This is a genomic window from Streptomyces sp. NPDC029164, assembly GCF_055563995.1.
Window position 1 is genome coordinate 106,106 of the sequence record NZ_JBVHWW010000019.1, and the last position, 56,469, is coordinate 162,574.

Consider the following 56,469-nt stretch of genomic DNA (forward strand, 5'->3'; position numbering starts at 1 on the left):
CCCCCCCCCCCCCCCCCCCCCCCCCCCCCCCCCCCCCCCCCCCCCCCCCCCCCCCCCCCCCCCCCCCCCCCCCCCCCCCCCCCCCCCCGGGGCCGCCGAACGCGTTGGTGGCGTCCACGAGCACCTTGTCCTGCACGACGCGCGGCGGGAGCAGCCCCCGCACGCTGTCGAAGGGCACCATCAGCACCAGGAGTTCGGCCTGGCCGGCGGCCTCGGCGGGGTGCGCCGCCGAGGCCGCCCGTCCCAGCTCGGCCACGAGCGGGCCGAGGGTCTGCGGGCCCCGGGCGTTGGCGAGGACGACCTGGTGGCCTGCCGCCACCAGGATCCTCGCCAGGGTCGAGCCGATCCGCCCGGTGCCGATGATGCCTGTGCGCATTGCCGCTCCTTCGGGAAGGGGGTCTCAGTCCATGCCGATCCAGACCGACTTGGTCTGGGTGTAGCTCTCCAGCGACTCGGGGCCGCACTCGCGGCCGTATCCGGAGGCCTTGTAGCCGCCGTAGGGCACGGAGGGGTCGTACTGGTTGTAGCAATTGACCCAGACCGTGCCGGCCTTGATCTGCGAGGCGACCCGGTGGGCGCGGCGGAGGTCCTTGGTGTGGACGCCGGCGGCGAGGCCGTACGCGCTGTCGTTCGCGATGCGTACGGCGTCCTCCTCGGTGTCGAAGGGGATGATCGACAGGACCGGGCCGAAGATCTCCTCCTGGGCGATCCGCATGCCGTTGTCGACGCCGGTGAACACGGTGGGCAGGAAGTAGAGGCCCTGGCTGGAGGCGCCCTCGGGGGTCCAGCCGGTGCCGCCGGTGCGCAGCACGGCGCCTTCCTTCTCCCCCACCTCGATGTAGGAGCTGACCTTGTCGAACTGGCCGCGGTGGGCCAGCGGCCCGAAGAGGGTGGCCGGGTCGCGCGGGTCGCCGGGCTTGAGGGCGGCGGCCCGGCGGACGAGGCGTTCGACCATCTCGTCGTGGATGGGGCGGTGCAGGAGCAGCCGGGAGCCGGCGGTGCAGATCTCGCCCTTGTTGTAGTAGATGCCGAAGAAGGCGAGTTCCTCGGCGGCGTCGAGGTCGGCGTCGGCGAAGACGATGTTGGCGGACTTGCCGCCGAGCTCCATCGTCACCTTCTTCAGGGTGCCGGCCGCCTTGCGGATGATCGACTGGCCGACCACGGTGGAACCGGTGAAGGCGATCTTGTCGATGTCCGGGTGGTCGGTGAGGGTCTCCCCCAGTTCCACGCCGGGACCGGTGATCACGTTCAGCACGCCGTCCGGGATCTCCGCCTCCTGGAAGAGCTCGGCGATCTTCAGGGCGGTGAGCGGGGTGGCCGGGGAGGGCTTGTGGACCACCGTGTTGCCCGCCGCGAGGGCCGGCGCGATCTTCGTCATGGACAGCAGCAGCGGGAAGTTGAACGGGGTGATGGCGCAGACCACGCCCAGCGGTTCGCGCAGGGTGTAGGCGAGCTGTCCGCCGGCCGGGGCCCGGGAGGAGCCGTCGACCCGGGTCACGGCACCGGCGTAGTAGTGCATGAGCTGGGCGGCCATGGGCGCGTCGACCGTGCTGGAGAACGCGAACGGCTTGCCCATGTCCACGGTCTCCAGCAGGGCGATCTCCTCCAGGTCGCGCTCGATGAGCTCACCGACCCGGTTCAGCCGCAGCGCGCGTTCCTGGGCGGACAGTCTGCTCCACGGGCCTTCCTCGTACGCCTTGCGGGCGGCGGCGACGGCCGCGTCCGCGTCGGCGGCGGCGGCCTGGGCCACCGGCACGATCTCCTGCCCGTCCACGGGGCTGATGTCCGGTTCGGTACGGCCGTCCCGGGCGGGGACCCATCTGCCGCCGATGAACAGTTTCCCGGGGTTCGCGAGGGGCTGGCCGCTCAGCTCACGCTTGGTCATGGCTGCCTTCCGGTGTCGGGTGCGGGGGCGGTTCTAGCCCTTCGCGAGCTGCCGTAAGAAGGTCTCGGCGAGGGCCTTGGAGGAATAGGGGTTCTGGCCGGTCGTCAGCTTGCGGTCCACGACCACGTGCGAGTCCCAGATGGCTTCGGCCTTCTCGTAGCGCGCGCCGAGCCGGGTGAGCTCGACCTCCAGGATCAGCGGGAGCCGGCCGGCCATGTTGGTGACCAGTTCCTCGCTGTGCGAGAAGGCCGTCATCCGATAGCCCTCGAACGGCCAGCGGCCTTCGCCGTCGCGCAGCGCGAGCAGCGAGGTGTGGCCGTGGCAGACGGTGGCGAGCGGCTTGTCCTGGGCGATGACCCAGCGCAGGATCTGCGCGAGCTCGTCGGACTTGGGCAGGTCGCCGATGGCTCCGTGACCGCCGCTGACGTACACGCCGTCGTAATCGGCGATGTCCTTCTCGGTGAGGTCCTCCAGCGCGAGGGGCGCCGTCAGCTGGGAGGTGTCCCCGATGACCCGGACGTACTCGGCGGCGTTGGCCGCGTCCTCGTCCGGCGAACCCTGGGGGCGGACCCACCGGAGGAACTGGGGGTCGATGCTCGTCTGGTCGACCGTGGGCGCGCGGCCCGCGATCGTCGCCACGTCCACGTCGTGTCCCGCCGCCTTGAAGAGCGTGAAGGGCACCACGAATTCCTCGGCCCAGAATCCCGAGGGATGCTGTTCGCCGTCCAGCAGATGCAGTGTGGCCTTGGCCGTCATGACGACGAGAATCTTCATGATTCTCTCCTTGTTCTGGATTCGCTGCCGATTCAACACGCCCCCCGCAAGGGGCGTAAGGGGGTGACGTCAGGCCCGCGATACTTCGTCACGTGCGTCCAACGCCGAGATGATGGTGCGGAATTCACCGACCAGTGGGTGGTCGGGGTGGGCATCTGCAAATATGCGTTCCCCGTACAGCGCCGCCATTTCCGGCGAGTACGGAAGGATCCCGGCCAGCGGCGCCCCGTAGACCTCCTCGGCGCGCCGCCGGGCCCGGTCCCGGTCCATGCCCTCGGGGGCCATGCTCAGCACCACGGTCCGCCGGCAGGTCAGGCGGCCGGCGAGGGCGATGGTCTCCTCGACCCCGGAGAGGTCGATCCGGTCCGCCCGGGCCATGATCATCAGTACGTCGGCGCTCGCCATGGCGGTCACCGACTCGTTGTTGAGCCCGGCGTGGGTGTCGAGCAGCAGCACGTCGAGCGCGTGGTGCGCGGCCAGCCTGTCGAAGCCCTCCGGCAGCAGCCCCACGTCGTAGCCGCTGGTCATGATCTCGCGCAGGGCGGCCGTCCCGGTCCGGGCCGGTACGACGTACAGGCCGGGTACGCCGGCCTGTTGGGCGGTGGTCTCGATCTCGCAGCGGCCGAGGAGGTAGTCGGCGAGGGAGGCACCGGGTCCGAGCCGGAACAGCAGGTCCAGGGTGGGTGACTGGATGTCGGTGTCCACCAGCCCCACCCGGCGTCCCCCGGCCGCGATCAGCAGCGCGAGGTTCGCCAGTACCGAGGACTTCCCGGTGCCACCGCGGTGCGAGTGCACCACGATGGTGCGGGCCATCTAGGCCACCACCCTGTGACCGGCACCGTCCGCGTGCGGCCCCCGCGCCGCGCGTGGCCGGTGCAGGGCCAGCATGGTGACGTCGTCGTGCTGTTCGGCGGTGCCGGTGTGCTCGCGCACCGCCAGGTCCATCCGGTCGACCACGTCCTTGCCGCTCACCAGCGGGCCGGCGAGCAGTTCCAGCATGCGTTCGTCACCGAGGAAACTGCCGTTCGGGCAGCGGGCCTCGGGCACCCCGTCGGTGAAGGCGAAGAGGGTGTCGCCCGGGTCCAGCTGGGCATAGCCCAGGGTGTAGACGACGTCGGGCAGGACCCCGACGGCCGGGCCGGTGACGTCCAGGGTCCGGGGCGGGCTGCCGTCGGCGGGCAGCAGCAGGGGCGGGTTGTGGCCGCCGTTGATGTAGACGAGGCTGCCGGTGAGCGGGTCCAGCACCCCGAAGAACAGGGTGGCGAAGTAGCCCTGCCGCAGGTGGTTGCGGGTGAGGTAGCCGTTGGTGGCGGTGACCGCGTTGAGCAGCGGCGTGGCGCCGACGACCGGGATGCGCCGGCTGCCTCCGGCGCGTCCGGCGGCGACCAGGTGCTGGAGGCCGCTGTTCTGCGCGGTGTGCCGGAGCAGGGAGCGGATGAGCGCCATGAACAGCGCGGCGCCGACTCCCTTGTCGCAGACGTCGGCGACGACGAACGCCAGCCGGCGGCCGCGGGATATCTCGAAGACGTCGTAGAAGTCCCCGGCGACCTGGCGGGCGGGCCGGAAGCGCACGTCGATCTCCCAGCCCGCCGGGACGGGCAGCGATTCGGGCAGGAAGCCCGCCTGGATCTCCCGGCCGATCTCCAGTTCCTTCTCGTAGCCCATGAGTTCGGCGCGGGCGTCGGCCTCCCGCAGGGTGCGGCCGAGTCCGGCGCGCTCCGAGCAGCTGTGCAGCCGGGCTCCGACGAGGGCGGGCAGGAAGGGGGGTACGAGGTAGTCGTGCCCGATCCGGACGTGTGCCTCCAGGGCGGCGAACTCCGTCACGGTCCAGACGACCACGATGGGGGCGCCGGCCCAGCGGCGCAGCCGGCGCACCGCCGTCCGGACGGACTCCCCGTCGGACTCGGCCGGGGCCAGCAGCACGTCCGCGACGGGCAGCAGTTCCAGCGGGCCCGCGAGCAGCTCCGTCAGTGTACGGGGGACGAGTTCCGCGTCCATGATCCGTAGCGCCCGCAGGAGCTCGGGCGGCGGTGACGGGTACGCGTCGAGGATGATCACGGTCGTGGAGGGCATCGGTCCGTCTCCTCAGCCTTCACGGTCAGCGTGCTGATGTTGCGGCCGTCCCGGTGCGCATAGCTGAACTCGTCCACACTGGTCAGAGCCAGGTGGATGCCGAGGCCCCCGATCCGCCGGTCCTCCGGGGGGACCCCCGGAGCGGGCGGCAGGCGGCCCTCGACGGGGTCGAAGGCGGGTGCGGCGTCTTCGATGGTGATCTGCACCCCGCCCGGGCCGGAGCGGCCGCGGACGGTGATCCGTCCGCCACCGCCCCGGTACCCGTGCATCACGATGTTCGTGGCCAGTTCGTCCACGGCCAGCCGGATCCGGTACGTGGCGCCCTTGTCCAGGCCCGCCCGGCCGGCCAGCCGCAGGACGAACGCGGCGATGTCGCCCAGTGCCCCCACCGTCGCGGGCACCTCCAGCAGGCAGGACGTCCTCGCCAGTTCGGCCATGTCAGTCACGGTGGTCACTCATCGGAGAGGACGATGCTCCGGTCGAGTCCGGCCGTCCGGATGGTCCGGGACACGGGCTCGATGGCACCGACCACCTTGATGGTGACGTTGTTCGCGACCTTCTGCTGGGCGAAGACCAGGGAGCGCAGTCCGGCGCTGGCCATGTAGCCCACGCCGGCCATCCTGATCTCGACGGTGCTGGTGCCGTGTCCGGCGGCCTTCTCGATGGTCTGGTGGAAGTCCGGCGCGGTCTTGGCGTCCAGCTCGCCCGTCAGCTCGATGACGGTGGTGTCGCCCTCGATGCTCAGGGACACGGAAAGCGGCATGTCAGGTCTCCTTCGGTCACGGCATCTCGGGATCATTGGTACGGCCCACCAGGATCACGACCGAGCGCGGGCCGATCAGGTACTTCCCGGCGTTGTCCAGTTCCTGCTCGCCGCCGGGGGTGCGGATGTCGTGCGGTGCCCCGGCCCCGGTGTCGGCGAACAGGTGCCAGCTCCGGCCTCCCGGCAGGGCGGGCAGTTCCAGGTCGTGCGACTCCCAGTGCGCGTTCATGGCCACGTACACCACGTCGTCGTCCCCGGTGCCGCAGCGGGCCACGGCGATCAGCCGGCTCTCGGACGACCAGTCGGGCTGCCAGGCCCGTTCCCCGTGCCAGCTGATGTCCGGCAGGCCCAGGTTCTCGCGGACCTGGCCGGTGGGGTGGGCGGTGGCGCGCAGCTCGCGGTGGTGCTTGCGGAAGGCGATCATCTCCCGTGTGAACCGGAGCAGTTCGGCGTTCTGGTCGACCTGGTCCCAGTCGAACCAGGAGAGTTCGTTGTCCTGGCAGTACGTGTTGTTGTTGCCCTGCTGGGTGCGCGCGACCTCGTCGCCGGACAGCAGCATCGGAATGCCCTGGCTGGTGAAGAGGATGGCGAGGGCGTTCTTCATCTGCCGCGTCCGCAGCGCGTTGATCCCGGGGTCGTCGGTGGGCCCCTCGGCACCGCAGTTCCAGCTGTTGTTGTCGTTGGCGCCGTCGTTGTTGTTCTCGCCGTTGGCCTCGTTGTGCTTGTCGTTGTAGGAGACCAGGTCGGCGAGGGTGAAACCGTCGTGCGCGGTCAGGAAGTTGACCGAGGCCGCGGTGCCGCGGCTGGAGTACAGGTCGGGCGAGCCGGCGATGCGGGTGGCCAGTTCGCCGGTGACGCCGGCGTCGCCCTTGAGGAAGCGGCGCACGGTGTCGCGGTACTTGCCGTTCCACTCCGCCCAGCGGCCGTACGCCGGGAAGTTGCCGACCTCGTAGAGGCCGCCGGCGTCCCAGGCCTCGGCGATGAGCTTGGTGTGCCGCAGGACGGGGTCGTAGGCGAGCAGTTCCAGCAGCGGCGGGTTGGGCAGCGGGGTGCCGTCCAGGGCCCGGCCGAGGATGGCCGCGAGGTCGAAGCGGAAGCCGTCGATGTGGTAGTCGGCGACCCAGTGGCGCAGGCAGTCGAGCACGAAGTTGCGCACGACGGGGTGGTTGCAGTTGACCGTATTGCCCGTGCCACTGAAGTTGAAGTAGTACCCCTCCGGCGTGAGCATGTAGTACGTGGCGTTGTCGAGCCCCTTGAAGGAGATCGTCGGGCCCTGCTCGTTGCCCTCGGCGGTGTGGTTGAAGACGACGTCGAGGATGACCTCGATGCCGGCCGCGTGCAGGTCCTTGATCAGGGTGCGGAACTCGTCGCCCTGCATCCCGTACCGCCCGGTGGCCGCGTAGCCGGCCTTGGGGGCGAAGAAGGAGACGGTGTTGTAGCCCCAGTAGTCGAAGAGGTGCTCGCCCGTCTCCGGGTTGGAGCGCGTGTTGTCGCTCTCGTCGAACTCGAACACCGGCAGGAGCTCGATGCAGTTGACGCCGAGTTCCTTGAGGTACGGGATCTTCTCGCGCAGCCCGGCGAAGGTGCCGGGCGCGGTGACCTGCGAGTTGGGGTGCCGGGTGAAGCCGCGCACGTGGGCCTCGTAGACGACGAGGTCCTCGGCGGGGATGCCCAGCGGCGTGTCGTCGCCCCAGTCGAAGTCCTGGAGGCAGACGCGGGAGCGGTACTGGTAGCCGCGGCTGCGGTCCGGCTCCACGCCCCACACGTCACGGCCGGCGATCAGCCGGGCGTAGGGGTCGGAGAGGACCTGCCGGGCGTCGAAGCGGTGGCCGGTGACCGGATCGTAGGGGCCGTCGGCCCGGTACCCGTACTCGATGTTCTCGTGGTCGAGGCCGAAGACCGTCATGGCGAAGACGCTGCCGGTGCGGAATTCCTCGGGGAACTCCAGTTCGGCCATCGGTTCGGGCTCTCCGCGCTTGTAGATGACCAGCGTCATGGAGGTGGCCTGGTCGGAGAAGACGGAGAAGCTGACCCCGCCGGGGACCACGTTGGCCCCGAAGGGGAACGGTTTGCCCGCGCGGACGCGGTACCCGCCCACCTCGTGGGTCGGGTACGCGTCGACGCGCAGGACCTGCTCGGACCGGGTCTCGGTCATCGCGCGGCCTTGGCCTTGGCGGCGGCCGCGACGGCCTCGCCGGTCTCGAAGAAGTCGAGGAAGCCGGTGGCCGACATGACGAACCGGACTTCCTCGCTCACCCCGTAGAGGGTGACGGCGACGCCGGCGTGCTGCGCCTCGCGGTAGACGACGAGCAGGGTGCGCAGGCCCGCGCTGGAGACGTAGGTGACGGCCGTGAGGTCGATCTTCAGCGGCTTGCCCTCGCGGACGAGCGGCAGCAGGGCCTGGAGCAGCGAACCGGATGTCTCGCTGTTGATCTCACCGGTGGCGACGAGCACGGTGCCCGTCTTGTTCCGGCGTTCCTTGACGTTGAGAGTCATTGCCTTCCCCTCTGGTTGGGGCGCCCCCCGTTGAGCGCTACTTCTTTGCCGTCGGCCGCAGCCGGACCTTGACCTTCACCCGGCCCTGGACGTCGGGCAGCCGCACCGTGAGGGCGTCCGCGTCGAAGTCCGTGTACGGCTTCTCGTCGATCTCCACGGACGCGATCCGCACCGAGCCGGCCGGCAGCAGGTCGGGCGAGACGCGCAGGACGCGGTCGGGCAGGCCGGCCGGGTCGGGCTGGAAGTGGAAGTCCATCTCCCGGCCGTTGATGAGCAGGTTGTTGTAGACGGCGGAGAGGTAGCAGAGCTCCGCCGAGTGGTACATGGACATCGAGTGGCTGCCCTTGAGGCGCTCGGTGCCGAGCAGGTACGGCGTACCGCTGGCGAGCACGTTGAAGTAGACGGCGCCCTCGTCGTGGTCGAGGAAGAAGGTGTTGTAGAAGGCCTGCGCCTGCCGGGCCTCGCGCAGGTTCGCCTCGCCGCCGACCGTGCCGTTCAGGATGAGGTAGGCGAGGATCGCCTGCTCCTGCTGCCACCAGGCCTTGCGGTCGTGCCAGGCGAAACGATACGTCTCCTCGTCCCCGGACTTGATCCGCTCGACGACGTCGTACCAGCCGCCGCGCTGCACGTCGCTGCCGACCGCCGGCATGATCTCGCCGATCTTCTTGGCGAGGTCCTCGTACGCCGGCTTGGCCTTCAGCGAGTTCATCCGCATCAGGTTCCAGGCGATCTTCAGGTTGTGGCCGACCACCGCGCGGTTCTGCTGCCAGCTGTGCGCGGTGTCGTGCGACCAGTCGCGGAAGAAGCGCTCCTGGACGAAGGGGCTGTTCTTGTAGTCCGGGAACTTGTCCGCGATGGTGTCGAAGGTGTACTCGAGGAAATCGGCGTACTTCTGGTCGCCGGTCGCCAGGTACAGGTTGATCAGGTACGCGGGCGCGTGGTCGCCGACCGAGTTCCAGTTCTTGCGCTCGGCGTTCTCGCCGAGGGACTCGTGGTCGGCGCTGAACAGGATCGGGTCGATGTGCGAGTAGTAGCCGCCCTGCTCCGGGTCGAAGAAGAACTTGTCGAACAGCCGGATGGTGGCGTCCGCGTCGTTCTTGATCCGGACGTCACCGGTGACCCGGTACGTCTGGATGGGGCCGGCCAGCGCGTAGATCTGCTCGTACATCGGGATCGCGTCGTAGTCGTCGGAGAACTCAGAGGTGAACAGCTTGCGCTCGCTGTCCCCGTCAACGCTGATGCCGTGGTACCAGAAGACCACGTCCTCCTCGCTGTCCACGACCCGCATGTGCTTGCGCAGGTACTCGGTGCCGCGCTCGGCGACCTCCAGGTACTCGTCCTTGCCGGTGAGCAGGTAGGCCGAGGCCATGCCGTAGACCAGGCGGGAGATCGTGTCGGTCTCCTGGACGTGGCTGGCGGTCTTGTCGCCGCCGAGCCGGATCTCGGTGCGGTACTCGGTGAAGTCCACCGGCCCGTCGCCGAACTGGGCCCGCTTGTAGAAGTCGGCCAGCGACTCGATCTGCTTGATCCACCAGCTGGGCTCCTCGAAGCGGAAGTCCTCGGCGCCGCGGCCCAGGAAGACCAGGCGCTTGGCGTCGAACCGCCCGCCGTGCTCCGGGTAGTGGACTCCGTAGACGAAGAGGAACCGGCCCGGCGAGAGCATCTCGTCGATGTGCCCGGAAGCGTCGATGTAGGGCTCGTCCAGGTTGCGGACCAGCTCGGCGCTGGGGTCGCCGGCGAGCGAGACGTCGAACCCGCGCCCGTCGGAGGTCTTCAGACGCAGCACGCGCGCCCCCGAGTCGAAGCGTTCGACGTAGCCGGCGATGGTGTCGGAGAAGGAGAAGCTCACGGCATCCGCCATGTCAAGCACCGTCCTTGTCGTGAGAGCCCTCGTGAGAGCGGTCGTCCTCATATCCCTGGCTGACCTCGACGATGACCCCGTCGGGATCGCGGACCCACACGGTCCGCCAGCCGCAGATGAAGTCGTCGAAGTCCAGCGGCCCCAGGGTCACTTCGGCCGCGTCGCCCAGCTCGGCCAGGAACGCGTCCACGCTGTCCGTCTGGAAGGCCAGGTGGCGCATCCTGCCCGGGGCCTGCGGCCCGTCGTCGTGGGCAGGGCGGGCCGGCTCGGTGCCGGCCGCGAAGAGCTCCAGGTACGCGTCCCCCTTGCGCAGGAACACGATCTGCGACTCCCCGAGGTCGACCACCCGGGCCCGGGAGAATCCGAAGTAGCGGGTGTAGAAGTCCTCGGTGGTCTTCTGGTCCACGCAGTTGAGGCCCACGTGCGACCAGACCGGGCCGGCCATCAGGCCGCCCCCCGGCCCCGCCCGGCCGCGATCAGCTCGATGATCCGGCGGGCGAACAGGTGGTGGTGGGCCCCGGTGCGGCCGGTGACCAGGTCGCCGTCGACCACCACGTCCTCGTTGACGTACTCGGCGCCCATGTTGCGGACGTCGCCGATGAGGTTGTTGTGGCAGACCACCTTGCGGCCCTCGATCTTGTCGGGGATCGAGGCGGCCAGCCACATGCCGTGGCAGATGATCCCCTTGAGGACCGTCGGCTCGTCGAAGGCCCGGCGCAGCAGCTCCGTCGCCGGAGCCAGCACGTCCACGTCCTCGGTGTAGCGGAGCCGGTCGGCCACCATGCCCGAGGGCACGATGATTGCCGCGTACCGGCGCAGCTCCTCGTCGCTCAGCCCCTCCAGGGACTTGTCGGCGGTGAACGGCGCCCGGTACTCGTGGCCGGAGAAGGTGATGGAGCCGTTGCCCCACAGCCGGGTCAGGAAGTCGACCTCGGCGCCCTCCTCCGCGAACCGGTGCTGGTAGTAGAAGATCTCCGGCTCGTAGTAGTCGCTCTCGACCAGGACCGCGATCCGGGTCCCGGACAGCGCGCCCTCGCGCAGGACGGCATCAGGCACGGGAGGTCCCCCTCAGGAAGTCCGCCGCGCGCTCGGCGATCATCGCGATGGCGGTGTGGCAGTTGCCCGACGGGACCGCGGGCATCACGCTGGCGTCGACGACGCGCAGGTTCCGTACGCCGTGCACCCGCAGCTCGGGGTCGACGACGGAGAGGTCGTCGATGCCCATGCGGCAGGAGCCGGCCTGGTGGTGGTAGCTCTCCGACTTCTGCTTCACGAAGGCCCGCAGGTCGTCGTCGCTCACGTAGCCGGGTCCGGGCTGCAGCTCCTGCTTGTACCAGGGGGAGAAGGCGGAGGTCGCGAAGATCTCCCGGGCGGTCTTGACGCCCTGCACCATCCGCTCCAGGTCCCAGCGGTCGCCCAGGTAGTTCGGGTTGATCAGCGGGTGGGCCAGCGGGTCGGCGCTCGCCAGCCTGATCCAGCCGCGCGAGACCGGCCGTACGACACCGGGCAGGATGGACACCGTGTTGGGGTGGTCCTGGCCGACGATCACGTCGAACGGCACGTGGACGAAGGCGATCTGCAGGTCGGGCGCGGGCAGTCCGGGCCGCGAGGACAGGAAAAGAGCGCTCTCGGACAGGTTCTGCGCCGGCGGCGGGAGCTCCTGGGTGACCTCGGCCATCAGCCCGGTCAGGACGTGGTTGTGGAAGTTCTCGCCGACCCCGGGCAGGGCCGCGGTGACCGCGATGCCGTGCTCGCGCAGCTGCTCGGGGTGGCCGATGCCGGAGAGCAGCAGCAGCTTCGGGGACTCGATCGCCCCGGCGGCCACGATCACCTCCCGGCGGGCCCGTACGGTGTGCAGCCCGGGCGCCGCCGCACGGCTGTGCCCGTCGGCCACGGTCCGGCCGGGGACGTCGCCGTCCGAAGGCGTGGCGGGGGCCCTGAGCTGGGCGTACTCGACGCCCGTGCAGGTGTCCCCGTCGAAGAGCAGCCGGGTGCTCTGCGCGTGGGTGCGCAGGGTCAGGTTCGGCCGGCCGAGCGCGGGCTCCAGATAGGCGGCCAGTGCGCCCTGGCGGCGGCCTTCGGCCACGTCGATGTGGTGCCAGCCGGTGCCGAAGAGGCCGCGCCGGGGGCCGTCGGTGTTGAAGTCGGCGATCTCCTCGTGGCCCAGCTCGACGGCGGCGTCGATGAAGGCGCGGGAGACCGGGTTGGGGCCGTGCCGCCCGGCGTTGGTGATCCGCTGCGGACCCCGGGTGCCGGTGGTGGCGGCGGTGGCGTCCTCCTGGCCCTCCAGCAGCGCGAAGTACGGGAGCACGTCCTCGTGGGCCCAGCCGGCCGCGCCCTGGTAGGCCCAGTTGTCGAAGTCCGAGGCGTGGCCCCGGATGTGCATCATGATGTAGAGGTTGCTGCTGCCGCCCGGGGCCTTGCCGCGCGGTTCGTACGTGCGGCGGCCGTCCAGGCCGGGCTGCGGGGTGCTGGTGTAGCCCCAGTCCACGGGGCCGCCGAGGAGCTTGTACCAGGAGGACGGGTCGTCCACCTCGGGCGGGATCCGGGAGCCGCCCGCCTCCAGGACGAGGACGGAGACGTCCGGGTCCTCGGAGAGCCGGCCCGCGAGGACACTGCCCGCGGTGCCGGATCCCACGACGATGTAGTCGTACTCTTCCGCGCTCACGGATCCCCCCTCAGCCCTGGCTCAGCACCTGGAAGGGAACCGTGTCGTGGTAATTCGCCATGTAGGCGATCTTTCCGTCCACGATCCGGAAGAAGTTCATGACCTCGGCCTCGATGGGCTCGCCCGAGGCGCTGACCGCGGTCAGGTGCGAGACGGCCGCCGCCTTCTCACCGTCGACGAGGAAGTGCACGGGCTCGTTCCGGAAGACCCGGTACATCGTGCCCATGCCCTTCATCATCGAGCGCAGGACCTCGAGTCCCTCGATGTGGCCGGCCAGCTGCTCGTCCATGACCTGGTCGTCGGCGAACAGGTCGCACCAGCGGTCCCAGTCCCCGGCGTTGGCGTACTCGTAGTACCTCTGAAGGATCTGTCGTGCGTCCATCGCGCTCATCCCCCTATCGGTCCCTGCGGGTTCCGTCCGGCGCGAACGGCGCCCAGAACTGGCTGAAGGCGGCTGCCGAGTCCCCGAAGAGCCCGTCGCGGCCCTCGACGATCCGACCGTCCTGCCAGCGCATGTAGTGGAAGACCGGGTAGTCCATCCGCTCGTACGGGGACCCGCTCGTCTCGGCCGCGCCGGCCCGCAGGGCGACGTTGCGGCACACGTCCGCGGAACAGTCCTCGCCGACGAGGACCGCCTCCAGGTCCATCCGGAAGGTGCCGCCCGTGAGCTTGTGGGTCTGCCCCATCAGCTCCAGGAAGGCGTCCAGGCTCTCGTACCAGCCGGCCAGCGGGTGGTTGCCCGGCACCAGCCAGCGCAGGTCCTCGGAGTAGTACTCCAGGATGCGCGCCCGGTCGCCGGAGCCGAGGGCGGCGTAGGCCGCCCGCACCCGCTCCTGCGTCACTTCGCTCATGGTCGCTTCTCCTTCGCCGGCGGTCAGAGGGAGCCGGAACCGGGCATCGGTGCCAGGTCGTTGACGGTGTACTGCTTGATCAGCGGTCCGTCCGGACCGGCGACCACGGTCCACGTCTGATCGGCGTCGAAGCCGAGCCACTCGCTGCGGGCGGCCGGCGGGTTCCAGATCTTGGCCTGCCAGTTGACGAGGACCCGGACGACCGCCCGGTCGCCCTCGATGACGGGCTCCACCTTCGTGACCGTGTGCACCTCGTCGAAGAAGCGGTGGGTGACGGCCTCGTACCAGCGCCCGAAGCCCTCGTGTCCGAGGAAGGTGTCCTCGGGGACCTTGAACTCCAGGTCCTCGGTGATCAGGGCGAGCACCTCGGCCGCCCCCACGTGCCGGTCCAGCGCCACGTACCACTTCTCGGCGAAACTGCGGATCGCGTCCTCGGTCAGCTGCCGCTCGGCGGGCATGCGGTCTCCTCCTGTCCGTGCTGGGCGTGCGTCGGATGGCTGTCAGATCTGGATGTCGACGAGGAAGGGTCCGGGGTGGGACAGCATCCGGCCCACGGCGGAGACCGCCTCGTCCGGCTTCTCCACCCGCATCCCGCCGGCGCCGAGCGACCGGGCCAGCCCGGCGAAGTCGATCTCGGGGTGCGAGAGGTCGAAGGAGCCCGGGTACTCGTGCGCCGGGATGTCCCGCTCCCGCCAGTACTCGGCGATGTTGTCGTCCAGCAGCCGGTACTTGCGGTTGTTGCAGACCACGAACTTGGCGTCGATGCCGTGCCGGGCGGCCGTCCACAGCGCCTGGTAGGTGTACATCGACCCGCCGTCGCCCGCGAAGCCGACGACGAGCCGGTCCGGGCGGGCCAGCTTGGCGCCGACGGCGCCGGGGAAGCCCACGCCGAGCGAACCGCCCCGGGTGAGGTGGTAGTCGCCGGGGCGCTCCGCGGGCAGGAACCGCGTGAGCAGCGGTGAGGTGGTCAGCGCCTCGTCGAAGACGATCAGGTCCCCGCCGGTGCGCTCGGCCAGGGTCTTCAGGAAGACGGCCATCGGCGATCCGTCGTCCGTGGCCACCTGCGCCTCGCGGGCCCGCTCCCGGGTCCGTACGTCGAGCCGGGAGGCCGCCGCCGCCCGCTGCTGCGGGGTCAGCAGCCGGTCCAGTACGCCGGCCAGCGCGCGCAGCGCCTGCTTGGGGTCGGCGGCCAGGCCCAGGTCCACCGGGTGGTTCTTGGCGATCTCGTAGGCGTTGAGGTCGATGTGGACGACCTTCGCGCCCGCCCGGAAGGGGCTCTCCAGCTCGGGGAACACCTCCGGGAAGACATAGGTGCCGACGATCAGCACCCCGTCGGCGTCCCCGACCAGCTCCTTGCTGTGCGGGCCGAACATGTGGCCCGTCTGGCCGCGCCGCAGCGGGTGCGAGGCCGCGATGTTCACCTCGGACGAGTCGACCTCGTACACGTCGGCGCCCAGCAGCTCGGCGACGGCGGCGAGCTCGTTCTGCGCCCCGGAGAGCGAGACCCCGTCACCGACGAGGAGCACCGGCCGCTGCGTGGAGGAGAGCAGCTCGGCCGCCCGTCCCACCGAGGCCGGCGAGGGCGCCACGTCCGTGAGCGGCACCGTGGCCGGCAGGACCGGCTCGGAGTTGAGCTCGTCCAGCACGTCCATCGGCAGCGCCACGAACACGGGCCCCCGGGGCGGGGTGAGCGCGATCTTCACCGCGCGCCGGACGGTGCGGAGCACGGAGTGCCGGTCGGTGACCCGCGTCGCGTACTTGGTCACCGGCTTCGCCATCGCCACCAGGTCGGACGCCATCTGCGCGTCCATGGCGTCGTAGCGCACCCCGGCGTCACCGGCGACCACGACGAGCGGGGTGTGGCCGCGCAGCGACTGGTAGAGCATCCCGATGCCGTTGCCCAGCCCCACTCCGGAGTGCAGTTGGAGCAGGGCCGCGCCGCCGGTCGCCCGGGCGTACCCGTCGGCGATGCCGGCGGCCACGGTCTCCTGGAGGGCGAGGATGTAGGTGAAGTCCTCCGCCGCGTCCACCGCGTCGAGGAATCCCTGTTCCACCGTCCCCGGATTTCCGAACATCACATTCAGGCCGTCGGCCTTGAACTGCTCGATCAGCCTTTCCCGTCCGGGAGTGGCTTCCATGAATTCCCCCTCTGCTTTCCGACTTCCCTGCGGCTTCTCCGCGGCCGCCGGGATCACCAGCCGTATCGGGTGAGACCGTCCTCCAGGACTTCCACGATCTTCTGCCCCGTGAGATACGAGTCGGGGGTGGAACGTCCGGTGACGAAGGGGAAGTCGACGATCACCGAGACCGGCTTGCCGAAGTTCCCGTGATACGCGCCGCGCGGGCCCGTCGCGTCGCGCAGGATGTACTCCAGCGGATACGGCGGCGGCCCCATGTTGAAGTCGGTACCGAGGAATCCGGTGCCGTCCTTGTAGTCGTACTCCTTGCAGTGGCCGGTCACGTGCTTGCCCCAGATGATGCTCCTGCGGTCGCTCCAGTCCCGGGCGAAGGCCAGGCAGGCGACCCCGTAGCACTCCGCGGCCACGACCTTGCCGGCCTTCTTGAAGGCCAGGATCAGGGCGTGCACGCGCTCGTTGTTGGCGAGGTCCGCGATCGGGCCGCTGCCGCCGACGATGAGGATCGCGTCGTAATCCGCGATGTCGGCGTCGAGCGTGTCCAGATCCCGGTGGTACTGCTCCAGCTTGGGCAGGTAGCCCTCGTCGCTCGTGTACGGACGCTCGGGGACCCACGCCTCGATGTCGAGCGGCGAGTCCAGCCGGCTCGACTGCTCGAACTCCCGCCCCAGCCGGGCGTTCTCCTCGGTGGTGACCGAGCGTCCCAGCGGGGGGTCGATGTAGTTCGCGTCGAGGCTCGGCGGAAGAGCGTGTGCGCGCTTCCCGGTCGGCGTGGCGAATACGACCTCGTAGCCTCGCTCGTCGAACTTCGATACGGGGCCTATCAGTTCCTCGGCCCAGTAACCATGTTCGGAGACAATGACCAGAATCTTTCTGCTCACGAATTCCTCCAGGCGCCGCCTGTTGTCGTTGGCGTCCCCCACACTGGCCGCGCCCGGGGCGTGCGTCAAAGCGCTGGTATGCGACTTCGTGAGGTAGCGGCCCAGGTCGTGTCGGCACCTCAGGAAGTCATCCGCGGACGTCATGAAGTAGCTTCAGGACTACCTGACTTCGGCCGATTCGATGAACCATTACCGGGTCCCCGCCCTATGGTCTGGACGCGCCGTGAATCACGGGCGCGCGGGCCGTGTTGGTGAACGAGCACGAGAGAGGGACGGGGACGATGACGATGGACCTGTTGTGCACACACATCGATCAGATACGTCCGGTGAAACCCACCGCCGCCGGCTGCGAGGAGTGCCTCGCCACCGGTGACACCTGGGTGCACCTGCGGATGTGCCTCAGCTGCGGGCACGTCGGATGCTGCGACTCGTCGAGGAACCGTCACGCCACCCGGCACTACCGGACCACCGAGCACGCCGTGGCCGCCTCCCACGAGCCCGGCGAGGACTGGGCCTGGTGCTACGCCGACAAGCTGATGCTGGACCCGGCATGAGCGCGGCCCGGGAAGGCTCCGCCGCCCCCGCGGTGAGCGCGGCCGCCGCGGCGGCCGCCGCCGAGCGCGCGGAGCACAAGAAGCCGGTCATCCTGGCCGTGGACGACGACCCGCAGGTGCTGCGCGCCGTCCGCCGCGACCTGCGCAGCGCCTACGGCGACCGCTACCGGGTGCTCGGTGCCTCTTCGGCGGCCGACGCCCTGAAGATCCTGGACTCCCTCGACGAGCGCGGCCACGACCCCGCGCTGTTCCTCGTGGACCAGCGGATGCCCGACGTCACCGGCGTCGAGTTCCTGCTGGAGGCGGTCAGCCGCTTCCCGGACGCCCGCCGCGTGCTCCTGACGGCCTACGCGGAGACCGACGCGGCGATCACCGCCATCAACCGGGTCCGGCTGGACTACTACCTGCTCAAGCCGTGGGACCCGCCGCACGAGCGGCTCTTCCCCGTCCTGGACGACCTGCTGTCCGACTGGCTGGCCACCTACCGCCCCGCGTACGACGGCATCATCGTCGCCGGCCACCTGGTCTCCCCCGGCACCCACGCCGTCCGGGACTTCTTCACCCGCAACGGCCAGCCGTTCCGTTTCCTCAACGTCGAACGGGACCCCGAGGCGCTGACCCTGATCGCGGCCCAGCCCGACGGTGCGCTCCCGCTGGTCCGCTTCCCGGACGGAACGGTGCTCTCCGCCCCCACCGACACCCAGCTCGCCCAGCGCCTGGGCCTGGCCACGACCGCCTCGCGCCCGCACTACGAGTGCGTCATCGTCGGCGCGGGCCCGGCGGGCCTGGCGGCGGGCGTCTACTCGGCCTCCGAGGGCCTCTCCACCCTGATGCTGGACTCCCGCGCCCCGGGCGGGCAGGCCGGCACCTCCAGCCTGATCGAGAACTACCTCGGCTTCCCGTCGGGCCTCTCGGGCGGCGACCTGACCCGCCGGGCCACGATCCAGGCCTCCCGGTTCGGCGCGGAGATCCTGCACCCGGTGGAGGTGGTCTCGCTGGCCCGGGACGACCCGGCGAAGATCCTCACCCTGGCGGACGGCACCGAGATCAGCGCGGAGACGGTGCTGCTGGCCACCGGCGTCTCGTACAACCGTCTGGAGGCCCCGGGCGCGGACCGCTTCGAGGGTGCGGGGCTCTACTACGGCGCGGCCACCACCGAGAGCTCCGCCTGCATCTCCCAGCACGTGTTCATCGTGGGCGGGGCCAACTCGGCGGGCCAGGCGGCGGTGCACTTCGCCAAGTACGCCGCCCGGGTGACGATCCTGGTGCGCGCGGCCTCCCTGGACGCGAGCATGTCCCGCTACCTGATCGACGAGATCGACCGCACCCCGAACATCGAGGTGAGGGTCCGTACGACGGTGGTCCGCCTCGACGGCGACGAGCACCTGGAGCGGCTGACCCTCCACGACGCGGACACGGGCGAGAACACGCAGGTCCCGGCCCGGTTCATGTTCACCTTCATCGGCGCCCGTCCGCACACCGACTGGCTCGCCGCCATCGTCGAGCGGGACGAGCACGGCTTCGTCCTCACCGGCTCGGACCTGATCGCGAACGGCGGGGAACTCCCGGCCGAGTGGAGCCTGGAGCGGGCCCCCTACCCGCTGGAGACGAGTGTCCCCGGCGTCTTCGCGGCCGGCGACGTCCGCGCCCACTCGGTCAAGCGGGTCGCCTCGGGCGTGGGCGAGGGCGCGATGGCCGTCTCCCTGATCCACCGCTACCGCTCGATGGGCTGAGAGCACTGCGACATTCGCCGGGGCCTGGACTCTTGCGATCAAGAAGGTACCGGATGCAACGTTGATTACATGATTACAGCCGAACAGAGCGAACAGCTCCGCGCGTGGTTCGCCGAACGCCTGCCGATGGACGTCTACGAGTCCCTCCTCTCGGTCACGGCCGACCGCGAGGAGATCACGGTCGTCGGCGTCATCCCGGGGACCGAGTCGGTCAAGGAGTTCCGCGAACGCACCCGCGAACAGCGCATCGAGGTGGCCCGCGAGGCCGAGTCCCTCTACCGCCGCAAGGTCGCCTGGGGCGTGCGGGTGGGTGAGGAGACGACGCTCTTCACCCACCTCGCCGTCCCGGTGATGACCCGCCTGCGCCAGTCCGAACGCCAGGTCCTCGACACCCTGGTCGCCGGCGGTGTCGCCCGCAGCCGGGCCGACGCCCTGGCCTGGTGCGTGCGCCTCGTCGGACGCAACACCGACACCTGGCTGACGGAACTGCGCGACTCCCTGGACAAGGTCCGCCAGGTCCGTGAGCAGGGCCCGGACGTCGCCGGCGAGACCGACTCCAGGAAGTCCGGGTCCGAATGACCGATCGGCCCCACTCCGGCGCATGATCGCGTAAGGCTGGCCGGGACCACCAACCAGCGAGAGGCACGCACCCATGACCACCACCGTCGAATACATCCGCTACCGGATCGCATTGGACGACCAGCCTGCCTTCGAGGACGCGTACGCCCGGGCCGCCGAGGCCCTGGCCGCGTCACCGGAGTGCATCGACTACGAACTGGCCCGGTGCGAGGAGGAGAAGGAGCGCTACATCCTGCGCATCCGCTGGACCTCGATCGAGGCCCACCTGGGCGGATTCCGCAAGGGCGAGCACTTCCCGGCGTTCTTCAGCGCGATCCGTCCGTACGTGACGGCCATCGAGGAGATGCAGCACTACCTCGTGACGGGCGTCGTGGGCACGGGAAAGGCCGCCGGATAGCCATGAGCACCACACCCACCATCTACGAGTGGATGGGCGGCGCGGAGGCGATGAACCGTCTCACCGACGCCTTCTACGCCCACGCCCTGCGGGACGAGATCCTGGCCCCGGTCTTCGCCGGCATGGACTCGGAGCACCCGCAGCACGTCGCGGTCTGGCTCTCGGAGGTCTTCGGCGGCCCCTCGGACTACACCGCCCACCACGGCGGCCACCAGCACATGGCCACCAAGCACCTGGGCCGCGGGATCACCGAGAAGCAGCGCCGCCGCTGGGTGGACCTGCTGATGGACACGGCCGACGAGGTCGGCCTCCCGACGGACCCCGAGTTCCGCGGCGTCTTCGCCTACTACATCGAGTGGGGCACCCGCATGGCCCTGATCTACTCGGGCCCCAACCCGCCCCCGGTGGACGCGGCCAAGATCCCGGTCTGGTCCTGGGGCCAGACCCCACCGTGGATCCCGAAGACGGACTGAACGCCGAAGACCCGGGGCAGCGCCCCGGGTCTTCCCCCTGCCGGCCCCGCCGCACCACTCCAGCCCCGCCGCACCATCCAGCCCCTCCGGCATTTGAGGAGCGGGGTCCGGGGCGGAGCCCCGATCTTTCAGCCCCGCCGGTGCTTGGGGCGCGGCGTCCGCGGAGCCCCGGCAGCCGGCCCGGGCCCGGTCTCGGCCAGCAGCACCGTCAGCCCCGGCTCGCCGCCGTCCAGCCCCCGCCAGAAGTCCACGGCCTCCTCCAGCACCTCCACGAAGATCTCCCACTCCGCAGACCGGGCCTCGGCGTACCCCCGCCACGACGTCACCGCCACCAGCCGCCCCGCACCCCCCGGCAGCCACGACAGGTCCCGCAACGCGTCAGCCAACGCGTCCCAGTTCCCGCCGACCCACTCCGGCAGCCGCAGGGCGACCCCGCACCGCCGCATCAGCTCCGCCTTGCCCCGTACGCCGTCCAGGTCCAGCCGTACGGTCGTCCAGCCGGCGGCATCGGCCGCCGCGAGCGCGGGGGCGAGCGGCTGCGGGTCCAGGCTCATCGGAGAACCGCCTTGAAGGTGTCGTAGTGGTCGTCCGTGTAGAAGAACTCCCCACCCTCACCCGTCACGATCCGCCGGGCCCCGCGGTCCCGCTCCCCGGGCGTCCGCACCGTGAACTCGTGGTAGTAGCCGCGCTTCTGCTTGGGCAGGGCCTTCTCGAAGTTCCCGAAGACGGTGCCGTCCTGCCGGTACGGATACGGCCCGCCCTTGTCGATGAGCGCGAGCACGTCCCGGGCCTGCTGCGGAAGCGCGTCGGCCCGTACGGCGGCCATCCCCTTCGCCCACGCGGGAGCGGTACTACTGCCGGGACTGGCCCCGCGCGCACTGGCGCTGGCGGCGGCGGGCGCGGGCTGCTGCCCGCCACAGCCCACCGCGCCGACCAGCGCGGCACAGAGGAACACGGCCCCCAGCAAACGCAGCAACGATCGGGGCACGTTCCGAAAGATCATGCACCGATCGTGCCAAATATCCGATTCGCTCGCGAATCGCCCGGTGGCCTCAGAGTGCGGCCATCTTGGTGTAGGGACTCAGGATTCGCTTCTGGACCGAACCGAAGTCGACGAGAACGGCGATCCCCTCCTCGATTCCGACGACACGGCCGAGGCCGTGCTCATCGTGAGTGACCCGGTCGCCGACGTTGAACTGCCGGATGGGCTGTTCCACGGGGGCCTTGAACGGGCTGGACGGCAAATGGCGGCGAGGTACTGCTGACTTTGTCATTGGAACCAGTATGCGCCCAGCAGGCCGCCGCGCGGTCCGCCGTTCGGATCTCAATTCCGGCACCATCCGCACGGCTGCCGCGATGGAGCGCCGATCCGCCGCTACAGGTCGTCGGGATCGGCCCGCTCCAGCGCGGGCCGCAGTCCGGGGGCCGACTCGGTCAGCAGGTAGTCGGCGACCGCCGTGTCCGTGACGAGGCTGGTCACCAGCCCGGACCGGAGCACCGCCCCGATCGCGGAGGCCTTGCGCAGCCCGCCCGCGATCGCCACGACCTCCGGGATCCGCCGCAGCCGGTCCGCCTCGACGGTGATGCACCGCTCGCCGAGGTCGCGGCCGACCCGCCGGCCCTCGGAGTCGAACAGGTGGGCGGACATCTCGGCCGCGACGCCGAGCGAGGCGTAGTGGGCCCGCTCCTCGTCGGTCAGCATGTCGTGGACGGTGGAGATGCCCGTCTCCCACGACCCGATGGAGACGGCCGCGACCGTCACCTTGTCGAAGTACTCGAAGGCGCGCGCGATCCCGGTCTGGTTGCGCAGCGCGGCCGCGGTCGCCGGGTCGGGCAGCAGCATCGGCGCGTAGATCGGGTGCGCGTCGCCGCCCGAGACCTGGGCGGCCCTGCGCACGGCCTCGACCGAGCCGCGCTCGGCGGTCCCCGCGTCGTACACGCCGGTCAGCTGGACCACGGTGCACTGGGGCAGCCGGTGCAGCGAGGCGGCCATGTGGATGGTCGACCGTCCCCAGGCCAGGCCCAGTACGTCGCCCTCGTTGACCAGTTCGCCCAGCAGATCGGCGGCGACCGCGCCCAGGTTCTCCGGGTCGGGCGCGTCCTCGGTGGCGTCGGCGGGCGACTCCACCACGACGGCGTGCCGGAGCCCGTACCGGGCCCTGAGCGCGTCCGAACGCTCCGCGTCGAGTTCGGCCGGTACCCGGATCTCGATCCGTACGAGGTCCCGCTCCAGGGCGGTCTCCAGGACCCGGGCCACCTTGAAGCGGCTCACGCCGAACTCCTCGGCGATCTGGATCTTGGATTTGCCCTCGAGGTAGAAACGGCGCGCCATGGCCGCCGCCTGCACCAGCTCCGCGGGTCCCATCCGCAGGGCTGACCGTCCCGCCGACATTGCAGACACCGCGTTCTCCTCACTGCTGTTCACACTCTCGTGTTCACACTCTCGACTCGCCGTTCATCCTGTCAGATCCGACGGCCGTTGATCAGCCTGGACAGCTCCCGTTCACCGAGCTGTTCATCAACGCTTGGCTCAGTGGTCGCAAGCCCACGGCGCCGCGGCGATCGCCGCACCCGCCTGCTCACGCAGCGTGCGCACGGCGGCGGCCGGATCGACCGCGCCGTAGACGGCGCTGCCCGCCACGAACACATCGGCGCCGGCCTCGGCGCAGCGTTCGATGGTCGAGGCCGAGACCCCGCCGTCGACTTGCAGCCACAGCTCCAGGCCGTGCTTGGAGATCAGCTCCCGGGTCCGGCGGATCTTGGGGAGCATGATGTCCAGAAAGGGCTGGCCGCCGAAGCCGGGCTCGACCGTCATGATCAACAGCATGTCGAGCTCGGGGAGGAGGTCCTCGTACTGTTCGATGGGCGTCGCGGGCTTGAGCGCCATCGACGCCCGCGCCCCCTTGGCCCGGATCTCCCGCGCGAGGCGCACGGGCGCAGCCGCGGCCTCGGCGTGGAAGGTGACCGAACCCGCACCGGCCTCCACGTACTGCGGGGCCCAGCGGTCCGGGTTCTCGATCATCAGGTGGAGGTCCAGCGGGATGTCCGTGGCCCGGCTCAGGGACTCCACGACGGGCATGCCGAGGGTGAGGTTCGGGACGAAATGGTTGTCCATGACGTCGACATGCAGCCAGTCGGCTCCCTCGACGGCCCTCGCCTCCTCGGCGAGTCGGGCGAAGTCGGCGGACAGGATGCTCGGATAAATCTGCGCGGCCATGCCCCAAGCCTGCCATGCCTGCGGCCGGTTCCGGCCACGACCCCGCAAGTCGGGACGTGCTTAGCAACGCTTAACCGATCACGGAGAACGCTTCACCTCTTCTGCAATGTCGCCTCGGCGTGGGGGCCAGGGTTTGCGCACCCGGGGCTCTCCGGTCCCGGGCGTGGTCAGCGGCCCGCGTGGAGGTGTGCGGCCCAGAGGGACGGTGACCTTGGGTACTGGTCGCGGATGGCGCGTACGGCGTGGTTGAGGGCTTGGACGGCGCGGTCGGTGACGAGGGCGCCGTCATCCGTACACAGAGCGTAGAAGGTGCGGGCGATGGTGAGGGCGGTGGCGCTGTCGATCTCCCAGAGGGTGCCGATGACGTGGGGAAACCCGGCGAGCTGGAACGCCGAGGAAAGGTGGATCGCCTCATCGATCAACTGACCGGTGCCGGTGAAGGCGGTGCTGCAGGCCGAAAGGTAGGCCAGTCGCGCCTGGCCGAGATTGACGCCGGCGAGGCCGGCGACGGTGAGCGGATCGTCATGGAGCAGCAGGTGGCTCTTGAAAGGATCGGTTGGGTCGTTGGCGCCGTGGCAGGCGAAGTGGGCGACCGGATAGTCGGGCAGCAGGGCGAGGACGTTCGCCCGGGTCGGGATGTCTTCTTCGGCGGTGGCATCGCCGCCGTCACGCGGGTCGGGTTCGGTGAGCACCTTCGACCGGGGCAGGCGCGTGCGGAGCATGGCGACCTCCGGTGGAACGCAACGCAGTCGTCCGCCGACTGCGGGGGTGGTCGGCATCGCAACGATCAGCGCCCGGTCCACCGCGGCGGTCGGCTCCAGGGTGTGCTGACGAGCGTGCCGCAGGGCTCGGACGGTAGGGGTGTACGAGGAGATGACCCGGTCCATCACGGTGCGTCGGCCCGGTTCGCCGGGCGCATCGGTGTGATGGCCGGCGGCATGGAGGGGCAGCTGCCCGAGCAGCCCCCCGGGGACCCACCACACCCGGGGCCACTCCGTGCCCGGCACGTGCTCGCAGTGATGGCCGAGGGCCCGTAGGGCAGGTTCGGCTGCGGACTCCCACAGCCATTCCAGGATCCCGCGCAAGGTGTCCTGCGCGGCGCGCCGATCCGCCGACTTCACGTCCGGGTCGGTCGAAACCGGGAGGGCTTGCTGGAAGGCGTTGGCCTGATCGATCACGGTGTCGTAGGCGAGTGCGGGCAGTTCCCGGGATGTGATGCCGTCCTGGGTGAGCAGCAGGACGTCGCTTCGGTGGGGGCTGACGTTGAACACCGCCACCGGCCCGTGTGCGGTCTGGGAGAGCAGATCGTCGGCAGTAGGGGGAAGGGCGAAGGTCTGGAAGCCGTCAAGGGCGCGGATCCGGGTCAAGGTCCGGGCGAGGTCCTCGGCCACCGGGCGTCGATCCCAGCCGACGCGGTCGGACCAGCCGCTGCCATCGCCGGCCGGCACGGGGTTCGCGGTGTCCCGTGGCCGGTCGAGCACGTCGCGCAGCGTGGCGAACTGCAGAGCCAGATCCGGGTGGTGCTCCCTGAGGTCGGTGAGGTCGCTGCGGACCTCCAGTGCTTGGCTGAGCAGGACGGCCCGGCCGGCCTCCAGGAGCTGCAGGGCCCGGGTCGCCCTCTCTCCGGGAGGTGTCTCGGTGTCGGCGAGGCTGAAGGCCGCGGCCTCGCCGGCCAGGCCGGCGAACCCGCCGAGCGCGTGCTGCTGGTCGCTGCGGTCGAGTTGGCGCGGGGACACTTCGGGCAGCAGCCGCACCGCGCCTTCCAGCAGACTGGCGGCTCGGCCCGGCTGAGATGACGCAACCAGCGATGCTGCCGCGTAGGCCGCCCTGATACGGGTCGACGGTGCGGCCGAGGCGACCTCCGTCGCTTGCGCATACGCGGACACCGCCGCGTCCAGGTCCGGTTGCCGGCCGGTGGATTCGGACCGGGCCCGTAACGCGTGCCCGACGTTGAACAGATACGACGCCCGATTGGGGTTGTCGGCGGCGGTGGCGTCCACCGCGGCTCGGCCGGCCTCGATCGCGGTATCCAGGGCGCCCTGCTCATCCGTACATTCGAACCAGACCTGAAGCGCGCTCCCCAGGTTGGACAGGTACCCGGCTCGGTGGGGGTTGCCGGGGGCGGTGGCGTCCACCGCGGCTTGGCCGGCCTCGATCGCGTTACGCAGGTCGTCCGGCTCACCCGAATTCTCGAACCGGGCCAGCCGTCCGTTCCCCAGGTTGGACAGGTACACGGCACGGTTGGGATGGTGGAGGTCGGTGGCGTCCACCGCGGTCTCGAAGGTGTCGATCGCGGCGTCCAGATCCGCCTGCCCAGCGGTACGTTCGAACCGGGTCAGCAGCGCGTTCCCCAGGTTGGACAGATACATCGCCCAGTTGGGGCTGCTGGGGTCGGTGGCATCCACCACAGCCTGGCCGGCCTCGACCGCGGCGTCCAGGTCCGCCTGCCTGCCGGTGTGCTCGGCCCGGGCCTGCAGCGCGTTCCCCAGGTTCGACAGATACATCGGCCGGCCGGGGCTGTCGGGGTCGGTGGCATCCACCGCGGCCCGGCCGTTTTCGATCGCGGCATTCAAGTCCTCCATCCGGCCCGTGAGACCGAACCTGACCCTCAGGGTGTTCCCCATGTTGGACAGACACCCGGCTTTGGCCGAGTGGTTGTGGGCAGCCGCATCCACCGCGGCCTGGCCGACCTCGACGGCGGCGTCCAAGTCCTCCATCCGGCCCGTGAGACCGAACCGGGATTGCAGGGCGACCGCGAGGTTGGACAGATACATCGCCCGCTCGGGATGGTCGGGGGCAGCGGCATCCCTTGCGGCTTCGCCGGCCTCGATCGCGGCATCCAGGTCCTCCCTCCGCCCCACAAGCTCGAACCGGACCCTCAGCGCGTTCCCCGCGTTGGACAAGCACGCGGCCCGGTGGGGGTGGCTGGGGGCGGTGGTATCCACCGCGGTCCTGTAGATGCCGATCGCGGCGTCCAGGTCGCTCTGCCCGCCGGTACGTTCGAACCGGGCCAGCAGCGCGTTCCCCAGGTTCGACAGATAGAGCGCCCGCTCGGGGTGGCTGGGGGCGGCGGCGTCTCCCGCGGCTCGGCCGGCCTCGATCGCGGCGTCCAAGTCCTCCTGCCGGCCGATGAGGCCGAACCGGACCCTCAGCGCGTTCCCCAGGTTGGACAGGTACCCGGCCCGGTTCGGGTGGCCGGGTGGCGTGCCGTCCCGCGCGGCCTCGAAATTGCCGATCGCAGCGTCCAGGTCGGCCTCCCCACCGGCGCTTTGGGACCGAACCAGCAGTGCGTTCCCCAGGTTGGAGAGATACATCGCCCGACTGGCGTGGCCGGGTGGAGCGGCAGTCACCGCGGCCTGACCGGCATGGACCGCGGCGTCCAAGTCCTCCATCCGGCCCGTGAGACCGAACCGGACCCTCAGCGCGTTCCCCAGGTTGGACAGGTACAACGGCCGGCTGGGGTCGCCGGGCTCGGTGGCGTCCACCGCGGCCTGGCCGTTTTCGATCGCGGCATCCAGGTCCTCCTGCAGACCGGTACGAACGAACCGGTTCTGCAGCGCGTTCCCGAGGTTGCTCAAGAACGCGGCTCTGTCGGGATCGTCGGTGGGGATGGCGTCCAGCGCGGCCCGGTCGACCTCGACCGCTTCATCCAGGTCCTGCCGCTCACCCGTGCGTTCGGACCGGATCCGCAGCGCAGTGCCGAGGTTGGACAGGAACGAGACTCTGCCGGGGTGGTCGGCCGGGATGGCATCCAGGAGATGTCGCCACAGGTCGACTCCGGCCGATATCAGCTCTTCATCCGGGGAATCGAGAGCTTGCTGGAGCAGGTCGACGGCAGCGGAGAACGACTGTTCGGCAAGGACGGGCCGCAGCTGTCCGGGAATGTCTTCCATCCTCGCGAGGAAGCACGGGGTGAACATGTCGACCGCGGCTACCAGGTCGTCACCGTCCTGGCCTTCGGGAAGTGCCTGGAAGCGATACCAGTGCAGCCAGCCGAGCACATGGCGGGCTTGAAGGTCACCGTCGTCCTCACGAAGGATCTCGGTGAGCCGCCGCAGTTCGGCGACTGCGCCCGGCTCGAGCACCGGGGAGAGTTCTTGCACGGCGCTGACCCGTTCCAGCCGGGCTTGGACCGCAGCAAGGCGATTTCCCCGTTCCCCCATCGCAACCTCCGATCGGCTGTTCACTCACGGTAAGGCTAGCTCCGGATTCGTTAGAGAGGTGGTGTGTTGGGCAATACAGTCGCTGTGCCTGCTCGTGCCGGACCAGGTGGCGGAGGCCCGGATCCGGGAGCGGGAGAATGCGGGGGTTGCACGTGAACGATGCGGACACGCACGTCAGTGACGGGCTCGCCTATGTGTGCCGGCATCTGGACCAGCTCCGGGCCGATCTGCAGGCGTACGGGACCGGCGGCTCTTCACCTCTGGAAGCACTGCTGGAAGCGGTCGCCGCCGGACAGGACCTCGTCGGGCCGCTCGACGCCCTGCATGCCGCCGTACTGGCCAGCGGTGACGCGCTGGGCGTGTACGGGCCCGAAACGAGGGGCCTGAAACTACCGGGGCGCGACGAAGGCCCGTTGGAACTCACCTATCTGTGCCCGACGGGCCGGTGTTCCGGCCGTCGGTGGCCCCAGCCGGCCACCGCCCAGCTGCGGTGTCACATCAGCGGGGGGCTTGATCTGCTCCGGAAACGGCTCTGACGATGGGCGTCCTGCTGGGCGAACTCGGGAAGAAGATCGCCGAACGGTGGCTGTCCTTGCTCGTGCTGCCTGGCGCCCTCTACCTCGCGGTGGCCGCCACCGCTCGCATCCTGGGCCACGCACACGCTCTCGATCTCGCCCACCTCACTGCGAAGGTCACCGCTTGGGCCAAGGCACCCGCCGCGACCACCGCGGGTGGCCAGGTCGTACTGCTGGCAGCTGTCCTGGCAGGCGCGGCCGCCGTCGGCCTGGCCGCTCAGGGCCTCGGCTCCTTGGTCGAACGGGGCACCCTGACTGCAGGGTGGCGCACCTGGCCGTCCCCGTTCCGCCAGTTGGCCGACCGCCGGGTCAACAGGCGACGGGACCGCTGGCGCACCCAACACGACCTCTATCACCAGCAGTTCGAACTGGCCCGCGCGGCCCTCGTCAGCGGTGTCCGCCTGGACCCCGGGGAACGGCACGCCGCCTACCGGGCCAGGGCCCGCATAGCTGTCGAACTGCCGGACCGGCTCACCTGGAGCGGCGACCGCGTCCATGCCACCGCGGTCCGCCTGGACCGGGACTACACCCTGGACATCGCCACCGTCTGGCCATATCTGTGGCTTCACCTGCCCGAGCCCGTACGCGCCGAGATCACCACCGCCCGCCAAGAGCTCGCCCGCGCCACCACCTTGGGCGGCTGGGCACTCCTGTACGCGCCGCTGACCGTTTGGTGGTGGCCCGCAGCTCCCCTGACCGCGGTCATCGCCGTCACCGCCTGGTACCGCACCCGCACCGCCACCGACACCCATGCCCTGCTGGTGGAGGCCACCGCCCGCCAATACGCCGGCGACCTGGCCCGTCATCTGGGCATCGATCACGCAGGCCCACTGACACCCCACCTCGGAGACGCCCTCACCCGCCTCCTCTTCACCCAGCCCCCACCACGACTCTCCGAAGGGCCGCTCTGAGCGGCAGGGCTGGGCGCCGGTCCCTGCGGCGGGGGCGCGGCCGAGGCGGTCGACCGTACCCTCGCCCCGGGACCGGCAGACGGGGTGTGTATCGCGATCCGGGCCCGCGCGCCTCCGGCGGTTGTTAACCTGCGTGGACATTGCGCTTTGCCATGGGGAGGCGGTCGATGCAGTCGCGCCTGGTATTCGTCCACGGGATCGGCGGCCCTCGCGACCCGGCCCGGGAGCTCACCGCCTGGACCCGGGCGCTGGCCGCCGGGATGCGGGAGGCCGGGCACTCCGCAACCGCCCGTGACCTGGTCTCCGGCGACTCGGGCAGGCACGCGTTCGTCCACTACGCCGACCTCTTCGGGCGCGGGCAGGCCCAGGGCGGGGACGCCCCCGGCCTCGCCGGTGGGGCCGGGGCGGAGGCGGAGGCGCAGATCCTTTCGGATCTGCTCGTCGCATGGGTGGACGGGCTCGCCGCGGAGCATTCCGACGAGCGGGACCGCAAGATCCTCGATCACGCCCGGGCCGAGGCCGAGCCGAGAGCGCAGGAGCAGGGCAGCCTGGCCGTCGTACGCCGCGCGCTCAACGTCGCGACCACACTCCTGGCCCTCAAGCCGTGGGGCGCCGCGGCCCGGTGGATCACCCCCAAGATGATGGCAAGCCACCTCGGCCAAGTGGCGCGCTACTTGGCGCGCGCCGAGCCCGACGCCCAGGGCATCAGCCTCGACCGCCGGATCCGCGCCCGGGTCGCCGAGGCGATCGGGGACGGACCGGCCGTCGTGGTGGCGCATTCCCTGGGTTCGGTCGTCGCCCTGGAGACCCTGCACCAACTCTCCGCACCCGTCTCGTTGTTCGTGACCCTCGGATCGCCGATCGCCACGCGGACCGTGGTGTGGCCCCGGCTCCTCCCCCAGCCCCCGAGTGTCCCCGAGAGCGTCGGCGAGTGGCTGAACTTCTGGGACCGGGACGACATCATCGCCGTTCGGCCCCACCTGGAACGGGAGGTGCGCCCCAGCGGCGGCGGAGTCGCCCCGGCCAGCCGGCGCGTGGACTCCGACGGCACCTGGGTCCACGACGCCGAGAAGTACCTCGCCCAGCCGGCCGTCGCCGGTCCCGTCGCGCAAGCGCTGGCGGGAACGGCGGGTGGACCCGGCGGCGGTGGCTCCGGGTGAGAGGCGGCCTGACCGGCCGCCGTCACGTCCTGGTGGTGGCCCCGCACTGTGCATCGATGGTGCGACTGGAGCGACTGGAGGAGGCGGCCACCGGGCTGTACGCGGTACTGACCGACCCCTCGCTCGGTGCGTGCGAACCCGGCCTGCCGGTCGGGCGCAGCGCGCTGCTCGCCGGTGACGGCCTGACCAGCAGCACCGTCCGGGGAACCGTGGACGAGGCGATCGGATACGCGGCGCGGCACCATGCCGCGCTGGTCCTCGCCTTCCTCGGCCACGGTTTCGCGCCCGGCCGGACCAGCACCCTGCACCTCATGTGCGAGGACTCCACGGAAGACCTCCGGCACGACTCCGTGAACGTGCGCGAGCTGCTGGCCGTCGCCGTGGACCACCCCGGAATCGACGGCGTGCTCGGCCTCGTCGACACCTGCCACGCGGGCGGGGCGCCGCCCCCGGCCGAGGACCTCGCCGGGGGCGCACGCAACGGCCGCACCCGGCTGGGCCTGCTGATGGCCTCGTCCCTGGGCCAGTCGGCGGTCGATCTCGCCTTCTCCCGGCACCTGACCGAACTCCTGCGCGCCGGGCGGCCCGGCGCGGGCGGCACCCTGGGCGTGAGCGACGTGCGCGACGCCTTGCGCACCGTCGTCATCGGCCAGAACGTCACTGGATTCGACTACGACGGAGACGGCTCGGCCCGGGAGACGCTGTGGATCGCGCGCAACGCCCGGGTCCGCGAGGGCCTGCTCGGCGGGCTCGGCGGCCGGCTCGCGGCGGAGGAGCTGACCGAGGCACTCGCCGGCGTGGACCCGCGGATGCCCGTGCCCGACGCCACCCCGGATCTGCGGGCGGCCCTGCGGTGCCGGGCGGAACTCCTGTCGCACCCGCCCGCCGCGGCCCGTGAGCGCGCGCTGCGCGGCGTCGACGGGCTGCTCGTCGCGGTGCGCACCGTCCAGTTCGTCCGGGGCTGGATCGGCGGCGAGCTGACCACCACCCGGATCCGGCAGGCCCTGCACACCATGCTGGCTGCCGAGGGCCGGCTGCCGGCCGGCAACCCCCTCCTCACCGACATCGCCGTCATCGACGAGCTGACCTTCAACCATCCCGCCACCGACCCGGACGGCAGGCGCGCCGTCGCCCGCTTCGCGGTGCTGCTCGGCCAGATTTGCGGGAAGGACCTCAAGGACCCCGAACTGCGTTCCTGGGCCCTGCAGATCGAAGCCCCCGTCGAAGTCAACGACGCCATCGAGCACGCTGCCCGGCGTACGGAGGGCCAGCGACTCGGCCTCGTCGTCAGCCTGCACTCCTCCCTCACCGGGGACTGGCCCGAAGTCCTCGACGGATGGCTGCTCCTGGACGGGGCGATGATCCACCACGAGCAGTTCCCCAGCGAGACGGCGGACCGCAGGGGAGCCGAGAACGCGGTCGAGGACGCGGTGCTGTGGGCCGAGGACCACGCCCGGGTGCTGGATCTGCCCCTGAAACGGCTCGACTTGGCCGTACCCAGCCGACTGCTCCTGGCCTGGCGGCCCGAGGAGGCCGGGGTCGCCATGCTCCTGGGGATCCGCTACGAGGTGCGGCTGCACTGGAGCAACCGGCTCACCCCGGACGCCGTGCTGCGCAGCATCGAGCCCGTCGTCGCCGAGCGCTGGCAGTCGATCTCGCAGCACCAGGCCGGTACGCCCGTCGACTGGCTCGCCTACGAGGACCTCGCCGATCCGCACCTCCTGCACGGGCACCTCCGAAACGGCCGCTACACGCGGGGCATCGGCCTCACCCAGCACCCCGGCGCCGACGCCCGGCTCATGGAGATGCTGCTCGCCTACACGCCCGTACTGCTGTGGCCGCACGCACCGGACGGATTCCCGCGGGAGCGGCACGGCTGCCTCGACCGGAGCTGGTGGGCCATGCCGGGCGCCCTCGCGCGTGCCTACCGGGACCGCTGGCGCGGAGTCGCCGGCACGGACCTGGCCGATCTCCGGGCCGTCTGGGACGACGAGGACTGGCTGCGCTTCTGCCGGTTCTTCAGGACCGTGACTCCCCCGACCCGGACCCGAGATGAGGGGACCCCATGACCCGGGACGCGTACTACCGAGGCGACGGCGTACCGAGGAGCGACACGGCCCTGCCCGAACCGCCCCCCCTGGCGCACCTTTCCGAGGACCTCGGCGGCCGGCGTGTTCCGGCCGCCGGCAGGGCTGACCCAGGCGGTGAACGCCGCCCTCGCGCTGCGCCGGCCGCTGCTGATCACCGGCGGCCCGGGCACCGGGAAGTCCACGGTGATCGAGCAGGTCGCCGCGGAGCTCGCGCTGGGGCCCGTACTGCTCTGGCACATCACCTCACGCAGCAGCCTCGCGGACGCGCTCTACCGCTACGACGCCCTCGGCCGCATCCACGCCCACCGGCTCCAGCAGGAGAAGGCGCAGGCGGGCGGGGACGCGGGCGTGGACGACGTGGCGGCCTTCCTGACCCTGGGGCCCCTGGGAACCGCGCTGTTACCGTCGGAGCGGCCGCGCGCCCTGCTCATCGACGAGATCGACAAGGCCGACCTCGACCTGCCGGGAGACCTCCTCGACGTCCTGGAACGCGGGGAGTTCCGCATCACCGAGCTGATGCGCGAGGAACGGCACACCGCCCGCGTACGGACATGGGAGAGCCATGTGCGGCACGTGGTGGAGGACGGCCACGTGCAGTGCACCGAGTTCCCCTTCATCGTGATGACGAGCAACGGTGAACAGGAGCTGCCCGCGCCCTTCCTGCGCCGCTGCGTGCGCTACACCATGCCCAAGCCGACGGCCTCGCTCATCCGTGACGTGGTACGCGGCCATCTGGGGCTGGAAGTGGACGAATCGGGGCCGACGGCGGAACTGGTCGACGAGTTCGTCCGCCGGGTCGCGTCGGGCGAGAGCGTGGCCGTCGACCAACTCCTGGGCACCCTGCATCTGCTGAACGGACCCACCCGGTCGCAGGGCACCGAGCGCGAGCGGCTCATCGCCCTCCTCATGAAGGACCTCTCAGGTGCCTGAGGAACCCCCGGCCCGCCCGGAACCCGAAGACCCTCTGGCGGCCGTGGTGTCGGCGCTCCACGGACTCGGCCGCGACCTGGACGGGCTCTCCGTGGCCGAGCTGCTCTGGCTCGCCGCCCGTACGCGGAGCGGACGAGCGGAGGCGGCCGGCGGGGAGGGCGCGGAATCGGCCGCGTCCGCCGCGGCGGGGGCCGTCGACCCGCGTGAGCGGCTCAGCTCCTGGGGGCCGTTGACGACCCCGGTGCACGGCCCTTCGGCGCCCGGCGGCGATGGGGTGCCCGCGCGGGCGGTGTCCGTACCCCGGGGGTCGGCGCTGCCCAGGGCCCGGGAGATCGCCCGCGCCCTGCGTCCGCTGCGACGACCGTGGGCGGCGGGGCGCAGGCAACAGCTGGACATCGCGGAGACCGTGTCCGGCTACGCCCGCACCGGCGAACTCCTGCCCGCCTTCCGCCCGGCCCCGGAGCGCTGGTTCGACCTCACCGTCGTCCTCGACCGTTCGCCGACCATGGCCGTGTGGGGCGATACCGTCGACGAGTTGCTGAAGGTGCTCGCCACGACGGGCGCCTTCCGCACGCTCCGGGTCCGGGAGGTGGATGCCTGGGAGGCGGAGCCGCACCCTCGCGGTGCAGGGCCCCGGATGGTGCGGCAGCGCCGGCTGGTGCTCGTCCTATCGGACTGCGCATCGGGAGTCGGCGGCGAGGACGGACTCTGGGACCGGATCCACGACTGGGCGGGCGCCATCCCCACCGTACTCGTGAACCCGCTGCCGCCGAGGATCTGGCGGCACACGGGTCTCGATCTCCCGGCGGTCAGGGTCACCACTCCCGGAGCGCCCGGCGTACCCAACGCCCGCTTGCACTTCCTGGCGCCACCGCTGCTGGAGGACGTGTTCGACCGGTCGGGCGACCGCCGGACCAGCTGGCTGCCCCTGCCGGTCGTCGGGCTGACACCGCGCTCCCTCGCACGCTGGGCCCGCATGCTCATGCGCGGGGACCCCGAGGGATGCGAGGCGGTCCTGGTACCGGAGCCGGGCAGCGTGAGCCGCACGCCCGTATCCCCGAACCCTCCTCTGGACGCCGGGCAGTTGGTCGAGGCCTTCCTGCACCGGGCGTCCGCGCCCGCCGTCCGACTGGCCGTGCTCTGCTCCTCGTACCCGCGCGTGAATGCCGCGGTGCTGCATCTGGTACGGCAGGAACTGGTACCGGAGGCGAGCCCGGCCGACATGGCCGAGGTGGTCGTCGGCGGCCTGGTGTCGGTGGACGAGGGCGGGTCGGCGGGCGGCGGCGCGGTCCTGACCTTCCGGGACGGTGTCCGTGAACGGCTGGCTCCCCGCCTCGGCGCGCGCGACGCACTGCGCACGCGGGACACCGTGAGCCGGTTCATCGCGGCGCACGCCGACGCCGCGTCGCGCTTTCCGGCGCTCGTCCCCGAGACCGAAGGTGATGTGGAGATCCCGTCCGGCGACGCGCCGTTCGCGGAGGTGTCCCCGCGGACCCTGCGGACACTGGGTCCGGCGGGGCCTGCGGGCGGCCGGGCGGCGCGTTCCGGTGAGCGACCGTACTTCTTCCTCAGCTATGCGCACACGCCGCGCTTCGGCGCGGGGGGACCGGACCCGGACATGTGGGTCGAGCGGCTGTTCCGCGACCTGTCCGGCCATGTGATGGCGTTGACGGACGCGCCGTCCGGATACCCGGTGGGGTTCATGGACCGGGAGATTCGCAGCGGAGCAGGCTGGTCGGAACGGCTGGGGGAGGTACTGGCCACGTGCCGGACGTTCGTACCCCTCTATTCCCCGCGCTACTTCGCCAGTGAAACGTGCGGCAAGGAGTGGTACGCGTTCGCCCAGCGAACCGCCTACCACCAGGCTCGGAGCGCCTCGACGGTGAAGGCGATCGTACCCGCCTGGTGGGTTCCCGTACCCCAGGAGCAACTCCCCAGATCAGCAAGGGAGTTGAGCCTTCCCCACCCCGCCCCCGGTGAGCGTTACACGACTGATGGACTCTACGGTCTGATCAAACTGCGGGGATACGCCGAGCAGTACGAGCGTGTGGTGTACGAACTGGCCAAGCGGATCGTCGTGACGGCGAGCACCGCGAACATCGCCGTCGGCCTCCCCGTCGACTACCGGACGGCTCCGAGCGCGTTCGGACCGCATACCTCGTATCAGGGCAATCTGCGCATCGCCGTGGTGGCGCCCACCGTGCACGACCTCCCCGCGGGACGTCGCACCCGCTACTACGGTGACGGTCCGGCCGATTGGAATCCGTACTACCCCGATTCCGTGAGGCCACTGGCGCACGTGGCCACCGAGCTGGCGTTCCACCTGAACAACCAGGTGGACATCTCCACACTCGACGAGGAGCTCTCCCGAGCCGTCGGCGGCAAGACTCCGCCCGGGCCGTTGATCCTGCTCGTGGACCGGTGGGCACTGGAAGTGCCGGCCCTGTGCGACGCACTGGCCATGCTGGACGCGACCCGTCGGCCGGGGATGAGCGTCGTCATCGCCTGGAACCCGAACGATCCGCAGAGCCGTCACTCGGACGGCGAGCTGGACTCGGGGCTGACCCGGACGATTCCGTATCTGATGGGCCGGGCCTTGGAGAAGAAGTCCTCGGCATCGGCCCGGGTCGTGCTCAGCTTGGAGGATTTCGGCCGGGTGATGCCACAAGTCGTGGCCGCGACCTACCAGGAGCACCTCAGGCACGCCCAGGCCTACCCTCCCACCAAGGCCTACCCGGCCGACGCGCCCAGGCTCCGGCTGACCGGTCCCACGCCTCTGGGGTTGCCCCCGCCACCGGACGGGCCCGAGGAACCGTGACCCCTTCGATGACGGAAGTCCGACGTCTGGGCGCGGAGGCCGGCCACTGGCTGGCCACCGCCCTCCCGCTACGCCGTGCGCCTCAGCAGTGCCAGGTACATCGCGTCCGTTCCGTGCAGGTGGGGCCACAGCTGGACGTCCGGGCCGTCGCCCAGCCCCGGTACGCCCGACATGAACGGCCGCGCGTCGATCAGCTCGGCGGACACCGGCGAGGCGCCCGCACCGCGCCCCTTCAGGACGTCGTCCACGACGACCCGGGTCTCGGCCAGGTGGGGCGAGCACGTCGCGTAGCCCACGACACCGCCCACCCGCACCGCCGACAGCGCTTCGCGCAGCAGTCCGCGCTGGAGCGGCGCGAAGCCCTCCAGGTCCTGCGGGCGGCGGCGCCAGCGGGCCTCCGGGCGGCGGCGGAGCGCGCCCAGGCCCGTACAGGGGACGTCCATCAGGACGCGGTCGAAGGAGCCCGGCCGCCACGGCGGCCGGGTGCCGTCCGCCGCGATGACCTGGTAGGGGCCCGGGTTGCCCGCGAGGGCGCGCTCCACGAGCCGCGCCCGGTGCGGCTGCTTCTCCGAGGCGAGCAGGAAGGCGCCGCGCCGCGCGGCGAGCGCGGCGAGCAGCGCCGCCTTGCCGCCGGGGCCCGCGCAGCCGTCGAGCCAGCGCTCGTCACTGCCCTCGACGGGCACGGCCGCCAGGGCCATCGCCACGAGCTGGCTGCCCTCGTCCTGCACGCCGGCGCGGCCCTCGCGCACCGCCTCCAGCGCGCCGGGCTCGCCGCCCTCGGCCATCCGGACGGCGTACGGCGACCAGCGCCCGGGCAGCGCCGAGTCCTCGCCGACCGCGTCCAGCAGCTCCTGCGGGGTGGACCGGCCGGGACGGGCGACCAGGGTCACCTCGGGCCGCTCGTTGTCGGCCTCCAGCAGGTCCTCGATGCCGGCGCGGCCACCGCCCAGCGCGTCCCACAGGGCGCTGACGATCCACCGGGGGTGCGAGTGGTACACGGCGAGGTGTTCCTCGGCGTCGTCCTCGTACGGCGGTGCGACCAGCGCCAGCCAGCCGTCGAGGTCGTGCGCGGCGATCTTCCGCAGCACGGCGTTCACGAACTTGGCGCGCCCGTCCCCTAGCACCACGCGGGCCAGCTCGACGCTCGCGGAGACCGCCGCGTGCGTGGGGATCCGGGTGCCGAGCAGCTGGTGCGCGCCGAGCGAGAGCACGTCGAGCACCGGCGGGTCCACCTCGCGCAGCGGGCGGTCGACGCACGCCTTGATGACGGCGTCGTAGGTGCCCTGCCGGCGCAGGGTCCCGTAGACCAGCTCGGTGGCCAGCGCCGCGTCGCGCGCCTGGAAGTTCTCGTCCTGGCGGGCCTTCTTCAGCAGCGGCGGCAGGACGAGGTTCGCGTAGGCGTCGCGCTCGTCCACCGCCCGCAGGACCTCGAAGGCCAGCATCCGCACGGGGTCCTTCTGGGGTCGCCGGTACGGCTTGGCCTGGCGCTGGCCTGCGGGGTTGCGACGGGGACGGGGCTGTTCGCTCACGTGAAAGGTGCTCCGGGTTTACGAGGTGCTGCGGTGACGAGGTGCTGCGGTCATGAGGTACTGCGGTGACGAGGTGCGAGGGCGGCGGGCGCCGCCCCGGCGGGGCGGCGGTCCGTATGGTCCGGGGTCCCGCCGCCGCGAGGACGGCGGGCCGGATCCGGCTCGGCTGGATTCAGCCTACGTCGGCTCCGCCGAGCCGCTCGCCGGGCGCGATCCGCACTCCGCGGGCCCAGTCCGCGGCGCGCATCGGCTTCTTGCCCTGGGGCTGCACCCACAGCAGCTCCACGGCGTGCGAGCCCGTGCCCACGTGGACGTTGTTCTTGGCCGGGGCCAGCTCGCCGGGCGCCAGGTCGGTGCGGTCGGCCACCAGGCCCAGCGAGATCAGCTTGAGCCGCTCCCCGCGGAAGACGGTCCAGGCGCCCGGGGCCGGCGTGCAGCCGCGCACCACGCGGTCGGCGCGCATCGCGGGGGCCGTCCAGTCGATCCGGGCGTCCTCCACGGTGATCTTGGGCGCGAGGGAGAGCCCGTCGTGGGGCTGCGCGACGGCGCGCAGGGTGCCGTCCTCGATGCCGTCCATGGTGGCGGCCAGCAGCCCGGAGCCGGCGAACGCCAGGCGGGTGAGCAGGTCGCCGCTGGTGTCGGTCGGGCGGATCTCCTCGGTGAGGATGCCGTAGACCGGGCCGGAGTCCAGGCCCTCCTCGATGAGGAAGGTGGACGCGCCGGTGACCTCGTCGCCCGCCATGATCGAGTGCTGGACGGGTGCGGCGCCGCGCCAGGCGGGCAGCAGCGAGAAGTGCAGGTTGACCCATCCGTGCTTGGGGATGTCGAGGGCGCTCTTGGGGAGCAGGGCCCCGTAGGCGACGACCGGGCAGCAGTCCGGGGCGATCTCCCGCAGCCGGGCCTGGAAGTCGGGGTCGCGCGGGCGGGCGGGCTTGAGGACCTCGATGCCGGCTTCCTCGGCGCGCTCGGCGACCGGGCTGGCGACGAGCCGGCGGCCGCGGCCGGCCGGTGCGTCGGGCCGGGTGACGACGGCGGCGACCTCGTGCCGCCCGGAGGCGATCAGGGCGTCCAGGGCGGGTACGGCGACCTCGGGGGTGCCTGCGAAGACGAGCTTCACTGGGTCCTACCTCGCTATCTCGGCTGTCAGCAGCGCACCAGTCTATGGGGCGGCCGCCCGGGGGCCGCCCGAAGGTCGTCAGCCACCGACCCGCCCGGCGCTCACCATGGCCCACCTGCGCTGTCGAGGGGGCGTACGCACACACGCGCGCCTCTCGCATATGCCGACACGCCCCCACAGCGTGACCTGGGCGACGGGTGGCGCGTTGGTCAAGAGAGATTGACCAAAACGGGCCGTGTGAACGGTGTCTGCGGCCCGATCCGCCCTTCAGCACCGGTTCGAGAGGCTTCTTCATGGCCGACCACGCCACCCACGACGCCCAAGCCCGGGCCAGCCTGCACCTCCTGGTGCGGGACATCGAGCGGGTTCGCCGGCAGGTGGATGCCCTGCGTACGCTCACCGCCCAGCTCGGCAACGTGTACCGCCCGCGCCGCTCCGGTCCCTCCACGGGCTTCGTCGTCTACGGCCGGGCACCCGCGCCCACCGTCCGCCTCGCGCAGGAGCTGCGGGACAGCGTCGAGACGCTGGTCACCGCCGCGGTGGACTTCGACCGCTCGCTCGGTTTCTCGTGGGACGCGGTCGGTTCGGCGCTCGGCGTCACCAAGCAGGCCGTGCACCGCCGCTACGGCGCCCGGCGGGCGCAGTCCGCCGAGTCCGCGGAGCCGCTGGCCGAGGGCACGACCACCCGGACCCTGGGGCCGCTGCCCACCGTGCCGGCCGCCCGCTCGGTGCCGCCGCAGCCGGTGCGCGAGGAGGCCCAGGCGGCGGCCGGGGGGAACCCCGGCCGGAGCCTCGCGGAGGCCCCGCGCTCCCCCGCCTTCCCCGGTCCGCGCAACGGCTGACCTCGTGTCCTGCCGCCGGGACGCCGACCCCCGACGGCCGGCCGCCACCGCTCGCCGCGCCTGAATCCGCCCCCGGCGGGACGACCCACGCGTCTCCCGCCGGGGGCTTCGCCGTCTGCTTCCCGTCCGGTCAGCCGATGTCCGGCGGGTCGATCCGGACCCGCACCGCGTCGGCGGCCGCGACGCCCCGTGCCATCCGGGCCGCCTGCGCGGATTTCAGGGCGGCCGCCAGGGCCGCGCCGCTGCCCGGCGGGACCCGGACCAGCGCACGCTCGCCCGGGGACCGCTCCCCGCGCCGCCCCGGTATCGGGACCGGGCCCAGGATCTCCGCGTCCGGCGGCAGCCCGGCGCCGGCCAGGAAGGCCTCCACCGCCTCGCCCCGCCCGGCCACGGCGGCCATCCGCGAAACCGGCGGGAAGCCGAGCTGGGCCCGCTCCGCGAGCTCCCGTACGGCGTGGCCCACCGGGTCCCACCGGACGAGCGCCTGGACCGGCCGCAGCGTCGGCTCGGCGACCACCACGACCTGCCCGTCGCCCCGGACCAGCGAGGCGGCCGTGATCCACCGCCGCAGCGCGTCCTCGCCGGCCCGCAGGTCGGGCCGGGTCAGCATGGCCCAGCCGTCGAGCAGCAGCGCGGCCGCGTATCCGGCGCCGGCCGCCACCGGCTCGGCGCCCGGCGTGCACACCACCAGCGCCGGCCGGTCCGGCACCTCGTCGAGGACGTGGTCGCGCCCGGAGGTCCGTACGGGCACGGCCGGAAAAGCCCGGCCCAGCTCCTCGGCCGTCCGCCGGGCGCCGACCACCTGGGCGCGCAGCCGGAACGAGCCGCACTCCTCGCAGTGCCAGGACGGCTCGGCGCGCCCGCACCACCCGCACTGCAGGTCCCGCTCGTCGGGGGCCTCCAGGGGGCCCGCGCAGACCGTGCAGCGGGCGGGGGTCCGGCACCGCTCGCACGCCAGCCGCGGGACGTAGCCCCGCCGCGGCACCTGGACGAGCACGGGCCCGGTCTTCAGCCCCTCCCGTACGGTCTCCCACGCCAGGCTCGGCAGCCGCGCGGCGCGGGCCGCCTCGTCGCGGGCCAGCAGCTCGTCGCCCACGGTCCGGATCCGGGGGGCGCAGGCCCGTACCGTCTCGCGGCTCGCGACCAGCGGCCGGGCCCAGCCCGACTCGACCAGCTGGGCGGCCTCCACGGTGCAGCTCGTGCTCCCGGCCAGGAAGGCGCAGCCTTCGCTGACCGCGCGCAGTTCCAGCACCTCGCGGACGTGCGGGAAGGGGGCGTTGTCGTCGCTGTGGCTGGAGTCGCCGTCGTCCCAGACGGCGACCAGTCCGAGGTCCCGCACGGGGGCGAACATCGCCGCGCGGGTCCCGACGACGGCGCGCACCGAGCCCCGGTTCACGGCGAGCCACTGGCGGTAGCGCTTCTCGGGCCCGGACTCGGCGGTCAGCAGCGCGTGCCGTCCTTCGCCGAGCAGGGCGGTCAGCGCCTGGTCGACCCGGGCGGCGGTGCGCCCGTCGGGGACCACGGCGAGGGCGCCGCGCCCGGAGGCGAGGGTCGCGGCCATGGCGCGGGCGAGTTCGTCGGCCCAGCCGGGGCCGGGCAGGGCCGTCCACACGGCGCGCGGGGCGGCGCCGGTGGCCAGGGCCCCCAGGAAGGCGGGCCCGGCGCCGTACCGCTGCCAGCCGCCGGGCTCGGGGGCGGCGGGCGGGGGCAGCGGCTCCGGTGAGGGCTTGGCCTCGGCGCGGGCGCTGCGCGCGGGCAGGGCGAGCTGGAGCACGTCGGCGAGGCTGCCGGCGTAGCGGTCGGCGACGGCCCGGGCGAGGGCGAGCAGGCGGGGGCTGAGGACCACCTCGGGCGAGACCACCTGGGCGAGGGCGGCGAGCGCTCCGTTGTAGTCGGACTCGGCGCGGCGCTCGACGATGAACCCGTCGATGAGGCTGCCGCCCTCGCGGCGGCCCCCGCGTACTTGGTGGGAGCCGGCCCCGAAGCGGACCCGGACGCGGACGCCGGGCTGGGCGGCCTCGGAGAGCTCGGCGGGCACGGCGTAGTCGAAGGTCCGGTCGAGGTGGAGCACGCCCTTGTTCACGAGGACCCGGGCGACGGGCAGTTCCTCGGCGAGGGCCGCCCCCCGCCAGGTGCGCGGCTTCGCCTTGGGCGCCTTGGCCTTCGCCTCGGCGACCATCTCCCGGATCAGCGCGAGCTGCTCCGGCTGGGAATCGTTCGCGCTGCTCACATCAGCATTCTTACCAAACCCCACTGACAGCCACGGCATGCGAACGGCCCCGCACCAGGAGGTCCGGGGCCGTTCGACTCAAGCGGTGGTGCTTACAGACCGGCGGCCGTGCGCAGGGCGTCGACGCGGTCGGTGCGCTCCCAGGTGAAGTCGGGCAGCTCACGACCGAAGTGGCCGTAGGCGGCGGTCTGCGCGTAGATCGGGCGCAGCAGGTCCAGGTCGCGGATGATCGCGGCCGGGCGCAGGTCGAAGACCTCGCCGATCGCGTCCTCGATCTTCTGGACCTCGACCTTGGCGGTGCCGAAGGTCTCCACGAAGAGACCGACGGGCTCGGCCTTGCCGATGGCGTAGGCGACCTGGACCTCGCAGCGCGAGGCGAGACCGGCGGCGACCACGTTCTTGGCGACCCAGCGCATGGCGTAGGCGGCGGAGCGGTCGACCTTGGACGGGTCCTTGCCGGAGAAGGCGCCGCCACCGTGGCGGGCCATGCCGCCGTAGGTGTCGATGATGATCTTGCGGCCGGTCAGGCCGGCGTCGCCCATCGGGCCGCCGATCTCGAACCGGCCGGTCGGGTTCACCAGCAGGCGGTAACCCTCGGTGTCGAGCTTGATGCCGTCCTCGACGAGCTGGGCCAGCACGTGCTCGACGACGAACTCGCGGATGTCCGGTGCGAGCAGCGAGTCCAGGTCGATGTCCGAGGCGTGCTGCGAGGAGACCACGACGGTGTCCAGGCGCACGGCCTTGTCACCGTCGTACTCGATGGTGACCTGGGTCTTGCCGTCGGGGCGCAGGTAGGGGATGGTCCCGTTCTTGCGGACCTCGGACAGCCGGCGGGAGAGCCGGTGCGCGATGTGGATCGGGAGCGGCATGAGCTCGGGGGTCTCGTCGCAGGCATAGCCGAACATCAGGCCCTGGTCGCCGGCGCCCTGCTTGTCGAGCTCGTCCTCGTCGCCCTCGACCCGCTTCTCGTAGGCGGTGTCGACGCCCTGCGCGATGTCAGGGGACTGGGCACCGATGGACACCGAGACGCCACAGGAGGCGCCGTCGAAGCCCTTCTTCGAGGAGTCGTAGCCGATCTCGAGGATCTTCTCCCGGACGAGCTGCGCGATCGGCGCGTAGGCCTTCGTCGTCACCTCTCCCGCGATGTGCACGAGACCGGTGGTGATGAGGGTCTCCACGGCCACGCGCGAGGTCGGGTCCTCGGAGAGGAGCGCGTCGAGGATCGTGTCGCTGATCTGGTCAGCGATCTTGTCGGGGTGGCCCTCGGTCACGGACTCCGAGGTAAACAGACGACGGGACACAACGCTCCCTGGGGTTGCAGCGGCTGCTGGCTGATCATTTGGCGGAACCGCATCGGGGGCTGCGCCCGATCACGTTCCTCGTGCAGTTTATCGGTCGCCACCGTTTCCGGGACCACCCGTCTCGCCTTATGGGAGCCGTGTGACCTGCGGCACCTCATTCTGACCCACGGAGGTGACCAGGAGAAGGGCAATCGGTTCAGGCGCGTCGCGGCGCCAGCCGGACGGACACCTGGTCCCAAATGACCTCGGCCAAGGCTTCCTTCGGTCCATAGGGCACCTGGATATCCGACCCCTCAGAGGCCAGGATGACCGCTTCGTTCTCCTCGGAACCGAAGGTGCGGGCTTCGCCGACCTCGTTCACGACGAGAAGATCACATCCCTTGCGCAGGAGCTTGGCCCGGCCGTTGGCGAGGACGTCGTCGGTCTCGGCGGCGAATCCCACCACGACCTGCCCCTCCCGGGCCCGGTCGGCCGAAATCTCCGCGAGGACGTCCGGATTCCGTACGAGGGCGACCGGCGCGGGGTCCTGCCCCTCCTTCTTCTTGATCTTCCCGCCCGCGTACTCGGCGGGCCGGAAGTCGGCCACGGCGGCGGCCATCACCACGACGTCGGCGTCCGCGGCCGCCTTGAGCACGGCCTCCCTCAGCTGTACAGCCGTCCCCACGCGTACGACGTCCGCCCCGGCCGGGTCGGCCAGCGCGGTGTTGGCCGCCACCAGGGTGACGCGGGCCCCGCGGGCGACGGCCGTACGGGCGAGCGCGTAGCCCTGCTTGCCGGAGGAGCGGTTGCCGAGGAAGCGGACCGGGTCCAGCGGTTCCCGCGTGCCGCCCGCGCTGATCACCACGTGCCGCCCCACGAGGTCCGGCTCGTCCACCCCGCGCGCCAGGACCCTGCGGCACACCTCGTAGATCTCCGCCGGGTCGGGCAGCCGTCCCTTGCCGGTGTCCTTGCCCGTGAGCCGGCCGACGGCGGGCTCGATGACGAGGGCGCCGCGCCGGCGCAGCGTGGCCACGTTCTCCTGGGTGGCGGGGTGCTCCCACATCTCGGTGTGCATGGCGGGGGCGAAGACCACCGGACATCGGGCGGTGAGCAGCGTGTTCGTGAGCAGGTCGTCGGCGAGCCCGTGGGCGGCCTTGGCCAGCAGGTCGGCGGTGGCCGGGGCGACGACGACGAGGTCGGCGGACTGGCCGATGCGCACGTGCGGCACCTCGTGGACGGACTCCCACACCTCGGTCGAGGCCGGGTTCCCGGACAGGGCGGCCCAGGTCGCCTCGCCGACGAAGTTCAGGGAGGCCGCCGTGGGCACCACCCGGACGTCGTGCCCGGACTCGGTCAGCAGGCGGAGCAGCTCGCACGACTTGTAGGCGGCGATCCCGCCGCTGACCCCCAGCACGACCTTCGGCTTACCCACCACGCACTCCCCTTCGAGCCTTGTCCACATTCGTCGTCGCCCCCCATGACACACCACAGGCCCGGCAGATGTTCTGCCGGGCCTGTGGTGAAAGGATTTCTCGCGCCTTACTGGGCCGGGGCCTCGATGGCCTCGGAGGTCAGCAGACCCGCGTTGATCTCGCGCAGCGCGATCGAAAGCGGCTTCTCGTGGACGTGGGTGTCCACCAGCGGGCCGACGTACTCCAGCAGGCCCTCACCGAGCTGCGAGTAGTACGCGTTGATCTGACGCGCGCGCTTGGCCGCGTAGATCACGAGGCTGTACTTCGAGTCGGTAGCCTCGAGCAGCTCGTCGATCGGCGGGTTGATGATGCCCTCGGGCGCAGTGATGGAAGAGGACACGCTCTACCTTCCGAAGAATGTGGGAAAGATCGAATCGATCAAGATCCGCTCGATCATGAAAAATCGACCAACGAATCAGACGACTTCCATCAAGGCTAGCAGCTCACGCGCCACGTCCTCGACGGAGGTGTTGACCAGGGTGGTGTCGAACTCCGACTCGGCAGCGAGCTCGATCTTGGCGGAGGCGAGCCGGCGCTCGATCACCTCGGCCGATTCGGTGCCGCGGCCGGTGAGCCGGCGGACCAGTTCGTCCCAGCTCGGCGGGGCCAGGAAGACGAGCTGGGCGTCGGACATGGACTCGCGGACGAGCCGTGCCCCCTGGAGATCGATCTCCAGCAGTACCGGCTCGCCGTTGTCCAGGCGTTCCAGCACCGCGCCGCGCGGTGTGCCGTAGCGGTTGCCCGCGAACTCGGCCCACTCCAGCAGCTCGCCGTTGGCGATCAGCTTGTCGAACTCGTCGTCATTGACGAAGAAGTAGTGGACTCCGTGTCGCTCACCGGGCCGCGGCTTGCGGGTGGTGGCCGACACCGAGAGCCATACCTCGGGGTGAACCTTGCGCATATGCGCGACGACCGTGCTCTTGCCGACCCCTGAGGGGCCGGAGAGCACGGTCAGCCGCGGACGAACCTCTGCTGCCATAGAGCGATTATCCAGGTTCTCGGGACTGCCTGAGAACGCCGGGAGAACTTCAGTCGACGCCTCAGGCGCCGGTGCTGCCGAACTCGCGCTCCAGAGAGGCGATCTGGTTGGAACCGAGACCTCGGACACGCCGGGACTCGGAGATGCCGAGACGCTCCATGATCTGCTTGGCGCGCACCTTGCCCACGCCAGGCAGCGACTCCAGCAGGGCGGAGACCTTCATCTTGCCGATGACGTCGTTCTCCTGGCCCGTCTTGATGACCTCTTGGAGCGAGGCGCCGGAGTGCTTGAGTCGATTCTTGACCTCGGCCCGCTCCCGGCGAGCCGCGGCGGCCTTTTCGAGCGCGGCTGCGCGCTGTTCAGGGGTAAGGGGCGGAAGAGCCACGCCTACGTCACCTCGGATGTCGAACTGTCGGATACGGACCGGTGGGCAGCCCGAAGGCACCACACCTGGCGAGCTCCCGAACAGCGATCGAAACGCGTTCGCTGCACGTTCACTCTGCTCGGAGACTAGCGGCCAACACCGCTCCAGTCAGCGAGAACGGACGAAAAGTCCTGGTCAGCCTCCACTGAACCGTACATCACGGACAAAATACCTCTGTTTTGTCCGATGAAGAGCGTTCGGGTTTCGCCAAGAAGTGCGAGAGGCCGCGCCGCGAGGGACGCGGGCGGCCTCCAGGGGCGAACGATTACGCGGAGACGGCCTCGCCGATCTCGTCGGCGAACCGACGCGCCGAGTCGCGCAGCGCCGTGACGTCCGGGCCGTGCTTCAGGACGCCCCGCGACACGTTCGGGACGACATTGCGCACGGCCTTGCCGAACACCGCCGGCAGGTCGGCCGCCGTCGCGCCCTGCGCGCCGATGCCGGGGGCCAGCAGCGGCCCGTTGATGTCCAGGTCGAAGGAGGACAGGTCGCCCAGCGTGGCACCGACCACCGCGCCGAAGGAACCCATCGGGGAGGCGTCCGCGTTCTCCGCCGCCAGGTGCGCCAGCATCGTCGCGCCGATGGTCCGGCCGTCCTCCCGGACCGCCCGCTGGACCTCCGCGCCCTCCGGGTTCGAGGTCAGGGCGAGCACGAACAGGCCGGCGCCCGAGGCGCGGGCCAGGTCCACCGCCGGCTTCAGGGAGCCGTAGCCCAGGTACGGGGAGACCGTCAGCGCGTCCGAGAACAGCGGCGAGGCCGGGTCCAGGAAGGCCGAGGCGTACGCGGCCATGGTCGAGCCGATGTCGCCCCGCTTGGCGTCCATCACGACCAGGGTCCCGGCCGCGCGGGCGTCCGCGACGGTCTGCTCCAGGACGGCCACGCCCCTGGAGCCGAACCGCTCGAAGAAGGCCGCCTGCGGCTTGAAGACCGCCACCGACTCCGCGAGCGCCTCCACGACGGTGCGGGAGAACCGCTCCAGGCCCGCGATGTCGTCGGACAGGCCCCACTGGGCCAGCAGCTCGGCGTGCGGGTCGATGCCCACGCACAGCGGGCCGCGGGTGTCCATCGCCTGGCGCAGGCGGGTGCCGAACGGGGTCACAGGGCTCACTTCGCGGCCTTTCGGGTCTCGGCGCCCACCGCTTCGGCGAGCGTCGCGTACGGGCTGACGGCCAGGCGCGCGGCCAGGCCCTTGTGGATGGCGCGGGCGTAGCGGGGGCCCTCGTAGATGAAGGCGCTGTAGCCCTGGATCAGCGTGGCCCCGGCCAGGATCCGCTGCCAGGCGTCCTCGGCGTTCTCGATGCCGCCGACCCCGACGAGGACCAGCCGGTCCCCCACACGGGCGTACAGGCGGCGCAGGACCTCCAGCGAGCGCTCCTTGACCGGGGCGCCGGACAGCCCGCCGGTCTCCTGCACGAGGTCCGGGGAGGACTTCAGGCCGAGGCCCTCCCGCGCGATGGTGGTGTTGGTCGCGATGATGCCGTCGAGGCCGAGCTCCAGGGCCAGGTCGGCGACCGCGTCGACGTCCTCGTCGGCCAGGTCGGGGGCGATCTTGACCAGCAGCGGGACCCGGCGGTCGGTCACGGTGCGGTCCGCGGCCTCCCGTACGGCCGTCAGGAGCGGGCGCAGCGACTCGGTGGCCTGGAGGTTGCGCAGGCCCGGGGTGTTCGGCGAGGAGACGTTCACGACGAGGTAGTCGGCGTGGCGGGCGAGCCGCTCGGTGGAGGCGACGTAGTCCGCGACCGCCTGCTCCTCCGGGACGGCCTTCGTCTTGCCGATGTTGACGCCGACGACCGTCCTGAAGACGGGCCGGCGGGTCGCCAGGCGGTCCGCGACGGCCGCGGAGCCCTCGTTGTTGAAGCCCATCCGGTTGATCAGCGCGCGGTCCGGCACGAGGCGGAACAGCCGCTTCTTGGGGTTGCCGGGCTGCGGCTCGGCCGTGACCGTGCCGATCTCGACGTGGTCGAAGCCGAGCATCGACATGCCGTCGATGGCCACGGCGTTCTTGTCGAAGCCGGCGGCGAGCCCGAAGGGGCCGTGCATGCGCAGGCCGAGGGCCTCGGTGCGGAGCTCCTTGTGGCGGGGGGCGAGCCAGGCCGCGACGAAGGTGCGCAGCACGGGGGTGCGGGCGGCGAGGCGGATCCAGCGGAAGGCCGTGTAGTGGGCCTTCTCCGGGTCCATCCGCTTGAAGACCAGGTTGAAGAAGAGTTCGTACATCGTCGAGAGGATCCCTCTGCGCTCATGGAAAGGGGGACACCCGTCGTGAAACCGGTGTCCCCCCTCCCGTTTCCGGGCTGTACGGGCTGCTTAGTCGCGGGCCGCGGTCAGGTGCTCCGCGTGCTCCTGGAGGGAGCGCACGCCCACGTCGCCGCGGTTGAGCGCGTCGATGCCCTGGACGGCCGCGGCGAGTGCCTGGACCGTGGTGAGGCAGGGGACGCTGCGGGCCACGGCCGCCGTTCGGATCTCGTAGCCGTCGAGGCGGCCGCCGGTGCCGTACGGGGTGTTGACGATCAGGTCGACCTGGCCGTCGTGGATCAGCTGGACGATGGTCTTCTCGCCGTTCGGGCCCTCGCCCTCGCTGAGCTTGCGCACGATGGTGGCGTTGATGCCGTTGCGGCGCAGGACCTCGGCGGTGCCGGAGGTGGCCATCAGCTCGAAGCCGTGGGCGACGAGCTCACGCGCCGGGAAGATCATCGAGCGCTTGTCGCGGTTGGCGACGGAGATGAACGCCCGGCCCTTGGTGGGCAGCGGGCCGTAGGCGCCGGCCTGCGACTTGGCGTAGGCGGTGCCGAAGACGGCGTCGATGCCCATGACCTCGCCGGTGGAGCGCATCTCCGGGCCGAGGACGGTGTCCACGCCGCGGCCGTGGATGTCGCGGAAGCGCGACCACGGCATGACGGCCTCCTTGACGGAGATCGGCGCGTCGATCGGCAGGGTGCCGCCGTCGCCGGTCTTCGGCAGCAGGCCCTCCTCGCGCAGCTCGGCGATGGTGGTGCCGAGCGAGATGCGGGCGGCGGCCTTCGCGAGCGGGACGGCGGTCGCCTTCGAGGTGAAGGGGACGGTCCGGGAGGCGCGCGGGTTGGCCTCCAGGACGTAGAGGATGTCACCCGCCATCGCGAACTGGATGTTGATCAGGCCGCGGACGCCGACGCCCTTGGCGATGGCCTCGGTGGAGGCGCGCAGGCGCTTGATGTCGTAGCCGCCGAGGGTGATCGGGGGCAGGGCGCAGGCCGAGTCGCCGGAGTGGATGCCGGCTTCCTCGATGTGCTCCATGACGCCGCCGAGGTAGAGCTCGTGGCCGTCGTAGAGGGCGTCGACGTCGATCTCGATCGCGTCGTCGAGGAAGCGGTCGACCAGCACGGGGCGGGTCGGGGAGATCTCGGTGGACTCGGCGATGTACGACGCGAGGCGGGCCTCGTCGTAGACGATCTCCATGCCGCGGCCGCCGAGCACGTAGGACGGGCGGACGAGGACCGGGTAGCCGATCTCGTCGGCGATGGCCTTCGCGCCCGTGAAGGTGGTGGCGGTGCCGTGCTTGGGGGCCGGCAGGCCGGCCTCGGCGAGGACCTGGCCGAACGCGCCGCGGTCCTCGGCGGCGTGGATGGCCTCCGGGGAGGTGCCGACGACCGGCACGCCGTTGTCCTTGAGCGCCTGGGCGAGACCCAGGGGGGTCTGGCCGCCGAGCTGGACGATGACACCGGCGATGGGGCCGGCCAGCGACTCCGCGTGGACGATCTCCAGCACGTCCTCGAGCGTCAGCGGCTCGAAGTACAGGCGGTCGGAGGTGTCGTAGTCCGTGGAGACGGTCTCCGGGTTGCAGTTGACCATCACGGTCTCGAAGCCGGCGTCGCTGAGCGCGAAGGAGGCGTGGACGCAGGAGTAGTCGAACTCGATGCCCTGGCCGATGCGGTTCGGGCCGGAGCCCAGGATGATCACCGCGGGCTTGGTGCGGGGCGCGACCTCGGACTCCTCGTCGTACGAGGAGTAGAAGTACGGGGTCTTCGCGGCGAACTCGGCGGCGCAGGTGTCGACCGTCTTGTAGACCGGGCGGACGCCGAGGGCGTGGCGGACCTCGCGGACGACGTCCTCGCGCAGGCCGCGGATCTCGGCGATCTGGGCGTCGGAGAAGCCGTGGCGCTTGGCCTCGGCGAGCAGCTCGGGGTGGAGCTTGTCGGCGGCGGTCAGCTCGTCCGCGATCTCCTTGATGAGGAAGAGCTGGTCGACGAACCAGGGGTCGATCTTCGTGAACTCGAAGACCTCCTCCTGGGTGGCGCCGGCGCGGATGGCCTGCATGACGGTGTTGATGCGGCCGTCGGTCGGGCGGACCGCGGTGCGCAGCAGCTCGTCCTTGTCGCCCGGGTCGCCGACGAAGGTGAACTGCGAGCCCTTCTTCTCCAGGGAGCGCAGGGCCTTCTGCAGCGCCTCGGTGAAGTTGCGGCCGATGGCCATGGCCTCGCCGACCGACTTCATGGTGGTGGTGAGGGTGGCGTCGGCCAGCGGGAACTTCTCGAAGGCGAAGCGCGGGGCCTTGACGACGACGTAGTCGAGCGACGGCTCGAAGGAGGCCGGCGTCTTCTCGGTGATGTCGTTGGGGACCTCGTCGAGCGTGTAGCCGATGGCCAGCTTGGCGGCGATCTTGGCGATCGGGAAGCCGGTGGCCTTCGAGGCGAGCGCCGAGGAGCGCGAGACGCGCGGGTTCATCTCGATGACGATGACGCGGCCGTCGGCCGGGTCGATCGCGAACTGGATGTTGCAACCGCCGGTGTCGACGCCGACCTCGCGGATGATCGCGATGCCGATGTCGCGCAGCCGCTGGTACTCGCGGTCGGTCAGCGTCATCGCCGGGGCGACGGTGATGGAGTCGCCGGTGTGGACGCCCATCGGGTCGAAGTTCTCGATGGAGCAGACGACGACCACGTTGTCCTTGGTGTCGCGCATCAGCTCCAGCTCGTACTCCTTCCAGCCGAGGATGGACTCCTCCAGGAGCACCTCGGTGGTCGGGGAGAGCGTGAGGCCCTGGCCGGCGATGCGGCGCAGCTCGTCCTCGTCGTGGGCGAAGCCGGAGCCGGCGCCGCCCATGGTGAAGGAGGGGCGCACGACGACGGGGTAGCCGCCGAGGGTGTCGACGCCCTTGATGACGTCGTCCATCGTGTGGCAGATGACCGAGCGGGCGGACTCGCCGTAGCCGATCTTGGCCTTGACGGCTTCGACGACGCCCTTGAAGAGGTCGCGGTCCTCGCCCTTGTTGATGGCCTCGACGTTGGCGCCGATGAGCTCGACGCCGTACTTCTCCAGCACACCCTGCTCGTGCATGGAGATCGCGGTGTTGAGCGCGGTCTGGCCGCCGAGGGTGGGGAGGAGCGCGTCGGGGCGCTCCTTCGCGATGATCTTCTCGACGAACTCGGGGGTGATCGGCTCGACGTACGTGGCGTCGGCGATCTCCGGGTCGGTCATGATCGTCGCGGGGTTGGAGTTGACCAGGATGACCCGCAGGCCCTCGGCCTTGAGGATGCGGCAGGCCTGGGTGCCGGAGTAGTCGAACTCGGCGGCCTGTCCGATGACGATCGGGCCGGAGCCGATGACCAGGACGGACTGGATATCGGTGCGCTTAGGCACGCTCGGCCTCCATCAGGGCGGTTTCCATCAAAGACGTGAAGCGGTCGAAGAGGTACGCGGCGTCGTGCGGGCCGGCGGCCGCCTCGGGGTGGTACTGGACGGAGAAGGCCGGCTGGTCGAGCAGCTGGAGGCCTTCGACGACCTGGTCGTTCAGGCAGACGTGGGAGACCTCGGCGCGGCCGTAGGCGGTCTCCGAGACCTTGTCGAGCGGCGCGTCGACGGCGAAGCCGTGGTTGTGCGCGGTGACCTCGACCTTGCCGGTGGTGCGGTCCTGCACCGGCTGGTTGATGCCGCGGTGGCCGTACTTCAGCTTGTAGGTGCCGAAGCCGAGCGCGCGGCCCAGGATCTGGTTGCCGAAGCAGATGCCGAAGAGCGGGGTCTTGCGCTCCAGCACGCCCTGCATGACGGCGACGGGGCCGTCGGCGGTGGCCGGGTCGCCCGGGCCGTTGGAGAAGAACACGCCGTCCGGGTTGACCGCGTACACGTCCTCGACGGTGGCGGTGGCGGGCAGCACGTGCACCTCGATGCCGCGCTCGGCCATCCGGTGCGGGGTCATGCCCTTGATGCCGAGGTCGACGGCGGCCACGGTGAACTTCTTCTCACCGATGGCGGGGACGACGTACGCCTCCTTGGTGGCGACCTCGGCGGCGAGGTTCGCGCCCTTCATCTGCGGCTGGGACCGGACCTTGGCCAGCAGGGCCTCGTCGCGGATGCCCGTCCAGGCGTCGCCGGAGAAGATGCCGACGCGCATGGCGCCGCGCTCGCGCAGGTGGCGGGTCAGGGCGCGGGTGTCGATGCCGGAGATCCCGACGACGCCCTGCTTGACGAGTTCCTCGTCCAGCGAGTGCTGCGAGCGCCAGTTGGAGGGGACGCGGGCGGGGTCGCGGACGACGTAGCCGGCCACCCAGATGCGGGAGGACTCGGGGTCCTCGTCGTTGACGCCGGTGTTGCCCACGTGCGGGGCGGTCATCACGACGACCTGCCGGTGGTACGACGGGTCGGTGAGGGTCTCCTGGTATCCGGTCATGCCGGTGGAGAACACGGCCTCGCCGAAGGTCTCCCCCACAGCGCCGTAGGCACGGCCGCGGAAGATGCGACCGTCCTCCAGGACGAGTACGGCGGGAGCTTTGGCTGCTCCCCTGGTGGAGGTCGTCATCGTTCGGCGCCTTCCGTCGTGATGGATGAGTTCATGAGGTTGATCGCTTCGACCCAGGCGGCGTGTTCGGCCGCGCGGTCGGAGCGGAATCCGGAGTCGATCAGCTTGTCGCCGTGCGCCCAGGTGACGATGAGCAGACCGCCCTCGGTGAGTACCTTGCCCGCGATTCCCTTGTCGAGGCGGGCGCCGCGCAGCTGCGCGGCCGGTACGAAGAAGTCGCCCGCCCCCGGGCGGACCACGTCGAGGCCCGCGTCGGTGAGCGTGAGCTCGACCCGGCTGCGCAGGCCCAGACCGTGGGCGACGATCCGGTCGAGCCACTGCCCGGCGGTGGTGGACCCGTGGTAGCGGCCGGTCAGGGCCAGCCGGTGCTCGGGAAGACCGTCGGGGGCGGCGGGCAGCTCCGGCAGATCGTTCTGCAGAGCGCCGCGCCATTTCCAGCCCTGCCGCATCAGCCAGTACACGAACGCGACGAACACGACCAGGCCGATCACCCACGCGATGCGGGCGCCGAGGTTGGTCACCTCCGCCGACTGTCGTTCGGCGGCCTCGGCGGCCAGTTGGATTACTGCAGGTGTCACGCCAGTTTCCCGTCCACGACCGTTGCCCGGCCCCGCAGGAAGGTGTGAGTGACGCGCCCCGGCAGCTCACGGCCCTCGTAAGGCGTGTTGCGGCTGCGGGAGGCGAAGTGTGCGGGGTCCACGACACCACGGTACGAGGTATCGACCAAGGTCAGGTTCGCGGGTTCACCTGCCGAGACGGGACGGCCGTGGTTCTCCAGACCGCCGATGCGCGCCGGGGCGAAGGACATCCGCTCGGCGACGCCCGCCCAGTCGAGCAGTCCGGTCTCCACCATCGTCTGCTGGACGACGCAGAGCGCGGTCTCCAGGCCGACCATGCCCATGGCGGCGGCGGCCCACTCGCAGTCCTTGTCCTCGTGCGGGTGCGGGGCGTGGTCGGTGGCGACGATGTCGATCGTGCCGTCGGCGAGCGCCTCGCGCAGGGCCAGCACGTCGCGCTCGGTGCGCAGCGGCGGGTTGACCTTGTAGACCGCGTTGTACGAGCGCACGAGCTCCTCGGTGAGGAGGAGGTGGTGCGGGGTGACCTCGGCGGTGACGTCGATGCCGCGGGACTTGGCCCAGCGGACGATCTCGACGGAGCCGGCGGTGGAGAGGTGGCAGATGTGGACGCGGGAGCCGACGTGCTCGGCGAGGAGGACGTCGCGGGCGATGATCGACTCCTCGGCGACGGCCGGCCAGCCGCCCAGACCGAGCTCGGCGGAGACGATGCCCTCGTTCATCTGGGCGCCCTCGGTGAGGCGGGGCTCCTGGGCGTGCTGGGCGACGACGCCGCCGAAGGCCTTCACGTACTCCAGGGCGCGGCGCATGATCACGGCGTCGTCCACGCACTTGCCGTCGTCGGAGAAGACGGTGACGCGGGCGGCGGAGTCGTGCATGGCGCCCAGCTCGGAGAGCTGCTTGCCCTCCAGGCCGACGGTGACGGCGCCGATGGGCTGCACGTCGCAGTAGCCGGACTCCTTGCCCAGGCGCCAGACCTGCTCGACGACGCCGGCGGTGTCGGCGACCGGGAAGGTGTTCGCCATGGCGAACACGGCGGTGTAGCCGCCGGAGGCTGCGGCGCGGGTGCCGGTGAGGACGGTCTCGGAGTCCTCGCGGCCGGGCTCGCGCAGGTGGGTGTGCAGGTCGACGAGGCCGGGGAGGAGGACCTGGCCCTCGGCCTCGATGACGGTCGCGCCCTCGGCGGAGAGGTTCTGGCCGACCTCGGCGATGGTCTCGCCGTCGATCAGGACGTCCTGTGCCTCGCCGCCGAGTACCTTCGCGCCACGGATAAGGATCTTGCTCATGGTTACTTGCTCTCCTCGGCATCAGAGGGACGGCGCGGAGCGCCTCCATCAAGGGTGGTGGTGGGCGACGGGCGGGAGGCGGGGGTGGTGGTGACGGCGGGCTCGGAGCCTCCGAGCAGCAGGTACAGGACGGCCATCCGGGTGGAGACGCCGTTGGCGACCTGCTCGACGGCCGTGCAGCGGTCGGAGTCGGCGACCTCGGCGGTGATCTCCATGCCGCGGTTCATCGGGCCGGGGTGCATCACGATGGCGTGCTCGGGCATCTTCGCCATGCGGTCGCCGTCGAGCCCGTACCGGCGGGAGTACTCGCGCTCGGTCGGGAAGAAGGCGGCGTTCATGCGTTCGCGCTGCACACGCAGCATCATCACCGCGTCGGACTTCGGCAGCACCTCGTCGAGGCTGTACGAGACCTCGCACGGCCAGGTCTCGACGCCGATCGGGACGAGCGTGGGCGGGGCCACCAGGGTGACCTCGGCGCCGAGGGTGTGCAGCAGGTGGACGTTGGAGCGGGCCACGCGGCTGTGCAGGACGTCGCCGACGATGGTGATCCGGCGGCCGTTCAGGTCCTTGCCGAGGCCGGCGTCGCGGCCGACCAGGCGGCGGCGCATGGTGAAGGCGTCCAGCAGGGCCTGGGTGGGGTGCTCGTGGGTGCCGTCGCCGGCGTTGACCACGGCGGAGTCGATCCAGCCGGAGGTCGCGAGCCGGTAGGGCGCGCCGGAGGCGTGGTGGCGGATGACGACCGCGTCGGCGCCCATGGCCTCCAGGGTCAGCGCGGTGTCCTTCAGGGATTCGCCCTTGGAAACGGAGGAACCCTTGGCGGAGAAGTTGATGACGTCGGCGGAGAGCCGCTTGGCGGCCGCCTCGAAGGAGATCCGGGTGCGGGTCGAGTCCTCGAAGAAGAGGTTGACGACCGTGAGGCCGCGCAGGGTGGGCAGCTTCTTGATCGGCCGGTCCGCGACGCGGGCCATCTCCTCGGCGGTGTCGAGGATCAGGACGGCGTCGTCGCGCGTGAGATCGGCGGCCGAGATGAGGTGGCGCTTCATCTGGATGGCTCCGTAGGTCGGGAGGGCAGGCAGGCGGACTGACGGGCAGTGGTGCGGGCGGGCAGGGCAGGCTTCGGCGCGGACCCCCTGTGGGGGCCCGTCACCGCGTAAGGGCTACAGCCCTGCTGCCTGGGCGGTCCGCTGGCCGAGCAGTACGGCGTCACGGCCGTCCTCCTCCTGGAGCTGGACCTTGACGGTCTCCCGCAGCGACGTGGGGAGGTTCTTGCCGACGTAGTCGGCGCGGATCGGCAGTTCGCGGTGGCCGCGGTCGACGAGGACGGCGAGCTGCACGGCGCGCGGGCGGCCGAGGTCGCCGAGGGCGTCGAGCGCCGCACGGATCGTGCGGCCGGAGAAGAGCACGTCGTCGACGAGGACGACGAGGCGGCCGTCGAGGTCGTCGCCGGGGATCTCGGTGCGGCCGATCGCGCGGGCGGGCTTCATCCGCAGGTCGTCGCGGTACATGGTGATGTCGAGGGAGCCGACCGGGATCTTGGTGCCGGTGATCTCTTCGAGCTTGGCGGCCAGCCGGCGGGCGAGGTACACACCGCGGGTGGGAATGCCGAGGAGCACCACGTCGTCGGCGCCCTTGGCGCGTTCGACGATCTCGTGGGCGATGCGGGTCAGGACCCGCGCGATGTCCTGCGCTTCGAGTACCGGGCGCATGGAATCGGGCTGCTGCTGGGTGTCCATGAAAAGGACCTCCTTCTCCGCCTCACGGGACGGACCTTAAAGGACGTCTGATGTACGCGTCCCACGGTACCAGGGTGCGGCCTGTCGTCGGGCACCGGCCTGGGACGGAGGGGCTTCCACGGGGCTGCTGGGGCCCCGCGTGAGGGGGCGACGAAGACCATTCGGCTTGACGCATCCAAGTAACGCTGCGTAACCTCACAGTGAGTTACCAGCCGCGCGGCGGAGCCGCACGTGGTCAATGTCGTC

At 71.2% G+C, this 56,469-nt stretch carries 52 protein-coding genes; 12 read left to right on the plus strand and 40 right to left on the minus strand.

Features of this window, described 5'->3' with window-relative positions; translation table 11 throughout:
• From ACZ4VT_RS19800 to ACZ4VT_RS19885, 18 genes are all read right to left on the minus strand, one after another.
• On the minus strand, positions 1-376 hold a 376-nt coding region (locus tag ACZ4VT_RS19800), incomplete at its 3' end, for an NAD(P)-binding domain-containing protein (RefSeq protein ID WP_467951353.1).
• 24 nt (positions 377-400) lie between these two features.
• Positions 401-1,885, minus strand: a complete 1,485-nt coding sequence (locus ACZ4VT_RS19805) for an aldehyde dehydrogenase family protein (protein ID WP_351297121.1) — start codon at positions 1,883-1,885, stop codon at positions 401-403.
• Between the two features lie 33 nt (positions 1,886-1,918).
• A complete protein-coding gene (locus tag ACZ4VT_RS19810; RefSeq protein ID WP_467951284.1) occupies positions 1,919-2,659 on the minus strand; it encodes a type 1 glutamine amidotransferase domain-containing protein in 741 nt (246 codons plus the stop codon).
• Between the two features lie 69 nt (positions 2,660-2,728).
• Positions 2,729-3,472: a MinD/ParA family ATP-binding protein gene (locus ACZ4VT_RS19815; RefSeq protein WP_362810538.1), complete on the minus strand. Its 744-nt coding sequence runs from the start codon at positions 3,470-3,472 to the stop codon at positions 2,729-2,731.
• On the minus strand, positions 3,473-4,732 hold the full coding sequence (locus ACZ4VT_RS19820; protein ID WP_467951286.1) for a PP2C family protein-serine/threonine phosphatase: 1,260 nt from the start codon (positions 4,730-4,732) through the stop codon (positions 3,473-3,475). It lies immediately after the preceding gene.
• Entirely contained in the window at positions 4,714-5,187 is a 474-nt protein-coding gene (locus tag ACZ4VT_RS19825) for an ATP-binding protein (RefSeq protein ID WP_467951289.1), read from the minus strand. The genes ACZ4VT_RS19820 and ACZ4VT_RS19825 overlap by 19 nt, the downstream gene beginning before the upstream one ends.
• On the minus strand, positions 5,184-5,495 hold the full coding sequence (locus ACZ4VT_RS19830; protein WP_215147958.1) for an STAS domain-containing protein: 312 nt from the start codon (positions 5,493-5,495) through the stop codon (positions 5,184-5,186). The genes ACZ4VT_RS19825 and ACZ4VT_RS19830 overlap by 4 nt, the downstream gene beginning before the upstream one ends.
• 16 nt (positions 5,496-5,511) lie before the next feature.
• Positions 5,512-7,650, minus strand: coding sequence for a glycogen debranching protein GlgX (glgX, locus tag ACZ4VT_RS19835; RefSeq protein WP_467951291.1), 2,139 nt, complete (start codon positions 7,648-7,650; stop codon positions 5,512-5,514).
• Positions 7,647-7,991, minus strand: a complete 345-nt coding sequence (locus tag ACZ4VT_RS19840) for an STAS domain-containing protein (protein ID WP_319722283.1) — start codon at positions 7,989-7,991, stop codon at positions 7,647-7,649. Before ACZ4VT_RS19840 ends, glgX begins: the two co-directional genes overlap by 4 nt.
• Before the next feature lie 37 nt (positions 7,992-8,028).
• Positions 8,029-9,852 carry an AGE family epimerase/isomerase gene (locus ACZ4VT_RS19845; RefSeq protein WP_467951293.1) on the minus strand — a complete coding sequence of 608 codons (1,824 nt, stop codon included), beginning with the start codon at positions 9,850-9,852 and terminating at the stop codon, positions 8,029-8,031.
• Position 9,853: 1 nt separating this feature from the next.
• Complete coding sequence (locus ACZ4VT_RS19850; RefSeq protein ID WP_467951295.1) at positions 9,854-10,297, minus strand: VOC family protein; 444 nt, start codon at positions 10,295-10,297, stop codon at positions 9,854-9,856.
• Positions 10,297-10,908 carry a DJ-1/PfpI family protein gene (locus ACZ4VT_RS19855; RefSeq protein WP_467951297.1) on the minus strand — a complete coding sequence of 204 codons (612 nt, stop codon included), beginning with the start codon at positions 10,906-10,908 and terminating at the stop codon, positions 10,297-10,299. Before ACZ4VT_RS19855 ends, ACZ4VT_RS19850 begins: the two co-directional genes overlap by 1 nt.
• Positions 10,901-12,520, minus strand: coding sequence for a GMC family oxidoreductase (locus ACZ4VT_RS19860; RefSeq protein ID WP_467951299.1), 1,620 nt, complete (start codon positions 12,518-12,520; stop codon positions 10,901-10,903). Before ACZ4VT_RS19860 ends, ACZ4VT_RS19855 begins: the two co-directional genes overlap by 8 nt.
• 10 nt (positions 12,521-12,530) lie before the next feature.
• On the minus strand, positions 12,531-12,902 hold the full coding sequence (locus ACZ4VT_RS19865) for a nuclear transport factor 2 family protein (RefSeq protein WP_467951300.1): 372 nt from the start codon (positions 12,900-12,902) through the stop codon (positions 12,531-12,533).
• Positions 12,903-12,915: 13 nt separating this feature from the next.
• The gene (locus ACZ4VT_RS19870; protein WP_467951301.1) at positions 12,916-13,371 is read right to left on the minus strand and encodes a nuclear transport factor 2 family protein; all 456 of its coding nucleotides are present in this window, start codon (positions 13,369-13,371) and stop codon (positions 12,916-12,918) included.
• A 23-nt stretch (positions 13,372-13,394) separates the two neighbouring features.
• On the minus strand, positions 13,395-13,829 hold the full coding sequence (locus ACZ4VT_RS19875) for a nuclear transport factor 2 family protein (protein WP_365477452.1): 435 nt from the start codon (positions 13,827-13,829) through the stop codon (positions 13,395-13,397).
• 42 nt (positions 13,830-13,871) lie between these two features.
• Positions 13,872-15,509, minus strand: a complete 1,638-nt coding sequence (locus ACZ4VT_RS19880; protein WP_467951303.1) for a thiamine pyrophosphate-binding protein — start codon at positions 15,507-15,509, stop codon at positions 13,872-13,874.
• Positions 15,510-15,562: 53 nt separating this feature from the next.
• Complete coding sequence (locus ACZ4VT_RS19885) at positions 15,563-16,387, minus strand: type 1 glutamine amidotransferase domain-containing protein (RefSeq protein WP_467951304.1); 825 nt, start codon at positions 16,385-16,387, stop codon at positions 15,563-15,565.
• 287 nt (positions 16,388-16,674) lie between these two features.
• Between ACZ4VT_RS19885 and ACZ4VT_RS19890 the strand changes: the two genes are divergently transcribed.
• The 5 genes from ACZ4VT_RS19890 to ACZ4VT_RS19910 all read left to right on the plus strand — a co-directional run bounded on the left by ACZ4VT_RS19890 (position 16,675) and on the right by ACZ4VT_RS19910 (position 20,123).
• Positions 16,675-16,941 (plus strand): UBP-type zinc finger domain-containing protein, encoded by a 267-nt coding sequence (locus ACZ4VT_RS19890; protein ID WP_467951354.1) that lies wholly within the window; start codon positions 16,675-16,677, stop codon positions 16,939-16,941.
• The gene (locus ACZ4VT_RS19895; protein ID WP_467951305.1) at positions 16,938-18,674 is read left to right on the plus strand and encodes an FAD-dependent oxidoreductase; all 1,737 of its coding nucleotides are present in this window, start codon (positions 16,938-16,940) and stop codon (positions 18,672-18,674) included. Before ACZ4VT_RS19890 ends, ACZ4VT_RS19895 begins: the two co-directional genes overlap by 4 nt.
• 69 nt (positions 18,675-18,743) lie before the next feature.
• Positions 18,744-19,253, plus strand: coding sequence for a hypothetical protein (locus ACZ4VT_RS19900; RefSeq protein WP_467951307.1), 510 nt, complete (start codon positions 18,744-18,746; stop codon positions 19,251-19,253).
• Positions 19,254-19,326: 73 nt separating this feature from the next.
• The gene (locus tag ACZ4VT_RS19905; protein ID WP_030706380.1) at positions 19,327-19,650 is read left to right on the plus strand and encodes a putative quinol monooxygenase; all 324 of its coding nucleotides are present in this window, start codon (positions 19,327-19,329) and stop codon (positions 19,648-19,650) included.
• A 2-nt stretch (positions 19,651-19,652) separates the two neighbouring features.
• Positions 19,653-20,123: a group II truncated hemoglobin gene (locus tag ACZ4VT_RS19910; RefSeq protein WP_362810498.1), complete on the plus strand. Its 471-nt coding sequence runs from the start codon at positions 19,653-19,655 to the stop codon at positions 20,121-20,123.
• Positions 20,124-20,251: 128 nt separating this feature from the next.
• On the opposite strand, the gene ACZ4VT_RS19915 is transcribed toward ACZ4VT_RS19910, so the two are convergent.
• The 6 genes from ACZ4VT_RS19915 to ACZ4VT_RS19940 all read right to left on the minus strand — a co-directional run bounded on the left by ACZ4VT_RS19915 (position 20,252) and on the right by ACZ4VT_RS19940 (position 27,527).
• Entirely contained in the window at positions 20,252-20,677 is a 426-nt protein-coding gene (locus ACZ4VT_RS19915; RefSeq protein ID WP_467951309.1) for a barstar family protein, read from the minus strand.
• On the minus strand, positions 20,674-21,126 hold the full coding sequence (locus tag ACZ4VT_RS19920) for a guanyl-specific ribonuclease (protein WP_467951311.1): 453 nt from the start codon (positions 21,124-21,126) through the stop codon (positions 20,674-20,676). Before ACZ4VT_RS19920 ends, ACZ4VT_RS19915 begins: the two co-directional genes overlap by 4 nt.
• A gap of 49 nt (positions 21,127-21,175) precedes the next feature.
• A complete protein-coding gene (locus ACZ4VT_RS19925; protein ID WP_030012151.1) occupies positions 21,176-21,397 on the minus strand; it encodes a CarD family transcriptional regulator in 222 nt (73 codons plus the stop codon).
• A gap of 101 nt (positions 21,398-21,498) precedes the next feature.
• Complete coding sequence (locus ACZ4VT_RS19930; RefSeq protein ID WP_467951355.1) at positions 21,499-22,515, minus strand: sugar-binding transcriptional regulator; 1,017 nt, start codon at positions 22,513-22,515, stop codon at positions 21,499-21,501.
• 138 nt (positions 22,516-22,653) lie between these two features.
• Positions 22,654-23,340: a ribulose-phosphate 3-epimerase gene (gene rpe / locus ACZ4VT_RS19935; RefSeq protein WP_467951312.1), complete on the minus strand. Its 687-nt coding sequence runs from the start codon at positions 23,338-23,340 to the stop codon at positions 22,654-22,656.
• A 167-nt stretch (positions 23,341-23,507) separates the two neighbouring features.
• A complete protein-coding gene (locus ACZ4VT_RS19940; RefSeq protein WP_467951314.1) occupies positions 23,508-27,527 on the minus strand; it encodes a CHAT domain-containing protein in 4,020 nt (1,339 codons plus the stop codon).
• A 122-nt stretch (positions 27,528-27,649) separates the two neighbouring features.
• Between ACZ4VT_RS19940 and ACZ4VT_RS19945 the strand changes: the two genes are divergently transcribed.
• The 6 genes from ACZ4VT_RS19945 to ACZ4VT_RS19970 all read left to right on the plus strand — a co-directional run bounded on the left by ACZ4VT_RS19945 (position 27,650) and on the right by ACZ4VT_RS19970 (position 35,987).
• Positions 27,650-28,039 carry a hypothetical protein gene (locus tag ACZ4VT_RS19945; RefSeq protein ID WP_467951315.1) on the plus strand — a complete coding sequence of 130 codons (390 nt, stop codon included), beginning with the start codon at positions 27,650-27,652 and terminating at the stop codon, positions 28,037-28,039.
• Positions 28,040-28,041: 2 nt separating this feature from the next.
• Positions 28,042-28,989, plus strand: coding sequence for a hypothetical protein (locus ACZ4VT_RS19950; protein ID WP_467951317.1), 948 nt, complete (start codon positions 28,042-28,044; stop codon positions 28,987-28,989).
• 167 nt (positions 28,990-29,156) lie between these two features.
• Complete coding sequence (locus ACZ4VT_RS19955) at positions 29,157-30,149, plus strand: lipase family protein (RefSeq protein ID WP_467951319.1); 993 nt, start codon at positions 29,157-29,159, stop codon at positions 30,147-30,149.
• Positions 30,150-30,205: 56 nt separating this feature from the next.
• A complete protein-coding gene (locus ACZ4VT_RS19960; protein ID WP_467951321.1) occupies positions 30,206-32,218 on the plus strand; it encodes a vWA-MoxR associated conflict system protein in 2,013 nt (670 codons plus the stop codon).
• A gap of 102 nt (positions 32,219-32,320) precedes the next feature.
• Positions 32,321-33,169 carry an AAA family ATPase gene (locus ACZ4VT_RS19965; RefSeq protein WP_467951322.1) on the plus strand — a complete coding sequence of 283 codons (849 nt, stop codon included), beginning with the start codon at positions 32,321-32,323 and terminating at the stop codon, positions 33,167-33,169.
• Entirely contained in the window at positions 33,162-35,987 is a 2,826-nt protein-coding gene (locus ACZ4VT_RS19970; RefSeq protein ID WP_467951324.1) for a TIR-like protein FxsC, read from the plus strand. Before ACZ4VT_RS19965 ends, ACZ4VT_RS19970 begins: the two co-directional genes overlap by 8 nt.
• A 68-nt stretch (positions 35,988-36,055) precedes the next feature.
• On the opposite strand, the gene ACZ4VT_RS19975 is transcribed toward ACZ4VT_RS19970, so the two are convergent.
• Both ACZ4VT_RS19975 and fmt read right to left on the minus strand, forming a co-directional pair.
• A complete protein-coding gene (locus ACZ4VT_RS19975; RefSeq protein WP_467951326.1) occupies positions 36,056-37,516 on the minus strand; it encodes an RsmB/NOP family class I SAM-dependent RNA methyltransferase in 1,461 nt (486 codons plus the stop codon).
• A 172-nt stretch (positions 37,517-37,688) separates the two neighbouring features.
• Positions 37,689-38,633, minus strand: a complete 945-nt coding sequence (gene fmt, locus ACZ4VT_RS19980) for a methionyl-tRNA formyltransferase (protein ID WP_362810482.1) — start codon at positions 38,631-38,633, stop codon at positions 37,689-37,691.
• 293 nt (positions 38,634-38,926) lie between these two features.
• Here fmt and ACZ4VT_RS19985 point away from each other — a divergent pair, with 293 nt between their 5' ends.
• Positions 38,927-39,475 carry a hypothetical protein gene (locus tag ACZ4VT_RS19985; protein ID WP_467951328.1) on the plus strand — a complete coding sequence of 183 codons (549 nt, stop codon included), beginning with the start codon at positions 38,927-38,929 and terminating at the stop codon, positions 39,473-39,475.
• A gap of 130 nt (positions 39,476-39,605) precedes the next feature.
• On the opposite strand, the gene ACZ4VT_RS19990 is transcribed toward ACZ4VT_RS19985, so the two are convergent.
• The 14 genes from ACZ4VT_RS19990 to pyrR form a co-directional block, all read right to left on the minus strand.
• The gene (locus ACZ4VT_RS19990) at positions 39,606-41,744 is read right to left on the minus strand and encodes a primosomal protein N' (RefSeq protein ID WP_467951330.1); all 2,139 of its coding nucleotides are present in this window, start codon (positions 41,742-41,744) and stop codon (positions 39,606-39,608) included.
• Positions 41,745-41,797: 53 nt separating this feature from the next.
• On the minus strand, positions 41,798-43,006 hold the full coding sequence (gene metK, locus ACZ4VT_RS19995) for a methionine adenosyltransferase (protein ID WP_319721164.1): 1,209 nt from the start codon (positions 43,004-43,006) through the stop codon (positions 41,798-41,800).
• A 196-nt stretch (positions 43,007-43,202) separates the two neighbouring features.
• On the minus strand, positions 43,203-44,417 hold the full coding sequence (gene coaBC, locus ACZ4VT_RS20000; RefSeq protein WP_467951333.1) for a bifunctional phosphopantothenoylcysteine decarboxylase/phosphopantothenate--cysteine ligase CoaBC: 1,215 nt from the start codon (positions 44,415-44,417) through the stop codon (positions 43,203-43,205).
• A 107-nt stretch (positions 44,418-44,524) separates the two neighbouring features.
• Positions 44,525-44,797 carry a DNA-directed RNA polymerase subunit omega gene (rpoZ, locus tag ACZ4VT_RS20005; protein ID WP_004948662.1) on the minus strand — a complete coding sequence of 91 codons (273 nt, stop codon included), beginning with the start codon at positions 44,795-44,797 and terminating at the stop codon, positions 44,525-44,527.
• A gap of 75 nt (positions 44,798-44,872) precedes the next feature.
• A complete protein-coding gene (gmk, locus tag ACZ4VT_RS20010) occupies positions 44,873-45,436 on the minus strand; it encodes a guanylate kinase (RefSeq protein WP_030706348.1) in 564 nt (187 codons plus the stop codon).
• A gap of 61 nt (positions 45,437-45,497) precedes the next feature.
• Positions 45,498-45,821, minus strand: a complete 324-nt coding sequence (locus tag ACZ4VT_RS20015; RefSeq protein WP_030008746.1) for an integration host factor — start codon at positions 45,819-45,821, stop codon at positions 45,498-45,500.
• A gap of 304 nt (positions 45,822-46,125) precedes the next feature.
• Positions 46,126-46,968 (minus strand): orotidine-5'-phosphate decarboxylase, encoded by an 843-nt coding sequence (gene pyrF / locus ACZ4VT_RS20020; protein ID WP_362810473.1) that lies wholly within the window; start codon positions 46,966-46,968, stop codon positions 46,126-46,128.
• The gene (locus ACZ4VT_RS20025) at positions 46,965-48,074 is read right to left on the minus strand and encodes a quinone-dependent dihydroorotate dehydrogenase (RefSeq protein WP_467951334.1); all 1,110 of its coding nucleotides are present in this window, start codon (positions 48,072-48,074) and stop codon (positions 46,965-46,967) included. The genes pyrF and ACZ4VT_RS20025 overlap by 4 nt, the downstream gene beginning before the upstream one ends.
• 90 nt (positions 48,075-48,164) lie before the next feature.
• Positions 48,165-51,473, minus strand: coding sequence for a carbamoyl-phosphate synthase large subunit (gene carB, locus ACZ4VT_RS20030; protein WP_467951336.1), 3,309 nt, complete (start codon positions 51,471-51,473; stop codon positions 48,165-48,167).
• Positions 51,466-52,629 carry a glutamine-hydrolyzing carbamoyl-phosphate synthase small subunit gene (gene carA / locus ACZ4VT_RS20035; protein WP_467951338.1) on the minus strand — a complete coding sequence of 388 codons (1,164 nt, stop codon included), beginning with the start codon at positions 52,627-52,629 and terminating at the stop codon, positions 51,466-51,468. The genes carB and carA overlap by 8 nt, the downstream gene beginning before the upstream one ends.
• Positions 52,626-53,207 carry a PH-like domain-containing protein gene (locus ACZ4VT_RS20040; protein ID WP_467951339.1) on the minus strand — a complete coding sequence of 194 codons (582 nt, stop codon included), beginning with the start codon at positions 53,205-53,207 and terminating at the stop codon, positions 52,626-52,628. Before ACZ4VT_RS20040 ends, carA begins: the two co-directional genes overlap by 4 nt.
• Entirely contained in the window at positions 53,204-54,490 is a 1,287-nt protein-coding gene (locus ACZ4VT_RS20045; RefSeq protein ID WP_467951341.1) for a dihydroorotase, read from the minus strand. Before ACZ4VT_RS20045 ends, ACZ4VT_RS20040 begins: the two co-directional genes overlap by 4 nt.
• 2 nt (positions 54,491-54,492) lie before the next feature.
• Positions 54,493-55,533 carry an aspartate carbamoyltransferase catalytic subunit gene (locus tag ACZ4VT_RS20050; protein ID WP_467951343.1) on the minus strand — a complete coding sequence of 347 codons (1,041 nt, stop codon included), beginning with the start codon at positions 55,531-55,533 and terminating at the stop codon, positions 54,493-54,495.
• Between the two features lie 114 nt (positions 55,534-55,647).
• On the minus strand, positions 55,648-56,223 hold the full coding sequence (gene pyrR / locus ACZ4VT_RS20055; RefSeq protein WP_030706334.1) for a bifunctional pyr operon transcriptional regulator/uracil phosphoribosyltransferase PyrR: 576 nt from the start codon (positions 56,221-56,223) through the stop codon (positions 55,648-55,650).
• Positions 56,224-56,469: the final 246 nt, after the last annotated feature.

What these genes read in the sequence shown, in the direction of transcription:
- ACZ4VT_RS19910 (WP_362810498.1), top strand. Translation starts at nt 19,653, where the DNA reads ATGAGCACCACACCCACCATCTACGAGTGGATGGGCGGCGCGGAGGCG.
- ACZ4VT_RS19985 (WP_467951328.1), top strand. Translation starts at nt 38,927, where the DNA reads ATGGCCGACCACGCCACCCACGACGCCCAAGCCCGGGCCAGCCTGCAC.
- ACZ4VT_RS19895 (WP_467951305.1), top strand. Translation starts at nt 16,938, where the DNA reads ATGAGCGCGGCCCGGGAAGGCTCCGCCGCCCCCGCGGTGAGCGCGGCC.
- ACZ4VT_RS19840 (WP_319722283.1), bottom strand. Translation starts at nt 7,991, where the DNA reads ATGACTCTCAACGTCAAGGAACGCCGGAACAAGACGGGCACCGTGCTC.
- ACZ4VT_RS20050 (WP_467951343.1), bottom strand. Translation starts at nt 55,533, where the DNA reads ATGAAGCGCCACCTCATCTCGGCCGCCGATCTCACGCGCGACGACGCC.
- glgX (WP_467951291.1), bottom strand. Translation starts at nt 7,650, where the DNA reads ATGACCGAGACCCGGTCCGAGCAGGTCCTGCGCGTCGACGCGTACCCG.
- ACZ4VT_RS19915 (WP_467951309.1), bottom strand. Translation starts at nt 20,677, where the DNA reads ATGAGCCTGGACCCGCAGCCGCTCGCCCCCGCGCTCGCGGCGGCCGAT.
- ACZ4VT_RS19810 (WP_467951284.1), bottom strand. Translation starts at nt 2,659, where the DNA reads ATGAAGATTCTCGTCGTCATGACGGCCAAGGCCACACTGCATCTGCTG.
- ACZ4VT_RS19880 (WP_467951303.1), bottom strand. Translation starts at nt 15,509, where the DNA reads ATGGAAGCCACTCCCGGACGGGAAAGGCTGATCGAGCAGTTCAAGGCC.
- carA (WP_467951338.1), bottom strand. Translation starts at nt 52,629, where the DNA reads ATGACGACCTCCACCAGGGGAGCAGCCAAAGCTCCCGCCGTACTCGTC.
- pyrR (WP_030706334.1), bottom strand. Translation starts at nt 56,223, where the DNA reads ATGGACACCCAGCAGCAGCCCGATTCCATGCGCCCGGTACTCGAAGCG.
- ACZ4VT_RS19850 (WP_467951295.1), bottom strand. Translation starts at nt 10,297, where the DNA reads ATGGCCGGCCCGGTCTGGTCGCACGTGGGCCTCAACTGCGTGGACCAG.
- ACZ4VT_RS19830 (WP_215147958.1), bottom strand. Translation starts at nt 5,495, where the DNA reads ATGCCGCTTTCCGTGTCCCTGAGCATCGAGGGCGACACCACCGTCATC.
- rpe (WP_467951312.1), bottom strand. Translation starts at nt 23,340, where the DNA reads ATGGCCGCGCAGATTTATCCGAGCATCCTGTCCGCCGACTTCGCCCGA.
- gmk (WP_030706348.1), bottom strand. Translation starts at nt 45,436, where the DNA reads ATGGCAGCAGAGGTTCGTCCGCGGCTGACCGTGCTCTCCGGCCCCTCA.
- ACZ4VT_RS19905 (WP_030706380.1), top strand. Translation starts at nt 19,327, where the DNA reads ATGACCACCACCGTCGAATACATCCGCTACCGGATCGCATTGGACGAC.
- ACZ4VT_RS19870 (WP_467951301.1), bottom strand. Translation starts at nt 13,371, where the DNA reads ATGAGCGAAGTGACGCAGGAGCGGGTGCGGGCGGCCTACGCCGCCCTC.
- ACZ4VT_RS19900 (WP_467951307.1), top strand. Translation starts at nt 18,744, where the DNA reads ATGATTACAGCCGAACAGAGCGAACAGCTCCGCGCGTGGTTCGCCGAA.
- ACZ4VT_RS19930 (WP_467951355.1), bottom strand. Translation starts at nt 22,515, where the DNA reads ATGTCGGCGGGACGGTCAGCCCTGCGGATGGGACCCGCGGAGCTGGTG.
- ACZ4VT_RS19890 (WP_467951354.1), top strand. Translation starts at nt 16,675, where the DNA reads ATGGACCTGTTGTGCACACACATCGATCAGATACGTCCGGTGAAACCC.
- ACZ4VT_RS19925 (WP_030012151.1), bottom strand. Translation starts at nt 21,397, where the DNA reads ATGACAAAGTCAGCAGTACCTCGCCGCCATTTGCCGTCCAGCCCGTTC.
- ACZ4VT_RS19950 (WP_467951317.1), top strand. Translation starts at nt 28,042, where the DNA reads ATGGGCGTCCTGCTGGGCGAACTCGGGAAGAAGATCGCCGAACGGTGG.
- ACZ4VT_RS19820 (WP_467951286.1), bottom strand. Translation starts at nt 4,732, where the DNA reads ATGCCCTCCACGACCGTGATCATCCTCGACGCGTACCCGTCACCGCCG.
- ACZ4VT_RS19960 (WP_467951321.1), top strand. Translation starts at nt 30,206, where the DNA reads ATGGTGCGACTGGAGCGACTGGAGGAGGCGGCCACCGGGCTGTACGCG.
- ACZ4VT_RS20025 (WP_467951334.1), bottom strand. Translation starts at nt 48,074, where the DNA reads ATGTACGAACTCTTCTTCAACCTGGTCTTCAAGCGGATGGACCCGGAG.
- ACZ4VT_RS19990 (WP_467951330.1), bottom strand. Translation starts at nt 41,744, where the DNA reads ATGCCGTGGCTGTCAGTGGGGTTTGGTAAGAATGCTGATGTGAGCAGC.
- ACZ4VT_RS19955 (WP_467951319.1), top strand. Translation starts at nt 29,157, where the DNA reads ATGCAGTCGCGCCTGGTATTCGTCCACGGGATCGGCGGCCCTCGCGAC.
- ACZ4VT_RS20045 (WP_467951341.1), bottom strand. Translation starts at nt 54,490, where the DNA reads ATGAGCAAGATCCTTATCCGTGGCGCGAAGGTACTCGGCGGCGAGGCA.
- ACZ4VT_RS19865 (WP_467951300.1), bottom strand. Translation starts at nt 12,902, where the DNA reads ATGGACGCACGACAGATCCTTCAGAGGTACTACGAGTACGCCAACGCC.
- ACZ4VT_RS19815 (WP_362810538.1), bottom strand. Translation starts at nt 3,472, where the DNA reads ATGGCCCGCACCATCGTGGTGCACTCGCACCGCGGTGGCACCGGGAAG.
- ACZ4VT_RS19875 (WP_365477452.1), bottom strand. Translation starts at nt 13,829, where the DNA reads ATGCCCGCCGAGCGGCAGCTGACCGAGGACGCGATCCGCAGTTTCGCC.
- ACZ4VT_RS19845 (WP_467951293.1), bottom strand. Translation starts at nt 9,852, where the DNA reads ATGGCGGATGCCGTGAGCTTCTCCTTCTCCGACACCATCGCCGGCTAC.
- ACZ4VT_RS19805 (WP_351297121.1), bottom strand. Translation starts at nt 1,885, where the DNA reads ATGACCAAGCGTGAGCTGAGCGGCCAGCCCCTCGCGAACCCCGGGAAA.
- ACZ4VT_RS19920 (WP_467951311.1), bottom strand. Translation starts at nt 21,126, where the DNA reads ATGATCTTTCGGAACGTGCCCCGATCGTTGCTGCGTTTGCTGGGGGCC.